We start from the raw sequence: 57,671 nt of genomic DNA on the forward strand, positions 1-57,671 counted from the left end.
AGCTTGTTGACCGTGTCCACGGCGCAGCCGATGCCAGCCTCGCTCATGGCCTCATTGATCATGACACCGGTGCGGGCAGGGTAGTCCGTCTTGGTCTTCCTGTCCTTGCAGTCGGGAATGTCCACCAGCAGGTCGCGGGGAAAGCTGATGACGTTGACGCGCTTGTTGTCCTCGGAGATATCCATCAGCATCATCACGTCCGACTTGCCGTAGCCGGTGGAATCGTCGGCTGTCCCGTATTCGGAGTTTTTCCCGTCCCGTGTATCCGAACCGAGAATCAGGATCTGCAGCCGGCCCGTGGCGTCGTTCCCCGGGGCCTCGGTGCTTTCCCCGCCGGCATTCAGTGGCGCCTTGGAGATGTTGCCCTGGAGCCGGATGAACCAGAACCCGGCGAAGGCGATCGCTGCCACGAGCACCAGCGCCACGACGCCGGTGACGGCTTTCAGCCAAATCGGCATTCCGCGCAAGGGGCCAAGATGCCGGGCCGCACCGACGGCGCCGCCGTTCGCGTGGCGGGATACCGGTCCCGGTCCGGCTGACAGGTCAGCCTCGTTGTCGCGTTTATCGCGGCCTCGACCCACGTGGTGAACCTTCCTCTAAATACGAAATCCGGTCCATTTTAGTGGTCCAGACTGGGGAACTTGCCCGGCGCGCTCCAGCAGACGCCCTTTTCGGGGTCAGAAACCCAGTTTGACCAGCTGTTTCGGGTCGCGCTGCCAGTCTTTGGCCACCTTGACGTGGAGGTCCAGGTAGATGCGTGTGCCCAGGAGGGCTTCGATGCCTTTACGGGCGTTGGTGCCGACTTCGCGCAGGCGGCTTCCGCCTTTGCCAATGATGATGGCCTTCTGTGAGGGACGTTCGACGTAGAGGTTGACGCGCACGTCCAGCAACGGGTTGTCATCCGGCCGGTCCTCGCGGGGAACGATTTCCTCAACCACAACGGCGAGGGAGTGCGGAAGCTCGTCCCGGACCCCCTCCAGGGCTGCTTCGCGGATCAGTTCGGCCACCATGACCGCTTCGGGCTCGTCGGTCAGTTCGCCGTCCGGGTACAGGGGCGGCGACGGCGGCATGTGGCTGATCAGCACATCGGCCACCGTTTCCACCTGGAAACCGTCGGTGGCGGACACGGGAACGATGTCCTTCCAGCCGTCCTCCCCCATCACCTCCCGGCCAAGGGCGGCGACGGCGAGGAGCTGTTCCGTGAGGGCCTGCTTGTCCACCAGGTCCGCTTTGGTGACAATGGCGATCACCGGTTTGCGGCCGACGGCGGCAAGCTGGGCGGCGATGAACTTGTCGCCGGGTCCGATCTTCTCGTTGGCCGGCAGGCAGAATCCGATGGCGTCCACCTCGGCGAGGGTGTCCGCCACGAGGTCATTGAGGCGCTTGCCGAGCAGGGTCCGGGGACGGTGCAGCCCGGGCGTATCCACCAGGATCAGCTGGGCGTCGTCGCGGTGCACGATGCCGCGGATGGTGTGCCGCGTGGTCTGCGGCTTGGCGGAGGTGATGGCGACTTTCTTGCCTACCAGCGCGTTGGTCAGGGTCGACTTGCCCGCATTGGGCCTGCCAACCAGGATCGAGAACCCGGCGCGGAAGCCGCCAAAGTCGTCCGGTTCCGCAGCTTTACTTTTCTTGCTCACGTGGAACTCCCTGCTGGGTTGCTTCAGCCTCTTCCAGGAGGCCTTCAAGGTCAGTTTCTACTCTTGGTATGGGCGCCGCAATGATGTGGCTGACCCGGTTTCGCCGGCCTTCCAAGCGGTCCGCCCGCAGCGATACGCCCTGCACTTCCACGGCGCTGCCCACGATGGGGACGCGGCCCAGCGCCTTGGCGAGGAGGCCGCCGACGGTGTCCACCTCGTCGTCGTCGATTTCCAGGTCGAAGAGCTCGCCGAGATCATCGATGCCCATCCGGGCGCTGACCCGGTAGGAGCCGTCACCGAGCGCCACGGCTTCCGCACTCTCGGTGTCGTACTCGTCCACGATCTCGCCCACGATCTCCTCGATCAGGTCCTCGAGGGTCACCAGGCCGGCAGTGCCGCCGTACTCGTCGATCACGATGGCCACGTGTGTGGACTCCTTCTGCAGTTCGCGCAGGAGGTCGCTGACGGGTTTCGACTCCGGCACGTAGCGGACCTCGCGTGCCAGCGACTCCACCAGGGGCGGCGCCTGGTCCGCTCCCAGCTGGTGGATGACGGCTGCCACGTCCTTCAGGTAGACGATGCCGAGGATATGGTCAGTGTTCTCGTTGATGACCGGAATCCGCGAGTATCCCGAGCGCAGGAACAGGGACATCGCCTGGTGAAGGCTTGAACCGGCGTCGATGCTGACGATGTCCGTCCTGGGAACCATGACGGCGCGTACCAGGGTGTCGCCGAAGTCGAACACCGACTGGATCATCTCGGCTTCGGTGTCCTCGATCATGTCCGACTCACTGGCCCGGTCCACAAGTTCCCGGAACTCCTGTTCACTGAAGAACGCGTCGTCCCCGCCGGGCGCCCCCGGAGCCGCCGAACTTCCCAAAGCCACCAGCCAGCCCGGGATGGGCCCCAGCACACTTGTAAGGAAGCGGACCATTGGCGCCGTGAAGCGGACCACCGCTGTGGAGTGCAGCCTCCCGAGCTGCCTGGGGGAAACGCCCACGATCACGAAGCCCAGGACGGCCATGATGCCGGTGGCCACCAGGCCGGCGAGCCAAACGTTGTCCACCAGGCTTGCGATCAGGACGGCGACGGCCACCGCCGAGGCCATCTCAAACCAAACCCGCCAAAACCGCAGGGCGCGGGTGTGGGCAACGGGTCCGGCAAGGATGCGGCGCATGGCGGTGCCGCGGCCCCTGTGGAGCGCCTCTTCAGCGTCGTGCCGTGGAAGGAAACTGAAGGCGGCCTCAGCCGCCGTCAGCAGGGCCGCGACGGCAAGGAAAACCAATGCCACCGCGGCCAGGAGCAGTTGCGTCACTGGGTTGTCTCGGCAGGTGCTTCTTTGCCGGTGAAGCCGGACAGGAGTTCCCGCTGGAGCCCGAACATCTCCGCCTTCTCTTCGGGTTCGGCATGGTCGTAGCCCAGCAGGTGCAGGATGCCGTGCGTGGTGAGCAGCAGCATCTCGTCCTGGAGCGAGTGGCCGGCGTTTTTGGCCTGGACCTTGGCCACCTGGGGGCAGATGGCGATATCCCCGAGCATGCCTTGGGGCGTGGGCCGGCCGGGGGTTCCCGGAGTCAGCTCGTCCATGGGAACAGAGAGCACGTCTGTTGCACCCGGTTCGTCCATCAGTTCGATGTGCAGCTTCTCCATGGCCGGTTCATCCACCAGGAGGATGGACAGTTCGGCCTGCGGATGGATGTATAGCTGCTCGAAGATGTACCGCGACAGGGCCACGAGCCCGGACTCCTCCACCTCGACGCCGGACTCGTTGTTCACCTCGATGCTCACGCGTGTTCCCCCCGCTTTTCCCTGCTTGCTGAATGCTTGACCCGGTTCCGCTGGACTTCATCCCAGAGGCTGTACGCGTTGACGATGTCCCCCACCAGGCGGTGCCGTACGACGTCTGCTGCGTCCAGGACAGAGAAGCTGACGCCCTCGATGCCCTGCAGGATTTCCTCCACGATCCGCAGCCCGGACCGGGTCCCAAAGGGCAGGTCCACTTGGGTGACGTCGCCGGTGACCACCATCTTGGATCCGAAGCCGAGCCGGGTGAGGAACATCTTCATCTGTTCCGGCGTGGTGTTCTGGGCCTCGTCGAGGATGATGAAGGCGTCGTTCAGGGTCCGGCCGCGCATGTAGGCAAGCGGAGCCACTTCGATGGTCCCGGCCGCCATGAGCCGCGGGATGGATTCGGGGTCCATCATGTCGTGCAGGGCGTCATAAAGCGGGCGCAGGTAGGGATCGATCTTGTCGCTTAGAGTACCGGGCAGGAATCCCAGCCGCTCCCCCGCTTCTACCGCCGGCCGCGTCAAGATGATCCGGCTGACTTCCTTTTGCTGTAGCGCCTGGACGGCTTTTGCCATGGCCAAGTACGTCTTGCCCGTACCGGCGGGACCGATGCCGAAGATCACCGTGTTGGCGTCGATGGCGTCAACGTAGGTCTTCTGGTTCAGCGTTTTGGGCCGGATGGTCCTGCCGCGGCTGGAGAGGATGTCGTGCGTGAGCACATCCACGGGGTTCTGCAGTGACTGGGTCCGCAGGAGGGCCACCAGTTGCTGCAGCACCGCGGGCGTGATGACAGTGCCGCGGGCCACCAGGCCACGGACCTCCTGGAGGAGCCGCATGATCCGGGGTACGTCACTGGAGGGGCCGCTGATGGACAGTTCATTGCCGCGGGCATGGAAGTTGACGTCCGGGAACTGCTGTTCGATGAAGCGCAGCGCCTCATCATGGCTGCCAAGTGATTGAACCATCTGGTCGGAGTTCTCAAAGAGGACTACTTCGGTCCGGGTGCCGGGCAGGGAGTGCGGGAATTCCCCTGGACTGCCTTCGCCCGTGTTGAGCCGGCGCTTACCATTCGCTGATTCAGTCATGGTGCTGGCCCGCAGGCCTGTGGTCCCCTCGAAGTGCGACATCTTTTGTTTGCTTTGGCTGATGCCGGCGCCCGTTGAACGGTGCTCCTTGCCCAGCGATCCCTTTATCTTACGCCAGCCCCCGCCCCTGCCGGATAACCAGCCGCCGTGGACAACGCAAAAGGCGCCTCAAAAAGGGGGCTCTATTCGGCCGTTAGGTATCAACTTCATATCGGCCGCATATCGTTCCCGTTGCAGTTGCGCGCCAGGTGGCAAAAGTGCGGTGGAGGGGCTGCGCCGCTGTGCCATGCTGGAAATCCAGCATCTGCTGGAACACCAGGCCGCAGGGGGATCGGCCCGCCACGCCAGGAAAGGACGAGGGCAGAAAAGTGCCGGATACCTCTATGCCCGAAAGGGCGGGACGATCGATGGGCCGCCTGCGCCCCGCCGTCCTCGCAGGGATCCTGGTGCTTGTTCCGGTCCTCGCGGGCTGCACGGCCGAGGGCGGACCGTCATCCACCGGCACCAGCGCCTCGGTCCCGGCTACAGGGGGGACCATGCCGGACGCGCCCTCCACCAGTGCCCCACTGGAAACCACCCAGTCCTCCAACAAGGCTCCCGTGTACTGGATCGGGCGCACCGGCGGAAATGTCTTTCTTTACCGCGAATTCCGGGACGTCCCTGAGCAGGAGAACCCGGTCACCCGGGCCCTGCGAGCCATGATGTCGGAGAAGCCGCTGGACCCCGACTTCTTCACGCCGTGGCAGAACCCGGACAAACTTGCCACCTCGATTTCGGGCAAGGACGTCATCACCGTGGACGTCTCCTCAGACGCCTTCAACAGCAACCTAGACGCCGACATGGCCGCCCGTGCCATCCAGCAGCTGATCTATACGGCGACTGCCGCTGCCGCCAGTTCGGGCCTCATCGACACAGGGCAACAGATCCGGGTGCGGATCCTCGTGGACGGCCACACGGACTACGTCGCGTTTGGAAAAGTCCAACTGGGTGCGCTGATGACCCGTGCCGCCGGCCTGGTGGCACCGGTGTGGATCATTGACCCGCAGGAGAACGCCGAGGTGGCCGCCGGCAGCGTCAAAATCACCGGACGCAGCACGTCCCCGGGCGCAAAGCTTCACTGGCAAATCCTGCAGTCCGCGGACGGCGGCAGCAAAGCGCCTTTCCTGTCTGGCGAAACGACGGCGGCCACTGGGCAGGGGCAGGCGGGCGCCTTCACGCTGGCCCTTAACCTGCCGCCGGGCGACTACGAGCTGCGGGTGGCCCAGGCCGGCTCCGGCGGTGAGCCGGACCGGAACGAGGACACGAGGTCCTTCAAGGTCCGGTAGCGGTCCACCGTCCAAGGACGTCGCTTGCAAGCACGACGGCGGCCGGGCCGGCAGTGGAGGACCGCAGGACGTGATGCCCCAACAAGGCGGTCACAGCGCCTTTGTCGCAGAGTTTCGTTACTTCACGCGGACTGATGCCGCCCTCCGGCCCGACGATCAGCAGGATTTCCCGGGGACCGGCGCCCGAACCCGCCTGCCATCCCTCAAGGACAGTGCGCAGCGGCCGCACGGCGTCTTCGTGCAGGATGACAGCCAGGTCCGCCGCCTCCACGGCAGCGGAGAGCCCCGCTGTTTCGACGACGGCCCGCACTTCCGGAATCCAGGCGCGCCGGGCCTGCTTGGCGGCTGCGGCGACGGAAGACTCCCACTTGGCATGTGCCCGGGCTGCCCGGTCACCCTTCCAGCGCACGATGGACCTTTCGGACTGCCAGGGTATGACGGCGTCGATGCCCAGTTCGGTGGCCGTCTCAATGGCCAGCTCGTCGCGATCGCCCTTGGCCAGGGCCTGGACCAGCACCAGCTGGACGTCGGGCCTGGCTTCTACTGCAACGGTGCCGCACTCCACTTCGAGTCCGGAGGGGGCCGCGGACACGACCTTTCCCGTCATGCGGGTGCCGGCGCCGTCGACAATGTCCACCGCCTCGCCGGGCGAGAGCCGCTTGACGGTCACGGCATGCCGCGCTTCCGCCCCTTCCAGGACAAAGGACTGGCCGGCGGCCATGCAGGCCAACGAGCCGGGGGATGTGAAGAAGACGGGGTTGCTCACCGCTACAGGTTACCGAGCCGGTCCCGGAGCTTGGCGAACATCCCGCTGCTGGCAGCGAGCTTGCCCTCGGTGATCTGTTCACCACGGAGCTTGGCGAGCTGACGAAGGAGTTCTTCCTGTGCGGGGTCGAGCTTGGCCGGAGTGTCCACCTGGAGATGGACCTTCAGGTCTCCGCGGCCGTATCCCCTCAGGTGGGTGACACCCAGGCCACGCAGGGTGATGATCTCGCCGGACTGGGTTCCGGGCTTGACGTCGATTTCGTGGGTCCCGTCGAAGGTGTCCAGGCTGACATCAGTGCCCAGTGCCGCTGCCGTCATGGGGATGTGCAGGGTGGCGTGCAGGTCGTCGCCTTCCCGAACATACGTGGCGTCATTGTTGACGCGGATCTCCACGTAAAGGTCGCCGGCCGGGCCGCCAGCAGGGCCGGCTTCGCCCTGTCCGGAGAGCTGGATCCGCGTTCCGGTGGCCACGCCGGCGGGAACCTTGACGGTCAGTGACCGGCGGCTGCGGATGCGGCCCTGGCCGCTGCATTCGTTGCAGGGATCCTTGATGACCGTCCCGAAGCCTTCGCAGGTGCCGCAGGGGGCCGCCGTCATGACCTGGCCAAGGATGGAGCGGACCGCCCGCTGGACCTGGCCGCTGCCGCCGCAGATGTCGCAGCGCTCGGGATGGGTGCCGGGCCGGCAGCAGGATCCGTCACAGGTGGGGCAGACCACGGCGGTGTCCACTTCAAGCTTCTTGTTGACGCCGAAGACAGCATCCCGGAGGTCGATCCGGACGCTGATGAGCGCGTCCTGGCCGCGGCGGACGCGCGAAGCCGGGCCGGAGGTGCCGCCGGCGCCAAAGAAGGTGTCGAAGATGTCCTGGAATGCGAACCCCTGGCCTGCATAGCCGGCGCCGCCGAAGCCGTTGTCCGTGCCGTTCTCGTTGCCGGTGGTGTCGTAGATCCTGCGCTTCTGGGGGTCTGAAAGGACCTCATAGGCGTGAGTTACTGCTTTGAAGCGTTCTGATGCGTCCGCACCGGGGTTCACGTCCGGGTGGAGGGTGCGGGCCAATTTGCGGTAGGCCTTCTTGATCTCTTCGCCCGTAGCTTCGGGTGAGACTCCAAGGACGTCATAGTGGCTGCTCAAAGTTCGTATCTCTTCCTTGTTGTACTTCGTTCGGTTGGGCGGCCCAACTATTGCTTCCCGGCCGGAACAGGCTCCGGCGGCAAAGAGTCAGGGCCCCAAAATCCTGGAAAGGTAGCGGGCCACTGCCCTGACGGCCGCCATGGTGGTGGGATAATCCATCCGGGTGGGACCGAGAATCCCTACTTTCGCGGCGCTGTCCGGACCGTAGCCGGTGGCCACGACGGAAGCCTCGGCAAGGCCGTCGTAGGGGTTCTCCCTTCCGATGCTGACAGCCACGCCGCGGTGGTCCTGGGCCATTTCGCTCAACAGCCGCAGCATCACCACCTGCTCCTCGAGTGCCTCAAGCACGGGCCCAATGCTGAGGGGGAAGTCCACGTTGGATCTGGCCAGGTTCGCCGTTCCGGCCATGACCATCCGGTCCTCGCGGGTGTTTTGCGCCAGGACCTCCAGTCCCAGCGCCAGTGCGTGCGCGGCCTGGCGCTGGCCGTGCGCACTTCCCGCGACGACGGCGGGAAGTGCCCGGGCCAGCTGGCTCAGCGGTGTTCCCCCCAGCGCGGCAAGGAAGCGCGTGCGGAGCGCTGCCAGTGCGTCGTCCCCCAGGTCCTGCCCGACGTCGATCACCCGTTGCTCAACCTTGCCGCTGTTGGCAATCAGCACCACCAGCACCTTGCGGGGGGCCAGCAGGACGAATTCGATGTGGCGGACCAGTGCCCTGCTGAGGTGCGGGTACTGGACCACGGCTACCTGGTTGGTCAGCTGTGACAGGAGCCGTACGGTGCGGTCCAGGACGTCATCGAGGTCGTCTGCGCCCTCCAGCAGTGACTGGATGGCCCGGCGCTCGGCTGCGGACAGGGGCTTAACGGCTGAGATCTGGTCGACGAAAAGCCGGTAGCCCTTGTCCGTGGGAATCCGACCCGCGCTGGTGTGCGGAGCCGTGATCAACCCCTCGTCCTCCAGCGCGGCCATGTCATTGCGGATGGTGGCGCTGGAGACGCCAAGGTGATGCCGTTCGACCAGGGCCTTCGACCCGACCGGTTCGCGGGAATGGACGTAGTCCTCCACGATGGCCCGCAGGACTTCCAGTTTGCGTGGCTCGCTCACTCTCCACCTCCATCATGGTCCGGGGCAAACGCCCGCCAGGTGCCACCAGGGTTAGCACTCGACATGCCTAAGTGCTAACAGTCTATTATGCCTCGGCCCGTTGTTAGCATTGGTACCGCTCCGGGCGAAATTCCGGTGCTGAGGACCTAGCGCTAGGCGGATCGAATCCATGGATTACCAAAACTGGGGGCCCCGCGGCATATCCGCCCCTGCCAAGGCGGAATTGCCCCAGGTCGCTGTGGAACGTGGAATGGTGCTCGAGGATGTCCAGTCAGGCTGGGTTGGCGCCGTCACCCGGGTGGAAAAGTCCGGCGGCATGCACGTTGTGGCGTTGGAGGACCGGCGGGGAAAGTCCCGGTCCTTCAAGCTGGGCTTTGGTTTCCTCCTTGAGGGCCAGCCCATCCGGCTGATGCCCCCGGCGCCCCGGGCTGCCCCCTCTGGTGCCGCCGCCGGCAGGACGGCCTCCGGCTCCGTAAAGGTCGCCGGCCAGCGCGCCCAGGTCGCCAAGGCAAGCCGGATCTGGGTGGAAGGCAAGCACGACGCCGAACTGGTGGAAAAGGTCTGGGGAGACGACCTGCGGGTGGAGGGCATCGTCGTCGAACCCCTGCACGGCATCGACGACCTCACGGCGGCAGTTGCCGCCTTCAAACCCGGTCCGGGCCGTCGGCTTGGCGTCCTGGTGGACCACCTGGTTCCGGATTCCAAGGAGTCCCGTATCGCCGATTCCGTCATGGCTTCCCCCGGTGCAGCCGGCAATGTCCTGATCGTGGGACACCCCTACGTGGACGTCTGGCAGGCAATCCGGCCAGCTGTCCTTGGCATCGAGAGGTGGCCCGCCGTTCCCCGGGGCCAGGACTGGAAAACCGGGATCCTGAAAGCCTTCGGCTGGCCCCACGCCACCAAGGAGGATATCGGCCTGGGATGGCAAAAACTGCTGGGTGCCGTGCGCACGTATGCGGACCTGGAAGCGTCGTTGCTGGGCCGGGTAGAGGAAGTCATCGATTTCCTCACCGTGCCCTGAAGGGCGGACTTGGGCCCAAGAGCCAGTATTCTGGTACTGCAGCGCCCTGCTCAGTAAAGGCGCTGCGCATCGCGCCAATATTTGTAGCCAGCACCACTTGCACCTCCGAAGGAACAGACTGTGGCAGAAAACGCACGTGATCACAGGGACGGCCAGGGCCGCTCCGAGTACCATGGCGTCCCCGCCAACGCCCTGCCGCTGACGGCCGGCGAAGACCGCCAGTGGGCCACGCTGGCGCACTTTGGCGGCATCCTGGGGTGCATTCCCTCGCTGCTGATCTACCTGATCTTCCGTGACCGCGGGCCGTTTACCGCCCAGGAATCCAAGGAAGCGCTGAACTTCAGCCTGCCGCCCACCATCGCCGCCGTCCTGGCCAACATCCTGGTGTTCATCCCCTATGTGGGAAACATTTTCGCGGTCATTGCCACTTTGATCTGGGTAGCTCTCACCTGCTTCTCCGTGGCGGCAGGAATCCATGTCAACAAGGGCCAGCCGCACCGCTACCAGTACAACCTGCGCTGGATTAAGTAGCCGGGCCTGCCTTAGTCGGGCAGGATGCGGCGTACCACTGCGTCCGCCAGGAGCCTGCCTTTGAGCGTGAGGACCAGGCGTCCCCGGAATGCTGCGGGAGGGTCCACCAGGCCATCCGCGATCAGCCCGGCCACCTCGTGGCGTCCCCCGGGGCTGAGCGTTGAAACCTCGAGCCCTGACTGCAGGCGTGCCTCAAGCATCACCCGCTCCAGGGTCCTGGTTTCGGCATCCAGGGTTTCCCTGCCCGCGGCAGGCGACAGCCCTTGCGACAGCCGGTTCGCGTAGGCGGACGGATGCTTGACGTTCCACCAGCGCACCCCGCCAACGTGCGAGTGGGCACCGGGTCCAATCCCCCACCAGTCATCGCCGCGCCAGTACGCCAGGTTGTGGCGGCACGCCTGCTCCGGTGTCCGCGCCCAGTTGCTGACCTCGTACCAGCCCAGGCCGGCTTCGGTGATCAGCTCGTCGGCGAGCTCGTACTTGTCGGCGTGGTCGTCGTCGTCAATTCCCGGGACCTCGCCGCGGCGCATCTGTGCGGCCAGCTTGGTGCCTTCCTCCACGATCAGGGCGTACGCGCTGATATGGTCCGGCTGGTAGGACAGCGCCGTCTCCAGGGAGTGGCGCCAGTCAGCCAGCGACTCCCCGGGGGTGCCGTAGATCAGGTCCAGGCTAACGGCCAGTCCCGCCTCGCGTGCCCACTGCACCACCTGCGGGACCCTGCTCGGGGTGTGCGTGCGGTCCAGGACCTTGAGAACGTGCGGAACTGCGGACTGCATGCCAAACGAAACCCGAGTGAAGCCCGCGTCCTTGAGGACGGCAAGGGATTCGCGCGTGACCGAATCCGGATTGGCTTCGGTGGTCACTTCGGCGCCGTCCTCGATCCCCCACTGCCCGATGGCGGCGCGAAGGATCATGGCGAGGTCATCTGCGGGCAGCAGCGTGGGGGTACCGCCGCCGAAGAACACGGTGCCCAGCTTCCGGTCCGGCACTCCGGAACGCGCCAGCACCGTGGCCGCCAGCGCCACTTCCGACACCGCGGTCCGGGCGTAGGCGTCCTGAGACGCGCCGCCGCCCAGTTCCGTCGCGGTATAGGTGTTGAAGTCGCAGTAGCCGCAGCGTACAGCGCAGAACGGGATGTGCACGTACAGGCCGAATGCCCGGACGGCCGCACCGTCTGCTGCCTGGGCAGGCAGCAGACCGTCCGACGGCGCCGGGTCGCCGAGGGGAAGTACGCTGGGCATCAGCGGGTCCCCCACTGCGTGGTGGTCACTTCTTCTTGGCCTTGTCCTTTGATTCGTCGGTGGTGAGGGCGGCGATGAACGCCTCCTGCGGCACCTCCACCGTGCCCACCATCTTCATGCGCTTCTTGCCTTCTTTTTGCTTCTCCAGCAGCTTGCGCTTACGCGAGATGTCGCCGCCGTAGCACTTCGCCAGTACGTCCTTGCGGATGGCCCGGATGCTTTCGCGGGCGATGATCCTGGAACCGATGGCTGCCTGGATGGGCACCTCGAACTGCTGGCGCGGGATGAGTTCGCGGAGCTTGCCGGTCATCATCACGCCATAGGAGTAGGCCTTGTCCCTGTGCGTGATGGCGCTGAAGGCATCCACCTGTTCGCCCTGGAGCATGATGTCGACCTTCACCAGGTCGGCAACCTGCTCACCGTCGGCTTTCCAGTCCAGGGAGCCGTAGCCCCGGGTCTTGGACTTCAGGATGTCGAAGAAGTCGAAGACGATCTCTGCCAGCGGCAGGCGGTAGCGGATTTCCACCCGGTCCTCGGACAGGTAGTCCATGCCGCCCATGACGCCGCGGCGGGACTGGCACAGTTCCATGATGGCGCCCACGAATTCGTTGGGGGCCAGGATGGTGGCGGAGACCATGGGTTCGCGCACCTCCGCGATCTTGCCGGTGGGGTACTCGCTGGGGTTGGTCACCCGGACCACCTTCTTGTCCTCCAGCGTCACTTCGTATTCCACGTTCGGTGCGGTGGAGATGAGGTCGAGGTTGTATTCGCGTTCCAGGCGTTCGCGGGTGATCTCAAGGTGCAGCAGACCCAGGAAGCCCACCCGGAAACCGAAGCCCAGCGCGGCCGACGTCTCGGGTTCGTACACCAGCGCGGCGTCATTGAGCATGAGCTTTTCGAGGGCGTCACGGAGTACCGGGTAATCGGCACCATCGAGCGGGTACAGGCCGGAAAACACCATGGGCTTGGCGTCAGCGTAACCGGGGAGCGACTGGGCGGCCGGCTTGGCCAGGTTGGTGACGGTGTCGCCCACCTTGGACTGGCGGACGTCCTTCACGCCGGTGATCAGGTAGCCCACTTCGCCGACCCCCAGGCCCTTGGAGGGGGTGGGTTCCGGGGAGCTGACACCAATTTCCAGGAGCTCGTGGGAGGCCCTGGTGGACATCATCTGGATGCGCTCACGCGGGTGGAGCATGCCGTCCACCACGCGTACATACGTCACCACGCCGCGGTAGGTGTCGTAGACCGAGTCGAAGATCATGGCCCTGGCCGGCGCGTTTGGGTCGCCCTCCGGCGCGGGCAGGTCGCGGACAATCTTGTCCAGGAGCGCTTCGACGCCTACGCCGGTCTTGCCGGACACGCGCAGCACGTCCTCCGGATCGCCGCCAATGAGGCTGGCCAGCTCGGCCGCGTACTTTTCGGGCTGCGCCGCCGGAAGGTCGATCTTGTTCAATACCGGGATGATGGTGAGGTTGTTCTCCATGGCCAGGTACAGGTTCGCGAGCGTCTGGGCTTCAATGCCCTGAGCCGCGTCCACCAGCAGGATTGCGCCCTCGCAGGCAGCGAGTGACCGGGACACTTCGTAAGTGAAGTCCACGTGGCCGGGGGTGTCGATCATGTTCAGTGCATAACTGACGCCGTCCACTTCCCACGGCATGCGGACGGCCTGGGACTTGATGGTGATGCCACGTTCGCGCTCTATGTCCATCCGGTCCAGGTACTGGGCCTTCATGTCGCGCGCCTGGACCACCCCGGTGGACTGCAGCATCCGGTCAGCCAGGGTGGACTTGCCGTGGTCAATGTGCGCGATGATGCAAAAGTTCCGAATGATGGCCGGATCTGTCGCGGCGGGCACCGGTGCGGTGCGGGCCATGGGAGACACGCAGGGTCCTTACTGTTGGCATTTCTGCAGCCACCAGGCAGGCACACCAAAGGCGTCCGCGGAACAGCTGCACATATCGAACATCCAGTGTCCCACGTCCGGGCCCCCCGCACCGCATCCTGACCGGCCTGTAAACGGCGTTTCGGCTGTACAGCCTGGCCGATAGGCTGTCTGGATGGCTATAGACCTCCGCTCCCTGGAAAACGCCGTCCGCCGTGGTCTGCGCCTGCTGCGCAGAGGCGACCCTGCGCCGCCGTTGCCGGGCAGAAGCCCGGGGCGACGCCGCGGCGGCAAGCGTCCCTCGCCTGCCGCCGGTGTTCCCGCCGGGACGGATGCGTACCCCGGTGATTACCGGGGCCGCTTCAGGGTGCACTACGCACCGCATCCCGACGGCGACCCCGATCCGGGCGAAGTGGTGTGGGCCTGGGTTCCCTACGAGGAGGACCATGGCCGGGGGAAGGACAGGCCGGTGCTGCTGGTGGGGCATAACGGCCCGTTCCTCCTGGGGCTGATGCTGACCAGCAAGGACAGGGTTCCTGCGGGTTCCACGTCCGAAGGGTACGTCGACCTTGGGGCCGGGGACTGGGACAAACAGGGCAGGCCAAGCGAGGTACGCCTGGACCGCATCCTGCAAATCCGTCCGGACAGCATCCGGCGGGAAGGCGCAGTGCTTGACAAGGCCCGCTTTGAAAAAGTGGCCTCCGGGCTGCGCCGGCGACACGACTGGACCTGACCACCCAAAATGGCCAGTGCCGCCGCTGACCTGCTATTCTTTATTGCTGTGTGTCCGTGCAGGTCGACGGTCACTGATGGCTGGCCGCCATAGGTATCCCCACGCCGCTCAGTCAAGGCCAGCCTGAAAGCCCTCTAGACCATTTCCGCATTACAAAGAGAGTTCACACGTGGCGAATATCAAGTCCCAGAAGAAGCGCATCCTGACCAACGAGAAGGCCCGCCTGCGCAACAACGCAGTCAAGTCCGAGCTGAAGACGGCCATCCGCGCCGTCAACACCGCCGTTGGGTCTGCTGACAAGGAAGCTGCTACTACTGCGCTCGTTTCTGCCAGCCGTAAGCTGGACAAGGCTGTCAGCAAGGGTGTTCTGCACAAGAACAACGCAGCGAACCGTAAGTCGGCGATCTCCAAGAAGGTCAACGCACTCTAAGGTTTCCAGTTCCCACGAACTGATGGTGTGGCCGGTACTCTCGGGTACCGGCCACACCCCTTTAAGCGAGCCTGGCCGGGGACGCGCGGCAGCACGCCGTCGAACTTAACCAAATCCTTGGCCCGGGCGTGCTGGAGCAGCGCGCAAATGCAGCAGGAACTGATGGTGGGTTGAAGGGGCTACCTGCCCTGGACCGACATGGCGATCACTGTCACGGCGTGCTCGACGGCGTACACAGGATCGCGGGAGAGCCCCTTCACCTGCGCGTCAGCCTCCGCCGTGGCCTGGATGGACCGCACCAGGCCTTCAGGGGTCCAGCGCCGGACGTCCCGCTGCGCCTGCTCCACCAGCCAGGGCTGCATCCCGAGTTCAGCGGCAATCTGCGCGGACGATCCGGACGCGCCTGCCACCCGCGCCACTGTCCGCAGCTTCGATGCAAGGGCAGCAACCAGGGGCACCGGGTCAGCACCGGTGGCAAGGGCGTGTCGCAGCGTCGATAACGCCACCGGGGCGTTTCCTGCCATTGCGGCATCGGCCACCTTGAACGCCGTGGCTTCGATCCGGCCGCCGTAGTATTTGTCCACAGTGTCGGTGGTTACGGTGCTCCCCGCGTCTGCGATCAGTTGGGCGCAGGCGGCGGCGAGTTCTGACAAGTCCGCTCCCACGGCATTCACCAGCGCCTGCACGGCGTCCTGGTTGATGCGGCGTCCGGCTGCCCTGAACTCCGACGTGACGAACGAAACCTTGTCCGCGTCCTTCTTCAGCGGCTGGCAGTCGACCACCGGCCAGCCGTCCTTCCTGACCGCGTCGAGGAGCTTCTTGCCGCGTGCTCCGCCGGCGTGGCGGAGCACGACGACGGCGTCCTGTTCCGGCTGCTGCAGGTAACGGAGGGCGTCCGCAAGGAAGGCGTCATTCATCCCCTCCACAGCTTCCACTTCGATGAGTTTGCTCTCACCGAACAGTGACGGGCTCACCTGCATGGCCAGGGTGCCGGCCTCGTACCCGGCCGCGTTGATGCGGCTCAATTCCACGTCCGGCGCGGCGGCCCTGACCTGGGACCGGATCCTGTCCATGGCCCTGATACCCAGGTACTCCTCCGGACCACTCACCAACACGATCTGGGCCGGGGCTATGTCCCGCCAGGAGGCTGTGTTCGATGCCGGGGAGCGGGTTGCTCGCTTTTGCGCAGCGGCCATCGAAGGTCCCTTCCGGAGGTTTTATTGCGATATCCCAGCCTGCCACGTCTGCGCCCGGGGTCCAAGCCCAGGACGCGGTGGAACCGTTGGAGCCGCAGCTCCAGCTTCCCAATCAGCGCCACCGTGCAGGCGTGCGCCTTCCGGACCCTGCGGATGAGCTGCAGGGGCCGGGCAGCCGCCCATACCCCGGCAAATGTCAGCATCGACAGCAGCACCATGGACAGCAGCCCGGGCATTCCTTCGGGCCAGGGAAGCGCAGATCCCGGCAGCTGCGCCGCGAACCTGGCTGTGGCGGCGACGCCTGCGCTGAACGTTCCCGCCACGGCTATGAGCGCCGTGGCCGCCCACGGCAGCAGGACCAGCAGTGGCACGGCTGCCGTTCCCAGCAAGGTCACGGGGGCAACCAGCGGGGACACTACAACATTGGCCGCCAGCGAGTAGGTTGCGAACTGGGGCTGCAGGAGGACAATGACCGGTCCGCACAACAGCTGGGCGGCCAGCGGGACTGCAACCGCGGCAGCCAGCCACCGCGGAACTGCCACCGGAATCCAGTCAATGATGCGTCGACCGAGGAGTATGATCCCCAGCGTGGCCAGTACGGACAGCAGGAATCCGAAGCTCGTGCCAAGGGCCGGCTCCACCAGCAGGAGCCCAATGACAGCGAGGCAAAGGAAGCTCAACCCGCGTCCTGAACGTCCACCGGCCAGGGCGGCCACCCCAATGGCCCCCATCAGCGCGGCACGCAGCACGCTGGCGTCGGGACCCACCAGGACCACGAACAGGGCCAGTCCGGCAAGGGCGGCGGCTGCTGCAGGGGCGCGGGGCAGCCGGAACCGCCGGCACAGCAGGAGCAACGCCCCCAGTACCAAGCTGCAGTTTGCCCCGCTGACCGCTGTCAGATGGGTCATGCCCACGGCCTTCATCGCGTTGTTCAGTCCCTCGTCGAGCGCACTGGTATCACCGGTCACCATTCCCGGAAGAAGTCCCCGCGCATCAGCGGCCAGGAAATCCGATGCCGAAACGAACCGCGCGCGGAGTTCCCGCGCCGAGCCTTCCAACAGGGAGCCGCCCGTCGCCCTGCCCGGAGCCGTCGAAGCAGCCAGCGTTCCTGCCTCCTGCTCGCCGGGGTCTGCCGGCCTCAGCTTGCCCGCTGCGCGCAGGGTCTGGCCAGGCACCACACTGCCCCAGCCCTGACCACCCATGACCACGATCCGGGCCCGTGTCCGCACCAGGACCCCGCCCGTGGTCACTTCCTGCGTCCATACCGGCACTGACCAACGCCCCGCGGGTCCTCCACCGCCGGCAATGGCGCGCGGGTTTCCCGCCACCTCAACGACGGCGACCGCTGACTTGCCGGCGGCGATGGCCCCGGCAAGGGGCCCATCGAACCGCTGGCTGGACGCTGTTGCCGAATGGGCTGCGGCCGCAGCTGCCAGGACCAGGGACACGCCCAGCGCGGCGGAAAAGCTCCGTCCCGGGGCCTTGCATGTCCCCGGCCCTGCCGGGCGGCCGGCGGCGGCACGCGCTTTTCGCGTCCGTCCGCCCTTCGCCGCGCGGGCCAGGAAGAGGCCACCGAGCGCCGCCAGTGCGAAGCACAGGGCGGCCAGGGCCGCGGGCGCAAGCCAGAGCCCGGATACTGCGGCGGTCCACACCAACGCCGCCGGAAGCGCGAGGCGGAGGTCAGTGCGGCGCCGGGGTCCGACGCAACTGGAATCAGCTTCTTCCTGGACGCTGCCACTACCCGCTAACCGCTGGCGAACGTGGCCCACGACCTCCGCCCAGTACGCGTGAATGGCCCGCCGGTGGCGCGCCGGAATTAGCAGGCGCGGCCCGGTTCGGGGACGCGAAGTTCCGGAAGGTGTCGCTGCTCCCGGAGCTTCCCCGGTTCCTGCAGAGGGCAGCCCCTTCGGTTCTGGATCCGCACCCCTCACCGCAGATTCGACGAACCGGTTCCAGGGACTGTGACGTCCTTGTGCGCCGCTGTGATCCGTCGTGCGCGCACCCCCGCCTCTGGTGACTGGTTTCGCTGCCATCGGCCCGGCCTACACCGTCACCAGGGGCAGCAAAGCCTCAAGCATCTTGGGGCCGACGCCGTCCACCGCGTCCAACTCTTCGACGCTCTTGAACGCACCGTGTTCCTTGCGCCATTCCACGATCCGCTGGGCCAGCACCGGCCCGACTTTTGGCAGCGTGTCCAGCTCCGCAGCATCCGCGGTATTGAGGTTGATCTTTCCACCGATAGTGCCGTGTACCCCCTGCTGGCCTGTCCCGCTCAAACCAGTACCAGCTGAACCGGAGACATCTGGCGGTACGGATATCGGCTCCCCGTGCCGGGCAACGTAGATTTTCTGCCCGTCCTCCACCATGAGTGCCAGGTTCAACCGATTAACGTCGGCGTCCGGCATGGCACCGCCTGCAGCAGCAATGGCGTCATCAACCCGACTGCCCTGCTGCAGCCGGATGACTCCCGGCTTGGCGACGGCTCCGGCCACGTGGACCACCAGCAGCCCCGTAGGTGTGGCCTCGCCTTGCCCACGATCTGGACCCGAGGGAGGTCCCGGAGTACTGTCCGCTGCGGGCCCTTCACTTGGCGCCGCGGCGTGTCCACCGGAACTGGCCCCGCCAAGGGGCAGGACCTCCGGGATGGCGGCACCCGCCTGCCACCAAAACCAGACCCCGGCCACCACCGCCAGTGCACCCAACAGCGCGGCGACGCGGGACCCCACCCGCCACCGGAGCGAAGGGGCCCCACCGGAACTACTCCCGCTTTCAGCTCCGGCGGCATCGCCGGCACCGCCGTACTCAAAACCGTCAAGGCCGTCCTCCAAAAGCCCGGGGCGTGACTCCCCCAAGGTCGCCTGGAGCCGAGCCCTCGCATGGCGCGCCCCCTGACCTGCTGCTCCAGCATCCCGGCGTGACATGGCTCCACCCTAGGAAATGCTGCCTGCTGCCCGGCAGACGCCAAACGCCCTATGTGGAAAGGTTCGCGGCACAGACGTGGCTGCTGAAAACACCTTGTTCAGCGTTCCAGGCACTACCCGGAAACTGAAAAGAAACTCTTCGGGTCGTCGGTACCCAGAAGGTCATGGTGGAAGGCGATGGCGTCGACCGGCCGGGTCTCCACGAACAACACAGCCACAACCCGGCGTCACCGTATCCTGCCGCTGAAGCCAACGCAGATGGACAACTCAACCCCTCTGGCGGTAGCCGCGCGCCCAGATGACCTCGGCTATACCGCCCAGGGCCAGCGGAAACGCCACGACGGCGGCGAGGTGTCGCAACATGCTCTGCGGGCTCGCCAGTGCCGCCCAACCCACCAGGATTCCAGGCAGCCCCACGCAGACCGTAACCCACACTGTGTTGCCGCGAGGTGCGACCATGCGGCGGCCGCGAGGGACAGCGCACACCCGGCGTCGATGAAGAGCCCACCGATCCTGGCGTCTTCGAGCATGGCTGGTGTCGGTGACCAGATGAAGAACAGCGTCCTCGCCAGGCCGATGCCTATCAGGACAATCGAGGAAAGCAGGAGCAGGACCCAGGCGATGGTCCCGGTCCAACGCCGACTTGCCCTGGATACCCCCTTCACCCGAGTCAGCCGATAAGCATTGGTCAGTCACGGTGCGCTCCCCCATCCGGCCGGCTGGACCACCTGCCCACGATGACCGCAAGGACGCCCAGCCCTGCGTGGGCGGCCAGGACCGCCGGAAGGGAGCTGATCTGGGCTGGAGGACACCCGGGAAGAGCCGCTTCCAGCCTGGCCGCCAGGCTCTCCGCCTCTTCCGGGTTGCCAAAGTGGTGTACGGCCAGGCACACGGAATCATCCAGACGCGGCGCGGCCGCCGCCACCACGATCTCCTCGAGCCGCGCCACGGCCCTGGCAGCTGAACGCACTTTTTCCAGCGGGACGATCCTGCCGCCGTCGACTGCCAGGATCGGTTTGATGGCGAGCATGGTGCCCAGGAGCGACGCCGCCGCCCCGATCCGTCCGCCGCGCCGCAATTGTTCCAGGCTGGGCACGTAGAAGAAGACCTTGGTACGTTTCGCCTGGGCCGCCGCCGCGGCGGCGACAGCGGCTCGGTCGGCCCCGGCTGACGCTGCCTCCACCGCAGCCTGCACCGCCATCCCCTGCGCCATGCCGACGGTTTCCGTGTCCACCACTTCCACCGGAATTCCCACCCTGGCCGCTGCCAGCCGCGCTGCATCGACGGTGCCGGACAGTTCGCCCGAAATGTGGACAGAAACGATCCCTTCAAATCCCCGGAGCTCGGCAGCGCGGTAGGCCTGCTCGAACTGCCCCGGTGACGGCCTGGACGTTTTGACCGGCGTCCCCGCCGCAAGTGCCACGGCGATGGTCTCCAGGATGTCGTCTTCGCCCTCGCCGTAGATTTCCTCGCCCACCATGACGGGCATCGGCGTCACGGTGAGGATCCCGTCCCACGGAAGTCCGCTGACATAGTGCGCCGGCAGGGCGGCAGCTGAGTCGGTGACGACGGCGGTGCGCACCACGGCAGCGCCTCCGCCTGCACGCCTGGTCCCCGGCCGGGCAGCGGGACGGAGCCCCGAAAGGCGTGCACGTACCCACGGCCACGCGGCGGCGCTACTGTCGGGCAAGGGGCCTCCTGGAGACGGTGTCCGGCTCAGGCAGCACCGGCCGCCGGGAATTTCCCGGCGGCCGGTACGTTACTGCGGGTGCAGCAGCTATGCCGGAACGATGTTGACCAGCTTAGGGGCACGGACAATCACGGTGCGGATGCCCCGGCCGTCCAGGGCACGCTGGACGTTCTCCGATGCCAGGGCCAGCTCGCGCAACTGGTCCTCCGAGACGTCCGGGGATACCTCCAGCCGGTCGCGGACTTTGCCCTGCACCTGGACGACTGCGGTCACCGTGTCCTGGACCAGGAGCGCGGGATCGTGGGCCGGCCAGCCTGCATTCGCTACCGACGCCGGGTGGCCCAGCAGGTTCCACATGTCCTCGGCGGTGTAGGGCGCGAAAAGGCTGAGGATGACGGCGACAGCCTCTGAAGCTTCACGGACGGCGGGGTCGGCCCCACCCGCACCGGTGTCGATCGCCTTACGGGTGGCGTTGACCAGCTCCATCAGCTTGGCCACCACCACGTTGAACTTGTTGGCGTCCAGCAGCTCAGCAGCGTCGGCGATGGTGCGGTGCGTTACCGACCGCAGTGCGCGGTCGCCGGTGGTGGCGTCCACCCCGGGCTCGGTGGCCACGTCCTGGGCCAGGCGCCAGGCACGGGCAAGGAACTTCGCGGAGCCCGACGGCGAGACGTCAGCCCAGTCGACGTCGTCCTCGGGCGGAGAGGCAAAGATCATGGTCAGGCGTACAGCGTCCACACCGTACTTGTCGAGCTGCTCGCCGAGGTCCACGCCGTTGCCCAGCGACTTGCTCATGGCTTTGCCGCCGTTGAGGACCTGCCCCTGGTTCAGGAGTGCGCTGAACGGTTCGTCGGCATCGATCATGCCCAGGTCGTGGATGACTTTGGTGAAGAAGCGGGCGTAGAGGAGGTGGAGGATGGCGTGCTCCACACCGCCGACGTACTGGCCCACCGGCATCCAGTCGTTGATCTTCTCCGGGTCGAAGGGTCCCTCGGTGTAGTGCGGAGAGACGAAGCGCAGGAAGTACCAGGAGGAGTCGACGAAGGTGTCCATGGTGTCGGTGTCCCGCTTGGCCGGGCCATGGCAGGAGGGGCATTCCACGTTGACCCAGGACTCGGCCGCAGCCAGCGGTGAGGTGCCTTTCGGGGACAGGTCCTCGCCGCGCAGGTCAGCGGGCAAGGTCACCGGCAGTTCCTCATCGGGAACGGGGACTTCGCCGCAGGACGGGCAGTGGATGATGGGGATGGGGGTGCCCCAGAACCGCTGGCGGCTCAGCAGCCAGTCGCGGAGCCGGAAGTTCACAAACTTCTCGCCGGTGCCCTGCTGCTCCAGCATTGCGATTGCGGCCGGAATGGCCTCAGCCTTCGGGAGCCCATCGAGGCTCCCGGAGTTGATCAGGGTGCCCTCCCCCGCAGTGGCCGTTCCTGAAACAGCGGGATCCTCTTCGCCGGTGTCCAGGACAGCGCGCACAGGCAGGTCGAACGTGCGGGCAAAGTCAAGGTCGCGCTGGTCGTGGGCTGGAACGGCCATGATGGCGCCCGTGCCGTAATCCGCCAGGACGTAGTCGGCGGCCCAAACAGGCAGCTTCTCTCCGTTCAGCGGGTTGATGGCGTAGCGTCCGGTGAAGACGCCGGTCTTTTCGCGCTCAGTGGATTGGCGTTCGATCTCAGAGAGCGCCTTAACCCGTTCCCGGTACTCGTCCAGGGCAGCGGCATGCTCCTCCGTGACAAGTTCGACGGCGAGCGGCGCGTCAGCGGCAACGACGAAGAAGGTTGCCCCGTACAGGGTGTCCGGGCGGGTTGTGAAGACCGTGACGTCCTTGGCGGGCTTCCCGCCGTCGGCCTCGATGACGAAGTTGACGTGCGCACCCTCGGACCGGCCGATCCAGTTCTTCTGCATGGCCAGGACGCGCTCGGGCCAGTGGCCACGGAGCTCGTCCATGTCGTTCAGCAGGCGGTCCGCATAGTCAGTGATTTTGAAGTACCACTGGTTGAGTGACTTCTTGGTGACGGTGGTGCCGCAGCGCTCGCACGCACCGTTGACAACCTGCTCGTTGGCCAGGACGGTCTGGTCCTTGGGGCACCAGTTGACCGGCGAGTTCTTCCGGTACGCCAGGCCGCGTTCGTAGAAGCGCTTGAACAGCCACTGGGTCCAGCGGTAGTACTCGGGATCGGAGGTGTGCAGGCGCCGCGACCAGTCGGCAGATATGGCGTACCGCTTGAAGGATGCCGCCTGGGTGTCAATGTTGGCGTAGGTCCACTCGCTGGGGTGGGCGTTGCGTTTGATCGCCGCGTTTTCGGCGGGCAAGCCAAAGGAGTCCCAGCCGATCGGGTGCAGGACGTCATAGCCCTGCTGGCGCAGGTAGCGGGCCACCACATCGCCCATGGCGAATGCTTCGGCGTGCCCCATGTGCAGGTCGCCTGACGGATACGGGAACATGTCAAGTACGTAGCGGCGTTCCCGGGACCCGTCGTCCACCGGGGTGAAGACCTTCAGGTCTTCCCACACCTGGGGCCATTTGGCCTCCATGGCGGTGAAACTGTATGCGCCCTCGTCAGGCTCCGCCGATACTGCTGTTGTTCCGGTCTCTGTCTCCGGCTGAACGCCCACTGCTGCCCTCTTCTTTTCTGTTACGGCATCTGTGCTGCCATAACGGCCTGATCCTCCTGCTTCCGGCCCGGCACCATGCCCCGGACACACAAAAGCCCCTCTCCATGGAGGGGCTGCCGCTCAGCTATCCGATTTTCGGAGCCGGCGGCTAACTAAGCAGAAGGATCGCACGCATGGATCTACTTTAGCGCACCCGCACGTCGCCCGTGTCAGCACAGCCCCGCGGCCCGTTGCGCCGCCCCAAACAAACGCGCATGATCGTTGCACAACGTTGGGAGGCGGCGGAAATGTCGGATGAAGCAACGGGTGGCCTCCCCGAAGGGGCGCCGCTCTCCCTCTGGGTGGCAACCGCCGGCGCCACGGACTTCCCGGAACTGCGCGGCACCGTGGAGGTGGACGTGGCAGTGATCGGGGGTGGGATTGCCGGGCTGACGGCAGCACTGGCGCTCAAGCGTTCGGGCCGCTCGGTGGCTGTGCTGGACGCCGGCCGCATTGGTACGGGTGTCACCGGCCACACCACGGGCAAAGTCACGTCCCTGCACCGCCTGGCCTACACCGCCCTGGAAGACAGCCATGGCACGTCCGCAGCCGAAACCTATGGGCTCGCCAACCAGGCTGCCGTGGAACACATCGCCGAAGTGGTGGCGGACGAAAACCTCGACTGCGGGTTCCGCCGGGTTGCGAATTACACCTTCGCAAGCAGTGAGGACACGCTGCCGCTGTTACGGTCAGAAGCCGCGCTTGCCGCCAGGCTCGGCCTCCCCGCCGCGTTCACCGCCGACGTACCCCTGCCGTTCGCGGTGCCCGGCGCCGTCCGGTTTGACGGCCAGGCCCAGATTCATGCCGTCCAGTACCTCCAGGGACTGGCCGCCGCAGTGGACGGCGGCGGCAGCTTCGTCTTCGAAGGGACGCGTGCCATTGCATTGCAGGAGGGGACGCCGGTCAAGGTGACCGCAGGAAACGGAACAGTGCTGGCAGGCGATGCCATTGTGGCGACGAATGTTCCCTTCGGAGACCGTGGCCGGTTCGCAGCACTGTGCCAGCCGCACCGCTCCTACATTGTTGCCGCGCCGGTGGACACCCCTCCCATGGATGCCACCTTCATCAGTGCCGATGAGCCCATGCGCTCATTACTGACCGTGCGGCTGAACGGGGTGACGTACCTGCTGGTCGGCGGTGAGGGGCACCCGGCCGGCGAACAGCTGGATCCGGCGCCGCGCCACGCCAGCCTCGCCGCATATGCACGCAGCCGCTTCGGGGCCGGGAGCGCGGCATACCGCTGGTCCACCCAGGACGCCATGCCGCAGGACGGCCTGCCCTACGCCGGGCCACTCAACCCGGACAGCCGGCACGCCTTCGTCATCACGGGGCTTCGCAAATGGGGCCTGACGAACGGAACGGCCGCCGCCCTGATGCTGGCGGACCTGCTCAATGGCACTCCGAACGACTGGGCGCCCTTGTTTGACAGCAACCGCACGCCGCGGACCGGAAGCGGGGCCGGCCCAGCAGGCGCCCCGGCAGCAGGGGCCGGGCCCAACGTTCCCCAGGCCGACCAGGACCGGCGGATAGCGGACCTGGGTCCTGGCGACGGAACGGTGCTCGAGACCGCCGGGACCAGCACGGCGTGCTTCAGGGATGACGGGGGAAACCTTCACACGCTATCAGCGATCTGCACCCATCTGGGCTGCACTGTGGGCTTCAACCGGGGAGAGCGTACATGGGATTGCCCCTGCCATGGCTCCCGGTTCGATGTGGAGGGCAGGGTCATCCAGGGGCCCGCCACCGAGGATCTGCCGCCGCGCCCCGCACCCTGACGGGCTGGCATGACACGGCAGGGCCGCCCGCCGGAATCGGCAGGCGGCCCCGTAACGGTTGGACCTACCGCACGTCCTCGTCGACCCAGTCCATGGACTTGGTGACGGCCTTCTTCCAGAGCCGCATCTGGCGCTCCTGCTCGGCTTTGTCCATCTGCGGCTCCCAGCGCTTGTCCTCTGACCAGTTGGCCGAGCACTCACCCAGATCCTTCCAGAACCCGACGGCCAGGCCTGCCGCGTAGGCAGCCCCCAACGCGGTGGTCTCGATGACCTTCGGGCGGATGACCGGGACGCCCAGGATGTCCGCCTGGAACTGCATGAGGGCGTCATTGGCCACCATGCCGCCGTCGACCTTCAACTCGCTCAGCGGCACGCCGGAGTCCGCGTTGACCGCGTCCAGCACCTCGCGGGTCTGGAACGCGGTGGCCTCCAGCGCTGCCCGGGCAATGTGGTTCTTGTTGACGAACCGGGTCAGCCCCACGATCGCTCCGCGGGCGTCCGAGCGCCAATACGGGGCGAAGAGTCCGGAGAACGCCGGGACGATGTACACGCCGCCGTTGTCACTGACCGACGCGGCAAGTGCCTCCACCTCCGGGGCGCTGCTGATCATGCCCAGGTTATCCCGCAGCCACTGGACGAGGGAGCCGGTGACGGCAATGGAGCCTTCGAGGGCGTAGTGCGGCTTGGCGTCGCCGAGCTTGTAGCCAACTGTGGTGAGGAGCCCGTTCTTCGAGTGGACAATTTCCTCGCCCGTGTTGAAGATCAGGAAGCAGCCCGTGCCGTAGGTGTTCTTGGCTTCCCCGGCATCGAAGGCGGCCTGGCCAAAGGTGGCGGCCTGCTGGTCGCCCAGGATGCCCGCCACCGGCGTCTCGCGGAGCAGTTGGGATCCGTGGACCTCGCCGTAGACCTCTGAGGAGGACTTGATCTCCGGCATCATGCTGCGCGGTACGCCGAAGATCCCGAGGATTTCGTCGTCCCACTGCAGCGTTTCGAGGTCCATGAACAGGGTCCTGGAGGCATTGGTGACATCGGTGACGTGGACGCCGCCGTCCACGCCGCCGGTCAGGTTCCACAGGACCCAGGCGTCGGTGTTGCCAAAGACCAGGTCTCCGGCCTCCGCCTTTTCGCGGGCGCCGTCCACGTTGTCCAGGATCCACTTGATCTTGGTGCCGGAGAAATAGGTGGCCAGCGGCAGGCCTACCTTTTGCTTGAAGCGTTCCGCGCCGCCGTCCTTTGCCAGCTGGTCCACGATGTCCTGTGTGCGGGTGTCCTGCCAGACGATGGCGTTGTACACCGGCTTGCCCGTGGTCTTGTCCCACACCACGGCGGTTTCGCGCTGGTTGGTGATACCGACGGCGGCAATATCGTGCCGTGTCAGGTTCGCCTTTGAGAGGGCGGAGCCGATGACCTCACGGGTGTTGTTCCAGATTTCCGAAGCGTCGTGTTCCACCCAGCCGGCCTGCGGAAAGATTTGCTCGTGTTCCATCTGGCCGGAGGAGACAATGGCGCCGCTGTGGTCGAAGATGATGGCTCGGGTACTGGTGGTGCCCTGGTCAATGGCGATTACGTACTGGTTCATGATGACGTCCTTGTCTTATCTGTTGATCTGGTTGCCGGGGGTTTAGGAAGCTGCGGTGATGATGATCGGGGCAATCCTTGCAACGAGGCCCCCGAGGGCGCCGCCGACAAGCGGACCAACCACGGGGATCCAGGAGTAGCCCCAGTCGCTGGGACCCTTGCCGCGGATGGGAAGCACTGCGTGGGCGATGCGGGGTCCGAGGTCGCGCGCAGGGTTGATGGCGTAACCCGTGGGCCCGCCGAGGGACACGCCAATGCCCACAACCAGCAGGGCTACGGCGAGCGGGCCGAGTCCCGAGGGGGTGCCTCCCAAAGTCAGGATGACGAAGACGAGGACAAAAGTACCGATAATCTCGGTTATCAGGTTCCATGGGGTGGAACGGATGGCAGGGCCAGTGGAAAAGGTCCCGAGCTTGCCGGCAGGTTCCGGTTCGTCGTCGAAATGCTGCTTGTAGGCCAGCCAGCAGGCCACGGCGCCCAGGAACGCGCCCAACATTTCGCCGCCGAAGTAAGTCAGGGTGGAGGCGAAGTCCACGGCGACCCCCGGAGCATACTCAGCCTTGCCATTGAGCAGCAGGCCGAGGGTGACGGCGGGATTCAGGTGTGCGCCGGACTTGGCGGCGACAAAGACACCGCAAAAAACAGCGATTCCCCACCCCCACGTGACCATCAGGAAACCACCGTTGTTGCCTTTTGTCCCCCGCAAAGCCACGTTGGCAACGACGCCGCAACCCAACAGGGTCAGCATGCCCGTGCCAAAGACTTCGGAGAGGAAGACTATTCCTAGAGACATCTTTGACTCCTTCTTTGTTTAGTTATCGGTCCTCCGCCGGTGAAGGACCGTTGGGCCGGGACGCTGGCGCGCCCCGGCCGGCTGCCCGGCCTTTAGGAGACCAGGCTGTGCGTTTCCACGCGGTGGGAACGCTGCAGCACGTCCTGGGCGTGCTTGATCTCAGCGGCTCGCGCCGACGCGTCCCACCCGAGCGGGACGGACAGCACCTCCGCCACTTCGTTGAGGAGTTCTCCGGTGACGAGGCCCCGGAAGGCCAGGGAGGTACGCCGGATGAAGACATCCACCAAATGGCCAACCTGCTCATTGGCCGCCATGAACTCCAGTTCGCGCACGCTGAGCTCGCGGGTGGAGCGCAAAGCCTGGTCAGGTCCGGAGCCGAGGTATTCAATGACTGCTTCGGCCCGGGTCCCGTAGCGGGTCAGCAGTCCGGCGGTGCGGTCTGCGTCCCGGTTGGCGGCCATGTGCGCCTTGATCCACTTCTGCACGCCTGCTTCGTCGGCCGGGAAGCCGGCGCCGCCGCCGATGGGGAGCTGCGCCGTCGAAACCTTGCGCTGCCCGCCGAGTTCGGCGAGCACATCGTTGGTCAGGTGCTCGGCAAGGGCGCGGAAGGTGGTCCACTTGCCGCCCACCAGGCTCAGCACGACGGCGCCGCTTCCGTCTGCTCCCGAAGCGCGCCGTTCAATCCGGTAGTCGCGGGAAACGAAGCCCGGCTGGGTGGCGTCATGGCTTGGCAGGGGGCGGACGCCCGAAAACGTGTAGACGATATGGTCCGGCGTTACGTCGATCGAGGGGAAGACGTGGCCGATCAGGTCGAAGAAGTACTGGATTTCTTCATCGGTGCAGACGGCGTCCTCTGACATGTCCGCGTCAACGTCCGTGGTGCCCACCAGCACACGGTCCCCCATAGGGTAGATGAGGACAATTCGGCCGTCCGTGTGCTCGAAAAAGATCTCCCGTCCCCGGCAGGCTGCCAGGAGGCCCGGGTGGTCCAGCACAATGTGGGAGCCCTTGGTGCCGCCCATGAAGGACGACGCCGCGCCCATTGCCTGGTTGGTCAGGTCCACCCACGCCCCCGTGGTGTTCACGATGATGTCTGCCGTGAAGTCGAATTCTTCCCCGGTGAGTTCATCGCGGAGGCGGACTGTGCTGCCCCGGCCGGTCCCCGGGTTGGGAGCCGGAGACATGGACTGCAGCGAGAGGTAGTTGCTGGCCCGGGCCGTGTCACCCTGGGAGCTGGCGCCTTGGGAGCGGCCCGCCTTTTCTCCGTCCTGCAGGACGTCTAGGGTGAGCCGCTCGGGGTTGTGGACGGACGCGTCGAAGTACGTGGCGGTGTACTTGACGTCCGGCCGGAGGGCGGGCAGTTCCTCGAGGGCGGCCTTGTGCGTGCGGAACTGATGCCGCGGGACAGTCCCGCCGTCCCTGGAAAAAGAATCGTAAAGGCTGAGTCCGGCCTTGATGAGGAACGCGCCGCGCTCCTTGGGCTTGCCCTGCTGCTTGTGCGTCAGGAAGCGCAGCGGTGCGGACAGGATGCCGGAGAATGTGCTGAAGATCGGGATGGTTGTCTGCAGCGGCTTGACGTAGTGCGGGGCAATTTTCAGCAGTCGGTTGCGTTCCACCACTGACTCCCGGACCAGGCGGAACTCTCCGTTCTCCAGGTACCGGATGCCGCCGTGGATCATGTGCGAGGACGCACCGCTTGCCCCCTGGCAGTAGTCACCGCGCTCCACCAGCGCGACGTCGACGCCCTGCAGGGCCAGGTCGCGGAACGTGCCCACTCCGTTGATGCCGCCACCCACCACCAGCACTTTGGCGTGCGGACGCCGCCGCAGGTTCTGGACTGCATTTCGCTGGGCCCCTGGCCGGGGCGCAGTTACAGAAGGTTGAACAGTTGAATCCTTGGGTCCCAAAACGACTCCCTTGGGGCTTTGTGCGATGCGGCCGCCGCTGGGTGGACGCCGCCGTTCTGCTCTATTGTTTGGAGAAATGGAAAATGGAGTCAAGCACTATGCACAAACGTGCAGAACGGAAGTGAGATGGCACTTTCCCGGGACCAAGATGCCCTCCGAGCTGCACAAATGTATTACTTGCAGGACCTCACCATGGACGCGATCGCACGGGAGCTGCGCACCTCCCGGTCCACGGTCTCCCGCCTTCTGTCCTCCGCAAGGGAATCGGGCCTGGTGCAGATCCAGATTCGAAACCCCTCGGACACCGGCCCCGAACTGGAGGGCATGATCCGGCGCCGCTACAACCTGGACGTGCATGTGGTTCCCATCCTCGGGACCCTCAATGAAGCCGAAACCCTGGACCGGGTGGCCATGCAGGCGGCACGGACCATCGGACCCGTGGTGGACTCCAATGCGATCATCGGTGTGGCCTGGGGTTCAACGCTCAGCGCGGTGAGCAGGCACCTCACCAGGAAGATCACGCACGACAGCGTCATCGTCCAGCTCAACGGTGCCGGGAACATGCACACCACGGGCATTACCTACGCGAGCGACATCATGCGCAGGTTCGGCAGCGCGTACGGCGCCCGGGTGGAGCAGTTCCCTGTTCCGGCCTTCTTCGACCACGCCGCCACCAAGACAGCCATGTGGAATGAACGCAGCGTGCAGCGCGTCCTGGAACTGCAGGCCAAGATGAGCATCGCCATTTTCGGTGTCGGGTCCGTCCACGCCGACTATCCCAGCCACGTGTACGCCGGCGGATATCTGGACGAGGACGACCTGAACGCCCTGGCCAACTCCGACGTGGTGGGCGACGTTGCCACCGTGTTCTTCCGCGGCGACGGGTCATCAGACGGGATCGTCCTGAACGAACGGTCCACCGGCCCGGCACTTGCCCAGCTCCGGCAGGTGCGCCGCAGGATCTGCGTGGTGTCGGGGGTGTCCAAGATCAACGGCCTGCGTGGCGCGCTGGCCGCGAGGCTCGCCACCGACCTGATCCTCGACGAAGCCACCGCACGCCGCCTGGTCGATTACGAGGGACTGACCAGCTGAAGTGGGTAGAGTCGTTGCCATGAGAACCTCACCCCGGCTCAGCCTGAACAACGGCGTGCTGATAGACCAGCTCGGCTTTGGGCTGTACAAGGTGCCGGCAGCAGACGCGGAAGGGCTGGTGGCCACCGCGCTCGCCGCCGGTTACCGCCATTTCGACACCGCCGCCATGTACGGGAACGAAACCGGCGTGGCGCGGGGCATCAGTTCGCAGCTGGTTGCAGGGACCGGCAGCGGCGGCTCGGGTGAACGGTTCCCGTCCCTGAGCCGGGAGGACGTGTTCATCACCACGAAGGTGTGGAATGACCACCACGGCTACGACGCGACGCTGCGTGCTTTCGATGATTCCATGGTCAACCTGGGACTGGACTACGTGGACATGTACCTCATCCACTGGCCCTGCCCCCGCCGGGGGCTGTTCCCGGAAACCTACCGCGCCATGGAAACGCTCTACCGCGAAGGCAGGGTCCGTGCCATTGGCGTGAGCAACTTCCAACCCGCCCACCTTGACCGCCTGCTTCAAACCTCCGAGGTGGTCCCCGCCGTCAACCAGATCGAACTGCATCCGTGGCTGCAGCAGGAGGAACTGCGCGCCAAGCATGCGGAACTGGGCATCCGGACGGAAGCGTGGAGCCCGCTGGGCCGCGGCCAGGTGCTGGCCGATCCCGCCATCCAGGCCTGCGCGGCCGAGCACGGCAGGACCCCAGCGCAGGTGCTCCTTCGCTGGCACATTCAACTGGGGAATATCGCCATCCCCAAGGCCAGCTCTGAAGCACGCATCAAGGAGAACCTTGACGTCTTCGGCTTTGAGCTTTCCGAACGCGATCTGGCAGCCATCAGTGCGCTGGACCGCGGGCAGCGCACCGGGTCCCATCCGGACAACGTCAACTAGGCCGGCCCATGGATACCGTAAACCCCGGGACCTCCCCTGCCCCGGCGTACCTGAGCGCCGAACTGTCCGCACGCACCTCAGCCTCCACCGTGACAATCGACGGCGGCACGGTGGCCTTCTGGACCTACGAGCCCTTGCTGGAGACGCCGGAGACCCGCACCATCCTTGTTGTCCATGGGTTCCGCGGAGACCACCATGGACTCCTGCGCGTGGCGGACCAACTTCCGGACATGCGGATCATCATGCCGGACCTGCCTGGCTTCGGCAGTTCGGAGGCCTTCGCCCGGGGCCCGCATTCCGTGGAGCGCTACGGGCAGTTCATCGCCGACTTCATGGCTGCCCGGGAGCTGGGGCCGGATACCGTGCTGCTGGGACACTCCTTCGGCTCCATCGTGGCCTCGCACTTCGTGGCCAACAATCCGGACGCCGTGCGTCCCCTGATCCTCATCAACCCCATCGCCGCTCCCGCACTGGAGGGGCCTAAGGGCGCCATGACGCGGCTGGCCGTTCTGTACTACCGGCTCGCAGCAGGGCTGCCCCGCAGGCCGGGCCTGGCGCTGCTGCGCAATCCGCTGATTGTGCGGGTGATGAGCGAGACCATGGCCAAGACCCGCGACCGGGAGCTGAGGGTCTTCATCCACGGCCAGCACCACGCCTACTTCAGTTCCTTCGCCGACCGGGACAGCCTCCTGGAGTCATTCACTGCCTCCGTCAGCAGCCATGTGGCCGAGGTGGCGGGACAGCTGGAGCTGCCCGTGCTGTTGATCGCCGGCGAAAAGGATGAGATCGCCACCCTCCCCAACCAGCACCGCCTCCTGGCGCTGCTTCCGGACGGGGACCTGAAGGTGATTCCCGGCGTCGGACACCTGATCCACTACGAAACGCCTGAGCCCGCCGCCCGCTACATCCGCAGCTTCCTGAAGGACCACCCCGCGTGAAAATTGTCATAGATGCGCGTTTCACCCGTACCGACCATCATGATGGCATCAGCCGTTATGGAGCCAGCCTGATCGCGGCAACAGCGAAGATCGCGGATGTCAGCATGCTGGTCTCCGACGTACGGCAGCTCGCCCTCCTGCCGGACGTTCCCTACACGCTCATCAGCAGCCCGCTTTCGCCGCTGGAGCTGTTCGTCGCCCGGAAGGTCAATGCCATCGGAGCGGACGTGGTGGTGTGCCCCATGCAGACCATGGGCACCTGGGGCCGGAAGTACGGGCTGATCCTGACCCTGCACGACCTCATCTACTACGAACACCCCACTCCCCCGGGATTCCTGCCCGCCCCGGTCAGGCTGCTCTGGCGCCTGTACCATAAGGCGTTCTGGCCGCAGCGGCTGCTCCTCAACCGGGCCGACACTGTGGCCACGATCAGCCGGACCACCGCAGCGCTGATGGCAAAATACCGGCTGACGCGCAGGCCTGTGCGCATCATCGCAAACGCCCCGCAACCGGCGCAGGAGCACCGCAACCCCGCTGACGGTACTGACAAGGCGATCGTCTACATGGGTTCGTTCATGCCCTACAAGAACGTGGAAACCATGGTGGCCGGCATGGCCGGGCTGCCCGGCTATACCCTGCACCTGCTCAGCCGGATCACGCCAGGACGGCGGGCGGAGCTGGAAGGCATGGTGCCCCCGGGGGCCTCCGTGGTGTTCCATGACGGCGTAACGGATGCCGAATATGACGGGCTCCTGCGGCGGGCAACGGCACTGGTCAGCCTGTCCCGGGCCGAGGGGTACGGCCTTCCCCTGGTCGAGGCCATGGCGGTAGGCACCCCGGTGATCGCCAGCGATATTCCCATCTTCCGGGAAGTTGGCGGGGATGCAGCGATTTACGTGGACCCGGAGTCGCCGGAACAGTTCGCGGCCGCCGTGGCGCAGTTGCAGGACGACACGCACTGGCAGGACATCTCCCGCCGCTCCCTTGACCGGGCGGCAGGGTTCAGCTGGGACGAATCGGCTCGTGAACTGGTGGACGCGGCACGGGAAATCATGGCGAAACGACGCCGCTAAGCCCGTTGACCTACAGCACGTCGACACCGTCCAGCCGCAGCTGTACGGGCTCCGTGGCCCGCTTGGCAGCCACGGCGGCGCGGGTCACCCGGAGGGCGCGGACGACGGCGGCCGCCTGGCTGTACGGGAAGAACAGCAGGGTCCGTACGTCCTCGGCTGAGCGCCTGCCGGAGGGGGCTGCGGTGAGCAGCAGCGGCGCGGGCCCGGCGGCGCGCACCGTTATGCCCGCGTGGGCTAGGTCTGCTTCCACGGCACCCGTGTAGTGTTCGACGGCGGCGCGCGGCCCCGTCACCGATGCAATGCGCACCGCCGGGGGTAGCTGCAGTTCCGTCCGGAGGGACAGCTCCCGCTGGGCGTATCCGGCCGGATCCCACCGCAGCAGCGCCCCTGTGGCGGCCGTGTCCGTGGCCGTGACCACCACCAATCCGCCGTCGTGAGCGGGACGGACGAGTGCGGCTGCGTTAAACCAGCGGCGCACGGTGTCTTCGCCGGCGCGGAGGGTTTCGCGGCGCAGGAGGGAATCCCCGTCCAGCAGCAGGGCGGCTGCATACGCGCCGTCCGCAACGGGTTCGGCCCCCACGGTTGCCACCACCAGTGCCTTGCCCGCACCCACCTTTGCCTTCACCTGGTCCCCGGAGGACGTGATGACCGTTTTGCCGGGAAACGCGCGGCCAAGCTCTTCGGCAGTGCGCAGGACTCCGGTGGCCCCTTTTCGAAGCCGGCGCCCGCCGCAGTGCGGGCACTTCCAGTCCGGTGCCGGAGTGGAACACCAGCGGCACTGGGGCAACGCGGAGGTACCGGCCAGCGCCAGGGGCCCCTGGCAGTGCCCGCAGCGGGCGGGTTCGCGGCACGTTTCGCAGACGAGTGAGGGCGCGTAGCCTGCCCTGGCAACCTGGACCAGGACGGGGCCGCGCTCCAGCCCTTCCTTGGCGGCCTGCCACGCAGCGTGCGGCAGTCGGGCGATGGTGGCCAGCGGGTCGCGGCCCTGCTCGAAGCTGTCGGCGGTATTGACCACGCGGGGAACAGTGCTGCGGACGGCGGAGCGGCCGGTTTCAACAGGGACGGCCCAGCCGGCGTCCACCAGCCGCTGGACCTCGGTGCTGCGCGAGTGCCCTGCCAGAAGGCAGGCCGTACTATCCTGCTCTGCCCTCAGGAGCAGGACTTCCCTGGCGTGGGCGTAGGGTGCGCGCTGCTCGATGTGGAGGTCGTCGCCGTCGTCCCAACAGGCAACCAGCCCGAGGTCCTGCACCGGGGCGAAGGCGGCCGAGCGTGTGCCGATGGCGATTTTGGCCCTGCCCGCCAGCAGGCGGAGGAAATTCCGGTACCGGGGCGTGGGGCCGTCGTCCGCAGTGAGCCGGGCTACGGCCTCCGCCGGAACCACGTCCTTGAGCGCATCCTCGAGCCGGTCGAGGTCCCGGTAGTCGGGCACCACCAGCAGGGCACCCCGGCCGGAGGAATAAGTGGCAGCAGCGGCCTGGGCGAGCAGGTCCGGCCAGCCGGCGGGCCCGTATCCCTGCAGGGGGTTGATGACGGCACGCGGGGATCCTCCGCTGGCCAGGTGGCGGAGGAACGCGGCTCCGGTGCGGTACGCGGTCCAGGGCTGAACGCCGGGAGTACCGGAAGTGTTCGGCATGCCTGCCGCCTCCGCGGTGTCCAGTGCGCGGTCCAACGATCCGGGATAACCCTTTTCCAGCCCGGCCACCCGGGGTGGGACTGCGAGGCGGAGGACATCGCTGACCGTGCCCGCGTAGCGTGCAGCGACGGCCGTGGCAAGGTCCCTGACGGCGGGCGTGAGGACCGGAACCGGGGACACAACCTTCGCCAGGGGCAGCAGGGTGTGTCCGGCGTCGGACTCCGCCACCCGTTCAAGGATGAATCCGCTGAGGTCCTGGCCGTTGAACTTGACCTTCACCCTGACGCCGGGCTGGGCTGCCTGGTCCAGCGCAACAGGCACTGCGTAGTCAAAGGGGCGGTCCAGGTGCGGCAGCGAGGACTCGACGAGGACCCGGGCCACCGGGAACCGCTCCGCGATGGCGATGCCGGTGGGCAGCGTACGTGCGGGGAAGCCCTGCAGCAGGGATGGCTGGACGGAACCGTCAGCAACCATGGCGGTTACCTCCGTTCAGCTACCGGGTTGGACACGAACAGCCAAGCACCGGGCACCGACATTGGGCTTCCGGCCTCCGGCGGCAGCGCCACTAGGCGTTGAAGAAGGCCTTCAGGTCGTCCACCCGGTCCAGGCGTTCCCAGGTGAAGTCGGGATCATCACGGCCGAAGTGTCCATGGGCGGCCGTCTTGGCGTAGATGGGCCGCTTCAGGTCCAGGGCGTCGATGATGGCCCGCGGACGAAGGTCGAAGATTTCCGCGATGGCTTCGCTGATCCGGGCTGGATCCACCGTCTCGGTGCCGAACGTCTCCACGTAGGTTCCCACGGGCCGGGCCTGGCCAATGGCGTAGGCGATCTGGATCTCAGCACGCTTGGCCAGTCCCGCGGCCACCACGTTCTTGGCAACCCAGCGCATGGCGTACGCAGCGGAGCGGTCCACCTTGGACGGATCCTTGCCGGAGAAGGCACCGCCGCCGTGGCGTGCCATGCCGCCGTAGGTGTCAACGATGATTTTGCGGCCGGTGAGGCCGGCGTCGCCCACAGGACCGCCAATGACGAACTCACCCGCAGGATTGAGGATGTTCGCTGCGCGGGAGATGTCCAGGTTGGCGGCGGCCAGGACGGGTTCAATGACGACGGCGGCGAGGTCCGCGCGCAGCTGCTCCAGGCTTGCCCCCTCGGCATGCTGGCTGGAGATCACCACGGTTTCCACCGATACGGGGACGTCTTTGTCGTAGCCGACGGTCACCTGGGTCTTGCCGTCCGGGCGGAGGTAGGGCAGCTGGCCGGTCTTGCGGACATCGGTGAGCCGCTCGGAGAGGCGGTGGGCCAGCCAGATGGGCGTCGGCATGTAGGAAGGTGTCTCGTCGCTGGCGTAGCCAAACATCAGGCCCTGGTCGCCGGCACCTTGGAGGTCGTAGTCGTCCTCCTGGCGGCCCTCGCGGGCTTCGAGGGAGTTGAAGACGCCGCCGGCGATGTCGTTGGACTGCTGGCCGATGGAGACAGACACGCCGCAGCGGGCGCCGTCGAACCCGTTGGCCGAAGAGTCATAACCGATTCCCAGGATGGTTTCGCGCACGATCTGCGGGATTTCAACGTAGGCGTCGGTGGTGACCTCGCCGGCCACGTGGACCAGACCGGTGGTGGCCATGGTCTCCACTGCCACACGCGATTCCGGGTCTGCGGCCAGGAGCGCATCCAGGATGGCGTCGCTGATCTGGTCGCAGATCTTGTCCGGATGGCCTTCGGTGACCGACTCGGACGTGAAAAGCCTGAGCGCGGAGGGCGTGGCCCCATGGGTCTGGGGAACGTGCAGCGGTAAAGTCACTCAACTACCTTACTGGTTGGAATCCGTACACCCCGCAGCAGGTGTCATCCGATGTCACCGTGCCCGGCAAACGTGGCCAGGAACACGTCAGGCGCGGGGTGAAACGTGGTTCAGTTCAAAGCTGATGCGGCCGATGATCGCTTCAGAAACCTCAGTCTTGGTTCCCGAGGCCTCCTGTGGTTCGGAGCCGGAGCGCGAGAGGATGACCACCGAGTTGGAGTCCTGCCCGAAGACCTTGTCCGTCCCCACGTGGTTAACCACCAGCAGATCGCAGCCCTTCCGGCGCAGTTTTGCTTCCGCATACGCCAGGACGTCGCCTTGGCTGTCCCCGGTCTCGGCGGCAAAGCCGACGATGAGCTGCCCGGATCCGGCAGGACCGGAGTTGCGCTGTTCCACGAGCTCCTGCAGGATGTCCGGGTTGCGCACCAGGCTGATGACGGGATCTGCGGTGTCGTCCCGCTTTTTGATCTTGGTGTCCGACACTTCTGCCGGGCGGAAGTCGGCAACGGCAGCGGACATGATGACGACGTCGGAGCGGGCAGCGGCGTCCAGCGCGGCTGCCCGGAGTTGCAAGGCGGTCTCCACGCGCACCACCTCAACGCCCGCCGGCGGTGGAACGTCCATATGGGCTGCCAGCAAGCGGACTGTAGCGCCCGCGTTCCGGGCCGCGACCGCCAGTGCCACGCCCTGCTTGCCTGAGGACCGGTTGCCAAGGAAGCGCACGGGGTCCAGCGGCTCGCGCGTTCCGCCGGCACTGATGGTCACGATCCTGCCCGCCAGCGGCAGCTGGTAGTCGGACTGCCCCTGGACCAGGGCCATGGCTGCCTCGAAGATCACCTGCGGTTCCGGGAGCCTGCCCGGCCCGGAGTCTGCGCCCGTCAACCTGCCGGAAGCCGGTTCCAGGACGGCCGCACCCCGGCTGCGGAGCGTTTCAACGTTGGCGCGGGTGGCGGCGTGCTGCCACATTTCCGTGTGCATGGCGGGGGCGAACAGCACTGGCCCGTGGGCCATCAGCAGCGTGTTGGTAAGCAGGTCGCCGGCTTGGCCGGTGGCGGCCTTCGCCAGGAGGTCAGCCGTGGCGGGGGCCACGACCACCAGGTCCGCCTCGTGTCCAAGGCGGACATGGTTGACCAGGTGGACGTCGTCGAAGACGCTGTTGCTGACCGGATTTCCGGACAGTGCCTCCCAGGTGGCGGTCCCAATGAAACGGGTGGACGCCTCCGTGGGAATTACCGTGACGTCATGGCCGGCTTCAGTAAAAAGCCGGAGGAGCGATGCCACCTTGTAGGCGGCGATCCCTCCCCCGACTCCGAGGACTATGCGCACGTGACCTCCGTCAACAGCAAGTCAGTTCAGCGGCAGGACTACTCTGCGGCTTCGATCGGTGTGGAAACCAGTTTGCCTTCGTTGATCTCGCGCAGTGCGATCGAGAGCGACTTCTCGTTCAGCTTGGTGTCAACCAGGGGTCCGACGTATTCGAAGAGGCCCTCGTGCAGCTGGGCGTAGTAGGCATTGATCTGACGAGCGCGCTTGGCACCGAAGATCACCAGGCCGTACTTGGAGTCGGCTGCCTCGAGCAGCGAGTCGATCGGCGGGTTGATGATGCCTTCAAGGTTCGTGGACACGAATTCTCCAAATTCCTAGCGGGCTGACGGTTCCGGCAGGTGTGGATGCGGTGTCAGCCCCATGAGTGAAACAAGCTCGTCCGCTGCCCGGCGGACGTCGTCGTTGATGACGGTGTGGTCGAACTCCGGTTCAGCAGCAAGTTCCAGTTTAGCGGTTTCCAGGCGCCGCTGCTGTTCCTCGGGTGTTTCGGTGCCCCGGCCCACCAGCCGGCGGACCATTTCGTCCCAGGTGGGCGGGGCCAGGAAGACGAACTGGGCGTCCGGAACGGCCGCCTTGACCTGGCGCGCACCCTGCAGGTCAATCTCCAGCAGCACCGAACGGCCCTCCTCGATGGCCCGGTTCACTGTGCTCTTCAAGGTGCCGTAAGTGTTCTCTCCGTGGACAACGGCCCATTCCAGGAGTTCACCCTCGGCGACGAGCTGTTCGAACTCGTCCTTGGTTTTGAAGAAGTAGTGCACGCCGTCCACCTCCCCCGGCCGGGGCGCCCGGGTAGTGGCTGAGACGGAAAGCCAAACCTCGGGGTAGTTGTCACGGATGTATGTGGACACGGTGCCTTTGCCAACAGCCGTCGGACCTGCGAGGACTGTCAGTCCAGGTTTCTTGCTCACGTATTCCTTTTGCCGCAGTTGGGGGAAAGACAGGCGCTGCCTGCCTCAATGCTCGTCTATAAAATCTACCAGCGCCCGGCGCTGGTGCACGCCCAGGCCCCGGACCCTCCGCGACGCAGCAATGCCCAGTTGCTGCATGATCGCAGCGGCCCGCACTTTACCGATGCCGGGAAGGGCCTCGAGCAGTTCCGAAACCCTCATGCGGGCCAGCGCGTCGTCTTCCAGAGCGGCGCTGATGATGTCCGCTGCTGACCTGTCGCCGTGCCGCAGGCTTTCCTTGGCGGCGGCACGGGTGGCCCTGGCTGCTGCCGCCTTGCCCAGGGCGTCGGCCCGTTCCGACGCAGATAAAGGTCGCAGGACCATCTCGGACACCCCCGGAGTCGGCGGATTTCGTCCAAGGGCGGCCGCCCTTGGACCTGTCCTGAAACTACCCTCTGGTGCAGCCCGAATCAATGCATCCAGGCAATTGCAGCCTATTCCCCGCGCAGTCCGTCCAGTGTACGGAGGGCAGCCTCGCGCAGGCCGCGGATCTGCGGTCCCGCCGACAGGATCTCGCGGCTGGACGTTCCCAGGACCAGCGGGTAGGCATCACCGAACGTCGCCCGCAGCCCGGCAGGGGTGGCCCCCTGGGCGCCGAGCCCTGGCGCCAGGATGGGGCCGCGCACGGCAGCCAGGTCCAGGTCCAGGTCCTTCAGGGCGCTGCCAACGGTGGCACCAACCACCAGCCCTACAGATCCCAGGTTTCCTTCGTACCTGGAGTTCTCCGCCGCTGCCGCAGCCGAAATCCTGCGTGCCACTGAGTCTTTGCCGCCCACGTGCTGGACTGAGGCGCCCTCCGGGTTGGAAGTCAGTGCCAGCACGAAGACACCGCGGCCGGTTTCGGCCGCCAGGTCAAGTGCAGGGCGCAATGACTCGAAGCCAAGGTAGGGGCTCAGCGTGACGGAGTCCGCGGCCAGCGGGGACTCGTCCCGGAGCCAGGCGTCTGCATAGGCGGCCATGGTGGAACCGATATCGCCCCGCTTGGCGTCGGCGATGCTGAGGACTGCCTCATCCCTCGCGGTGGCCAGGACTTCCTCCAGCACGGCCATGCCGGCCGAGCCGTGGCGCTCGTAAAGCGCCACCTGGGGCTTGACCGCGGCAGCGAGCGAGGCAACCGCCTCGAGGACTGTCAGGGAAAAGCGCCTGAGCCCTTCGGCGTCGTCGTCCAGTCCCCAGCTCGCCAGCAGCGCCGGGTGCGGGTCGATGCCCACGCACAGCGGGCCGCGGCTGGCCATGGCGGCGCCCAGCCGGGAGCCAAAGGACTCCCGGCGCGCGGCTGGTTCCTGGCGCGAGCCGGGTACCTGCTCAGGCATGCTGCAGGGCCGCCTTCTGCGACTCGGCAAGCGCTGCGGCGTGCTCCTGCAGGCTGGTGACGGACCACTCGTAGGTACGCATGGCTTCGATGGCCTGGACTGCGGCATTGAACTCGGCCACCGTGGTGATGCACGGAATGCCGATGGACGTTGCCGCGGCGCGGAGCTCGTAGCCGTCGCTGCGGGCTTCGCCGCCGGAGGGGGTGTTGAAGACCATGTCGATCTCGCCCGCCACAATGAGGTCGGCAATGGTGCCTTCCCCTTCGGCGCTGCTGCCCTCGGCCACCTTGCGTACCGGGGTGGCCTGGATGCCGTTGCGGCGCAGGACGTCGGCGGTGCCGCCGGTGGACACAATCTCGAAGCCGAGGTCGGAGAGCCGCTTGACCCCCATGATCACGGAGCGCTTGTCCCGGTTGGCCACGGAGACGAACACCTTGCCCTCGGTGGGCAGTGCGTTGTTGGCACCTGCCTGGCTCTTGGCGAAGGCGGTGTCGAAGTGCTTGTCGATGCCCATGACCTCACCGGTGGAGCGCATCTCGGGCCCGAGCAGCGAGTCCACGACCTTGCCCTCGAGGGTGCGGAACCGGCTGAACGGCAGCACCGCTTCCTTGACGGCCACGGGGGCATCCAGCGGCAGGTTGGAGCCGTCGCCGACTTCCGGCAGCATTTTGTAGGCGCTGCGGAGCTGGTTGATGGTCACGCCGGTGCCGATGAGGGCGGCGGCTTTGGCCATCTGGACGCCGGTGGCCTTTGACACGAACGGCACGGTCCGGGAGGCGCGGGGGTTGGCTTCCAGGACGTACAGGACGTCGGAGGCCAGCGCGAACTGGATGTTGATGAGGCCGCGCACGCCCACGCCTTCAGCGATGGCGCGGGTGGCGGTGCGCACGCGCTCGACGACGTTGCTCCCCAGGGTGATGGGCGGCAGGACGCAGGCCGAGTCACCGGAGTGGATGCCGGCTTCCTCGATGTGTTCCATGATTCCGCCCAGGTATATGTCGGTGCCGTCATAGAGGGCGTCCACGTCGATTTCGACGGCGTCCTCCAGGAAGCGGTCGATCAACACCGGGTGGTCCGGGGTGATCTCGGTGGCGTTGGCGATGTAGCGGGAGAGGTTGGGCTCGTCGTAGACGATTTCCATGCCGCGGCCGCCCAGCACATAGGACGGGCGGACCAGGACCGGGTAGCCGATCTCGTCAGCGATCTTCTTGGCGTCCTCGAAGGAGACGGCCGTGCCGTTCTTGGGCGACACCAGGCCGGCCTTGTCCAGCACGCGGGAGAAGGCGCCGCGATGCTCGGCCAGGTCGATCGCCTCCGGGGAGGTGCCCAGGATGGGCACACCGGCATCGGCCAGCTGCTGGGCAAGCTTCAGCGGGGTCTGGCCGCCCAGCTGGACGAAGACGCCCATGACGCCGCCGGTGCGTTCCTCGGCCGCGATGACCTCGAGCACGTCTTCAAGCGTGAGCGGCTCGAAGTACAGGCGGGTTGAGACGTCGTAGTCGGTGGAGACGGTTTCCGGGTTGCAGTTGACCATGACGGTCTCGTAGCCGGCCTTTCGCAGCGCCATGGAGGCATGGACGCAGGAGTAGTCGAACTCGATGCCCTGGCCGATGCGGTTGGGACCGGAGCCGAGGATCAGGATGGACGGTTTGGCGTGCAGCGCAACCTCGTCCTCCTCGTCGTAGGAGGAGTAGTGGTACGGCGTGTACGCGGCGAACTCGGCGGCGCAGGTGTCCACGGTCTTGTAGACCGGCCGGATGCCCAGGGCCTGCCGGACGCCGCGGACGACGGCCTCCGGGTTGTGCGTCAGCGCGCCGATCTGCTCGTCGGAGAAGCCGTGCCGCTTGGCGCGCTGCAGCATCTCCTGGGTCAGGGCACCTGCCTGGCGGATCTCGCGGGAGATCTCGTTGAGCAGTTCCAGCTGGTCGAGGAACCAGGGGTCGATCTTGGTGGCTTCGAATAGCTGTTCCACGGTGGCGCCGCCCAGGAGCGCGCGCTGGACCTGGTGCAGGCGGTCCGTCGTCGGGCGCTTGGCCTTTTCGATCAGTTCCGCGACTTCCCATTCGGGAACGCTGCTGAAGTCCAGCTGCGAGCCCTTCTGTTCCAGCGAGCGGAGGGCCTTCTGCAGGGCCTCGGTGAAGTTGCGGCCCATGGCCATCGCTTCGCCCACCGACTTCATGGTGGTGGTCAGGGTGTTGTCCGCCGCCGGGAACTTCTCGAAGGCGAACCTCGGGACCTTGACCACCACGTAGTCCAGCGTGGGTTCGAAGGACGCGGGGGTCTTCTGCGTGATGTCGTTGGGGATCTCGTCCAGGGTGTAGCCCAGGGAGAGCTTGGTGGCGATTTTGGCGATGGCGAAGCCGGTGGCCTTGGACGCCAGTGCGGAGGAACGGGAGACGCGGGGGTTCATCTCGATGACCACCACGCGGCCGGTGGCGGGGTCGATGGCGAACTGGATGTTGCAGCCGCCGGTGTCAACGCCCACCTCGCGGATGACGGCGATGGCGACGTCGCGCAGCTTCTGGTATTCGCGGTCGGTGAGGGTGAGCGCGGGAGCCACGGTGATGGAGTCGCCGGTGTGCACGCCAACGGGGTCGAAGTTCTCGATGGAGCAGACCACAACCACGTTGTCGTTCTTGTCCCGCATCATTTCGAGCTCGTATTCCTTCCAGCCCAGGATGCTCTCTTCGAGCAGCACCTCGCTGGTGGGGCTGTACTGCAGGCCCTGGCCTACGATGCGGCGCAGGTCCTCCTCGTTGTAGGCCAGGCCGGAGCCCAGGCCGCCCATGGTAAAGGAGGGTCGGACCACCATGGGGTAGCCCAGGTCGTCCGCTGCCGTGAACGCCTCATCCATGGTGTGGATGATGTGGCTGCGGGCGGACTCGGCGCCGCAGCGCTCCACCACGCCCTTGAACTTCTCGCGGTCCTCGCCAAGCTCGATCGCTGCGATGTTCGCTCCGATCAGTTCCACGTTGTACTTCTCCAGCACGCCGTTCTTGTCCAGGGCGATGGCGGTGTTGAGCGCGGTCTGGCCACCCAGGGTGGGCAGCACGGCGTCCGGGCGTTCCTTGGCGATGATCTTCTCCACCACCTCGGGGGTGATGGGTTCAACGTAGGTGGCGTCTGCGAACTCGGGGTCGGTCATGATGGTGGCCGGGTTGGAGTTCACGAGGATGACGCGGAGGCCTTCCTCCTTGAGGACACGCAGTGCCTGGGTGCCGGAGTAGTCGAATTCGGCGGCCTGGCCGATGACGATCGGGCCGGAACCGATGACCAGGACGCTCTTAAGGTCAGTTCTCTTGGGCATTACTTCTTGTCCTCAGTCTTGTTGTCGGAGTTCTTCGGCGCTGCGGCGCCCTCAACCGGGTTATGCACGCTGTCCACGGGCTCCTTGGACAGGTTGGCATTACCGCCCTCCCGCGTGCCTTCCATGAGGTCGATGAAGCGGTCGAACAGGTAGGCGGCATCGTGCGGGCCGGCGGCTGCTTCCGGGTGGTACTGCACGGAGAACGCCGGGATGTCCAGGCAGGCGAGGCCTTCCACGACGTCGTCGTTCAGGCTGACGTGGCTGACCTCCACCCGGCCGTAGCGTCCCTCCGGAGCCTGGGTGGCGCCGTCGAGCGGTGCGTCCACGGCAAAGCCGTGGTTCTGGGAGGTGATTTCCACCTTGCCGGTACGCCGGTCCATGACCGGCTGGTTGATGCCGCGGTGGCCGTAGCGCAGCTTGTAGGTGCCGAAGCCCAGGGCGCGGCCCAGGATCTGGTTGCCGAAGCAGATGCCGAAGTAGGGCAGCTTCTCGTCCAGGACTGAGCGGAGCAGCTTGACCTGGGCGTCGGCCGTGGCGGGGTCGCCGGGACCGTTGGACATGAAGAAACCGTCCGGATTGACTGCCTTGACGTCCTCGAGGGTGGCGGTGGCGGGAAGCACGTGGACGCGGACGCCGCGCTCGGCGAACCGGACCGGGGTCATGGCCTTGATGCCAAGGTCGATCGCCGCGATGCTGAAGCGGGGTTCGCCGTCCCAGCCGTGGTCCTTCGGTTCCACCACATACGCTTCGTCAACGCTGACTTCCTCGGCCAGGCGGGCGCCTTCCATGGGCGCACTCGCCAGGACGGCGTCGAGCAGTTCCTTATCCGTGCTTTGCGCTGCCTCACCGGAGAAGATGCCGGCGCGCATGGTTTTGTGCTCGCGCAGGTGCCGGGTGATGGCCCGGGTGTCCACGCCCTGGATGCCGACGATGCCCTGGGCCACCAGCTCTTCGTCCAGCGACCGCTCGGAGCGCCAGTTGGAGGGCCGGCGCGCGGCGTCGCGGACGATATAGCCGGCCACCCAAATGCGCCGGGACTCGGCGTCGTCATTGTTCACGCCGGTGTTGCCGATGTGCGGGGCCGTCTGGACCACCAGCTGGCGGGCGTAGGACGGATCGGTGATGGTTTCCTGGTAGCCGGTCATGCCGGTGGCGAAGACGGCCTCGCCCAGGGCGGTGCCGGTGGCGCCGTAGCTGGTGCCGCGGAAAATGCGCCCGTCTTCGAGAACCAGCGCAGCCGGGGCCGATACAGGAGCGGAGGTGGTTGCTGTCAATGTATTCGCTTTCACTGTCTTACTTTCCACTGGTGGCACCAGCCGCTGGGGCTGACGAAATCAAATCCTGAAGGGCCTGGTACAGCACGTCCTTGTCGGCGGCGCGGCGGGTGCGGAAACCGGTGTCCAGTTCATGCGCGCCGAGCGTCCAAGCCAGCACCAGCAGGCCATCCTTTTCCACGAACTTGCCGGCCATGCCGCTGTCCTGGCGGACACCGGTAAGGGAGGCTGCGGGGATGTACAGGGCAGGTGCCCCTGACCGCTCGTAGAGGACGCCGTGCGGGTAGAGCGCGAGGGTGGCATTGGTGCGGATGCCCAGCCCGTGCACCGCGATCCGGTCAAGCCAGTCGCCGGCCGTTGTGGTGGCCACGTACTGTCCCTGTGCGGCGGCGGTGGGTTCGCCCGGCGCGTCGGGCACCTGCGGCAGCTGCTCGACGTCGGACTGGCGCCTCAGCCGGCTCCGCCAGCCTGCCCACATCATCACCAGGACGACGGCGATGATCGCCCCCGTGACGACCGCGGACAGAAGCTTGGTATCCATTAGGCAACGCCTGCCGGAGTCGCGGCGGCATCCGGGTGCGGCGAGTTCAGTGCACCATCGAGGACCGTGGCGTGGCCCTTGTAGAAGGTGGCCACTACCTTGCCGGGGAGCTCCCTGCCCTTGAACGGCGAGTTGCGGCCCATGGTGGCCATCTGGAAGGGGTCCACTGTCCAGCGTGCGGCCGGATCCACCAGGATGAGGTTGGCGGGCTCCCCGGCTTCGATGGGCCGGCCCTGGTCGTTCAACCGGCCGATCCTGGCGGCGGCGGTGGACGTGACCCTGGCGAAGTCAGCCCAGGTCATCAGTCCGGTTTCGATCATGGCGTGCTGGACCACGGACAGGGCCGTTTCCAGTCCGGTCATGCCCATGGCAGCCTGCGCCCACTCGCATTCCTTGTGTTCGCTGGGGTGCGGTGCGTGGTCGGTTCCCACAACGTCGATCGTGCCGTCTGCCAGGCCGGCGCGCAATGCCTGGACGTCGGCGTCGGTGCGCAGCGGTGGGTTGACCTTGAAGACGGGGTCGTAGCTGCGCACCAGGTCGTCGGTCAGCAGCAGGTGGTGCGGGGTGACTTCGGCAGTGACGTCGATCCCGCGTTCCTTGGCCCAGCGGATGATGTCCACCGAACCTGCCGTGGACACGTGGCACACGTGCAGGCGGGAGCCGACGTGCTGGGCCAGCAGGACGTCACGGGCAATGATGCTCTCCTCGGCGACCGCGGGCCAGCCAGCCAGGCCCAGGACGGCGGAGACGTCGCCCTCGTTCATCTGTGCCCCGGCCGTGAGCCGCGGTTCCTGCGCATGCTGGGCCACCACGCCGTCGAACGCCTTGACGTACTCCAGGGCGCGGCGCATCAGCACGGGGTCGTGGACGCAGATGCCGTCGTCGGAGAACATCCGCACCGCGGCGCGGGAATCAGCCATGGCGCCGAGCTCGGCCAGCTGCTCCCCCGCGAGGCCGACGGTGACGGCGCCTACCGGGCGGACATCCACCCAGCCTGCTGCGCGGCCCAGCGTGTAGACCTGTTCCACCACGCCTGCGGTGTCGGCCACGGGGGTGCTGTTGGCCATGGCGTGCACGGCGGTGTAGCCGCCGAGGGCTGCTGCCCGCGTCCCGGTCTCCACTGTCTCCGCGTCCTCGCGGCCCGGTTCGCGGAGGTGGGTGTGGACGTCCACCATGCCGGGCAGTGCCACCAGGCCGGTTGCGTCGATGACGGTGGCGCCGTCAGCGGAAAGCCCGCTGCCGATCTCGGCGATGATGCCGTCGCGGACAAGCAGGTCGGCAGGATCGCCGCCCAGGATGGCAGCGCCTTGGATGAGGTATGTTCCGGTGTTGCCTGCCATCAGTTGCTCTCCTTGGTGGGGGCGGCGGCAGCGTAGGCCGGTGCCCGGTGTGTGGCTGGTTCCCGGGTATCCCCGGAGAGCAGCAGGTACAGTGCGGCCATCCGCACGGACACGCCGTTTCGGACCTGGGCCAGGACGGTGGAACGGGGCGAGTCCGCCGCGGCGGCGCTGATCTCCAGGCCCCGGTTCATGGGACCCGGGTGCATGATGATGGTGTCCGTGAGGCCAAGGTCGTCGAGTGCCCTGAGACGGTTGTTGTCAAAGCCCCAGCGGCGCGAGTATTCCCGGGTACTGGGAAAGAATGAGGCGTTCATGCGTTCGCCCTGCACCCGGAGCATCATGACGGCGTCAACGCCGTTCGCCAGGGTTTGGTCCAGGTCGTAGCTGACGCTGCAGGGCCACTTTTCGACGCCGACGGGCAGCAGCGTGGGCGGTGCCACCAGGGTGACTTCCGCCCCGAGGGTCCGAAGCAGCCAGACGTTGGAGCGCGCAACACGGGAGTGCAGGACGTCGCCGGCGATGGCCACGCGCATACCCTTGAGGTCGGTCCCTTCGGAGCCTGTGCCGGAGAGACGGGCCCAGTGCCTGCGCATGGTGAAGGCATCGAGCAGGGCCTGGGTGGGGTGTTCGTGGGTGCCGTCGCCGGCGTTGATGACAGCTGCCTCGATCCAGTCGGTTGCGGCGAGCCGGTAGGGTGCGCCGGAGGCCCAGTGCCGGATCACGACGGCGTCAGCCCCCATGGCGGACAGCGTCTGGGCCGTGTCCTTGAGCGACTCCCCCTTGGATACCGAAGAGCCCTTGGCGGCGAAGTTGATCACGTCGGCCGACAGCCGCTTGGCTGCGGCTTCGAAGGAGATGCGGGTGCGGGTGGAGTCTTCGAAGAAGAGGTTGACCACCGTTCGTCCGCGAAGTGCCGGAAGCTTCTTGACTTCCCGCTCCCCCACGGCTGACATTTCCTCGGCTGTGTCCAGGATACGGATGGCGTTGGCGAGGCTGAGGTCCTCGGTGGACAGGAGGTGTTTCATGCGCCGCCTTCGATCACGACTTCGTTGACCGGAATTCCGGCGCCGGACGTGTCTGTCTCTTCAAGCCGGACCCGGACTTTTTCCGCGGAGGAGGTGGGCAGGTTCTTGCCCACGTGGTCCGCCCGGATGGGAAGTTCGCGGTGGCCCCGGTCGATCAGGACGGCGAGCCGGACGATGCGGGGGCGGCCCAGGTCGACGAGGGCATCCAGGGCCGCCCGGATGGTGCGGCCGGAGTACAGGACGTCGTCGATGAGCACCACCACTTTGTTGTCGATGCCTGTCCGGGGCAGCCTGGTGGGGTACGGCGGCCGGGTGCCCTGGTGGGAGAGGTCATCGCGGAACATGGTGACGTCAAGCTGGCCCACAATGGCAGCGGCATCAACGGTGTCGTCAGCGGCGGCGATTTTTTCCGCCAACCGCACGGCCAACGGGTATCCGCGGCGGGGGATGCCCAACAGGACCAGGTCCCGGGAACCCTTATTGGCTTCGAGGATCTCATGGGCGATACGAGTGAGGGCCCGGTCGATGTCCGCCTGGCTGAGGACAACCCTGGCTGGAACCGGTGCGCTGGTGACAGAAGTCAACGCTCGTCTCCCCTTTCCCCGCCTCACAGGACGGAATTAAAAAAGGAACATTTGCTGTTCAAAATTACCATACGGTCCCTGCCGGGCGGGTCCCCGGGCAACGCGGCGATGGTCACATCCGGCTGCCGGGAGGCGCGGATTCTTTGTGGCGCGGCAGTGCCCGCTTAGGCTGTCCGATATGCCGATGTCTTCGCAGCACCCTTCCTCCGGGCTCCCCGGCGACCACTATCGCGGGGCGGATGGTCCCCTGCCCCGGCAGGCCAACCCCAGCTGGATGGGACAGGTGCAGCCGGAACACTACCAGGCGGCCCCGGGTCACCAGGGCCAGCCGCTGGCAGTGGTGGTTCCGCCGCCGGCGCAGGGGGCCGCGCTGAGTGTATCGCGGACCCGCAGCGGGCTGGTGGGGCTGACGGTCGCCGGCGGCGTGCTCGCTTTCCTGAGCCTGTTCCTGGTGGTGCCTTTCCTGTTGTCAAACACCGGCGCCGCGGGTTTCCTGATCGGTTTCCTGGCATCCCTGATCCCGCTTTCGGTGGTCCTGGCGGCGGTGCACATCATCGACAGGTGGGAACCGGAACCTAAGCGGCTGCTGTTCTTCGCCTTTACCTGGGGCGCAGCGGTATCCGTGGCGGTGACCCTGCTCATCCAGCCTTTCTTTGTGATCGCATTCCAGTTTTCGGACCTGCCCGACCTGCAGACCTACATGGCCACCGTGCAGGCGCCCATCGTCGAGGAATTCGCCAAATCGCTTGGCCTGCTCATCCTCCTCCTCGCGGCCCGCCGGCAATTCGACGGACCGGTGGACGGGGTGGTGTTCGCCTTCACCATCGCCGGGGGGTTCGCCTTCACCGAAAACATCCTGTATTTCGGCAGGGCCATTGCGGAATCGGCGTCACCCGCCAGCGACTTCGCCCAGGTCTTCTTCCTCCGCGGCGTCATGTCCCCATTCGCCCACGCCATCTTCACCGGCACCACCGGCCTTGTCATGGGCTTCGCTGCCCGGCGCTGGAACACCGCTGCTTCAATTGGTGCCTTCTTCGTGGGGCTGCTGCCGGCAATGTTCCTGCACAACAGGTGGAACAGCATGGGGCAGGGATTCCTGCTGGACTACATCGTGGTGCAGGTGCCGATCTTCGTGCTGGCCGTGGGCGGCATCATCTTCCTGCGGGTGGCCGAGAAACGGCTGACCCGCCAGCGCCTCCTGGAGTACTCCGCCGCGGGCTGGTTCACACGGGCGGAGGTCCAGCTCCTGGCTACCCATGGCGGCCGCCGCACCGCCCTGGCATGGGCTGCCAACGCGGGACGGAAGCGGCAGATGAAGCAGTTCCTGAAGGCAACCACCCAGCTGGCCAATACCCGCCAGCGGATCCTGGGCGGACGCGACGTGCCGCTCCACCAGGCCGAGGAACGGCAACAGCTGCAGCAGATCGTCTCCTTGAGGGCGGCCATCGCCGGGTAACCCCCATCCGGGTGGCAACGCAGAAGAGCCCCGCCGATGTGGCGGGGCTCTTCTGCGATGTCCGTGCAGGCTGGCTATGCGAGCAGCGAAGGCTTCAGCTGCTGCAGGCGGCCCAGGAGTCCGTTGATGAACTGCGGAGACTCATCCGTGGACAGCGTCTTGGCCAGTGCAACGGCCTCGCTGACCGCCACGCCGTCGGGGACGTCATCGTTGTATAGAAGCTCCCAGGTGCCGATGCGCAGGATGATGCGGTCCACGGACGGCATCCGCTCCAGGCTCCAGCCCTGCGAGTAGGTCTCCAGGAACTCATCGATGGCTGCCTGCTGGGACACCACGCCTTCGACGATTTCCAGGGTGTAGGGGTTGACCACCTGGTCGGTCTTTTCCCGGCGTGCGCGAAGCACGTCGAACGCTGAAACAGAGCGCTGCTCCGCCTCGAAAAGAACATCCAGTGCCCTGTTGCGGGCTTTACCGCGGGCGCTCACTACTCAGAAACCCGGCCCAGGTAGCTGCCGTCGCGGGTGTCCACCTTGACCTTGGTGTTGTTCTCGATGAACAGCGGTACCTGGATCTCGTAGCCGGTTTCCAGGGTGGCAGGCTTGGTGCCTGCGGAGGAGCGGTCGCCCTGCAGGCCCGGCTCGGTGTAAGTGATTTCGAGGACGACGCTCGGCGGCAGCTCGATGTAGAGGGGATTGCCGTCGTGGATGGCAATGTTGACCATCTGGTTCTCGAGCATGAAGTTGGTGGCATCGCCCACCGTGGCGCCGGAGACGGTGATCTGGTCGTAGTCAGAAGTGTCCATGAAGACGAAGTCCGCACCGTCCTGGTACAGGTACTGGTAGTCGCGGCGGTCCACCGTGGCCGTCTCGATCTTGAGCCCGGCGTTGAACGTCTTGTCAACAACCTTGCCGGACATCACGTTGCGCATCTTGGTCCGCACAAAGGCGCCGCCCTTGCCGGGCTTGACGTGCTGGAATTCGATGACGTTCCAGAGCTGGCCCTCGAGCTTCAGGACCGTGCCGTTCTTAATGTCGTTAGTGGTTGCCACTGGTTTCCTCTGGTTTCTTTGTCTGGCCGCGTGGTCAGATGCTGTATGCCGGGCGGGCACGCCGCAACGGCCCGCCTGCACGTGTTTGTCAAAAATCGCGTGGGTGCAAAAATTCCACAACCATTCTACCGGTAAATACCGGACAGCCTTTCCACGCCCATCCCCTGCCGGTTCAGCAGGCCAGGTCCAGGACGTCCCTGGCCCGCTGCAGCGCCACCGTGGAAGAGTAGATCTGCGCGGCGTCGGCGGACTGCGCCACCCGCAGGTCCAGCGCTTTGGAGAAGGACTCAACCGCGGCGGAGGTTTGTCCCGCAGCGTACTGCGTCCTTCCGAGGTACTGCAGGGCCAGCGCCTCCCGCGGCGTGCCGTGCACCTCGGAAAGGAGCTGGCGGAACAGCTCAATGGCACGGTCCATCCGGTGGGAGACGCTGAGCACCTCGGCTTCGAACACGCGCAGCCGGAACGACTCCGGGTCCCTAAAACGTGCTTCAGCCAACAGTTCGGCAGCTTCGGATGCGTGTCCCTCAACGAGCAGCACAAAGATGTGGTCGGCCGGATCGGTGGAGGCGGCCAGGGCCTCCCTGACGGCATCGTCGTTGACGATCTGCGGCCGCAGGGTATCCGGGTTGATCCGGACTCCCGGGAACCCGGCTTGGGGCCAGTCGGCGGTGCCGCTCATGTCGCCCTGCATCAGGAAGCAATTTCCTGGTAGGCCGCGAACAGCAGCGAGGTGTCCGGGACATCGAGGATGCCCGGTTTGGCAATGCCGTCCAACACCACAAAGCGCAGCAGGTCGCCGCGGGATTTCTTGTCGCGCCGCATCCCGTCCAGCAGGCCCTGCCAGCGGTCCCGCCGGTAGGTGACCGGGAGCCCAAGCCCGTCCAGGATACTTCGGTGCCTGTCGGCGTCGGCATCGCTGAGCCGCCCGACGCTGCGGGCGAGTTCCGCGGCAAACATCATGCCCACGGACACCGCGGCGCCGTGCCGCCAAGAGTAGCGTTCCACCAGTTCGATAGCGTGGCCCAGGGTGTGTCCGTAGTTCAGGATCTCCCGCAGCCCGGACTCCTTGAGGTCCTCGGAAACCACTTTTGCCTTCACGGCAATGGCCCGCTCGATCAGTTCGCGGAGCGCGTCGGAGCGGGGGTCCACCACGGCGGCAGGGTCCTCTTCCACCAGGTCCAGGATGGCGGGATCAGCGATGAAGCCGCACTTGATGACCTCTGCCAGGCCGGAGATGATTTCGTTCTTCGGCAGTGTGTCCAGGGTGTCCAGGTCCGCCAGGACGGCAGCGGGCGGGTGGAAGGAGCCCACGAGGTTCTTGCCTTCCGCGGTGTTGATGCCGGTCTTTCCGCCCACAGACGCGTCCACCATGCCCAGCAGGCTGGTGGGCATGTGGATGACCTTGACCCCCCGCAGCCAGGTGGCGGCAACAAACCCCGCAAGGTCCGTGACTGCTCCCCCGCCCACGGCAACGATGGCGTCCGAGCGGGTAAAGTCGTTCTGTCCCAGGACCTGCCAGCAAAATGCGGCCACCTGGATGTGCTTGCCTTCTTCGGCGTCCGGGATCTCCGCCGTGAGGGACGTGAATCCGGCGGCTGCCAGTTCATCGCGGACCGTGTCACCGGTGAGGCGCAGGGCGCGGGGGTGGACCACCAGGACCCGGCGGACGCGCTCTCCGAGCAGCGCTGGAAGGTCACCCAGCAGGCCCCGCCCGACGACGACGCCGTAGTTGTTGCCGGCGCCTTCGCCGGTGACGTTGATGACTGTTGATTGCGTGTTCACTTTTCAACTTCCTGTTTGGCAGCTGCGCGGTTCCGCAGTGCTGCTTCCAGGCGGCCGCCAAGTTCGGGTACCGAACCGTGGCGGACGTCCAGGGTGATGTCGGCCAGCCTCTCGTAGACCGGCCTGCGGGTGGCGAACATTGCTGTCCAGCGGCCCATGGCATCGCCGGCAAGGAGCGGCCGGCCGGAGTTCCGGGCAATCCTGTCAACCACGGTTTCGGCGTCGCACTCCAGGTACACAACGATGCAGCGGCTGATCAGCTGCTGCGTCCCCGAGTCGAGCACCGCGCCGCCGCCCAGCGAGATAACGGTGGGGGTTCCTTCGGCTTCCTCGACGGCGTCGGCTACGGTCCGCGCCTCAATTTCACGGAACGCGTGCTCGCCACGGCCGGCGAAGATATCGGCGATGGATCCGTGGCCGGCAACGATGACGGCATCCGTGTCAACGAACCGGGCACCCAACTGCTGTGCGAGCTGCTGCCCAATGGCCGATTTACCCACGGCCATGGGACCGATGAGGACAATCGGCCGGTCACCGACGGGACCAGGACTGCTGGGGTGGAGCACTACTGGCCGATCGAGTCCAGGGATGCCGGGATGTTGTCCAGGTAGCCCTTGATGTTGCGGGCGGTTTCCGCCACTGAGTCACCGCCGAACTTCTCGATGACGGCTTCGGCGAGGACCAGGGCCACCATGGCTTCGGCTACCACGCCGGCGGCGGGGACCGCACAGACGTCCGAGCGCTGGTGGTGTGCCTTGGCCGGTTCGCCGGTGCTGACGTCGATGGTCCGCAGGGCGCGCGGCACCGTGGCGATGGGCTTCATGGCTGCGCGGACGCGGAGGACGTCCCCGATGCTCATGCCGCCTTCGATGCCGCCTGCGCGGTTGCTGGCGCGGACAATGCGGCCTTCGCCGTCCCGGACAATCTCGTCGTGGGCGGCAGAACCACGGCGGGCGGCGGTCAGGAAGCCGTCACCGACCTCCACCCCCTTGATGGCCTGGATTCCCATGAGTGCGGCAGCCAGCCTGGCATCGAGCCGGCGGTCCCAGTGCACGTAGCTGCCAAGTCCGGGCGGGAGGCCGTAAGCCAGGACTTCCACCACACCACCCAGCGTTTCGCCTTCCTTGTGCGCGGCGTCCACTTCGTCCACCATGGCGTTCGAGGTCTCGCGGTCGAAGCAGCGCAGGGGGTCCGTGTCCAGGGCAATGACGTCGCCCGGTACGGGCAGCGGACGGCCTTCCGGTACGGTCACGCTGGCGATGGATACGGTGTGGCTGACAAGTTCGATGCCGAGCTGCCTCAGGAACTGGGAGGCTACGGTGCCCAGCGCCACGCGGGTGGCGGTTTCCCGGGCACTGGCGCGCTCCAGCACCGGACGGGCTTCATCGAAGCCGTATTTCTGCATGCCGGTGAAGTCGGCGTGCCCCGGCCGGGGCCGCGTCAGCGGCGCGTTGCGGGCCTGGTCTGCGAGGACTTCGGGGTCCACGGGGTCGGCGGACATGATCTGCTCCCACTTGGGCCATTCGGTGTTCCCCACCTGGATGGCAACGGGACCGCCCTGGGTGCGGCCATGCCGGACGCCGCCAAGGATGGTGACCATGTCCTGCTCGAACTTCATCCTCGCGCCGCGTCCGTAGCCAAGCCGGCGGCGGGCCAGGGAGTCTGCGATGTTGCCGCTGGTGATTTCCACACCGGCGGGGACGCCCTCAATAATTCCCATCAGAGCCGGGCCATGGGATTCACCGGCAGTCAACCAACGCATACTTTCCATCCTGCCACGTAGGGCGGTCACAACGCCCGCCGGGCAAGGCCGACTGCGTCACACATCACATCTATGACAGCTGCATTAACGTCTTCCCCGCGCCCGGTGAAAAGCCGCACCTGCTCCACTGCCTGGTACAGCAGCATCTCCAGTCCGGGTACCACGCGGCCGCCACCGGCCTGCCACACCGAGGCGATAAGGCTTGGCCAGGGATCGTAGGCCACGTCCAGCAGCACACCCGGAGTCACGGTTTTCAGCGCGGCAATTTCCGCGGCGAGTCCGTCTGCCGCACGCGGCGGCAGGGTGGAAATCACGACGTCGGCTTCCGACGTTGGGCGGGCGGCTCCGGCCAGGGGGCGGACCTCCAGGGCCACGTCCAGGCTGTCAGCGGCCGCGCGTACGTCTGCTGTCCGCGACGCGTCGCGGACAAAGACCTGCACCGTGCCGGTGCCCAGTTCCTTCAGGGCAGCGACAGCCGATGCAGCGGTTCCGCCGCCGCCGAGGACGACGGCCGACGGCGCTGCCGGGGTATCGGCGTGGCAAAGGGCGTTGACGATCCCGGTGACATCCGTGTTGGAACCCACCGTTTTCAGCGTGCCGCCGGATTCCTCGAAAGTGACGGTGTTCACCACGCCCAAGGTGCGGGCTACCCCCCGTACCTCGTCCACCTCATCGAGCATGGCCGTCTTCAGCGGCATGGTCACGGAGAGCCCGCGCCAGCCCGGCTGGTTCCGGATCTGGCGCATGAAGGACGGCAGCAACTGCTCCGTAACGTCGATGGCTGTGTAACTGATGCCCGCGCCCAACCGCCCATAGGCCGAGAGGTGCAGCGCCGGGGACTTTGAATGGCTGACCGGGTGGCCAAGGACGGCGGCCCGCAGGCTCATGTGCAGCGGCCGGCGTTCGCTTGGCACCAGGCGTTGTACTGCTCCACATAGGCGTTGTGTTCAGCAAGGGTCTTGGCGAACTTGGTTTCCTTGGTGTCCAGGTTGACCGTCACCCAGTACAGGTAATCGTTGGCCTTTGGCTTGGCTGCTGCGTCGATTGCAGTCTTGCCCGGAGATCCAATGGGTCCCGGAGGCAGCCCGGGGTTCGCGTAGGTGTTGTACGGGTTGGACTTGTCCTTGCGCTGCTCATCAGTGAAGTTAAAGCTCCGGGTGCCGAGGCCGTAGGTGACGGCGGAGTCGACCTGCAGGAAGCCGCCTGTCTGGTCGTTCGGCTTGAGCCTGTTGTAGATGGCACCGGCCACATCGCCGTAGTCGGCCTGGCCGCCCTCCGCCTGGACAATGCTCGCCACGATGACGGCCTGGTACTGCTTGGCAGGGTCCGTGATGCCCTGCGAGACGAGTTCATCGGTGGTGGACTTCACCAACGCCTGCAGGATGTCCTTGGGAGGGGTGCCCAGGGGGAAGCGGTACTCGCCGGGCGCGAGATACCCTTCCAGGTTCTTGGCGTTGGCGGGCAGGCCGAACTGGGCGGGCTGGTTGCTGAGCGCCTGCAGCTGCTGCATGGACACTCCGGACCCCTCGGAAATGGCCTGGAGGGACTCACTGACCCGCAGGCCCGCGCTCAAGGCGAAGTAGATGACCTTGGTCTTATCCTTGCCGATCAGGACGTTGACAGCGTCGGCGTTCTTCATCTCCGACTTGAAGGTGTAGTCCCCGGGCGACAGCGTTCCACCCGAGGCGTGGAACGCCTGCATGAAGGTATCGGCGTTGGCGACAACGCGCTGGTTCTCCAGCTCGGTGGCCACAGACCGGGTGCCTTCGCCACTGGCAACGGTCACCCGGACCTCACCTGTTCCGGGACCGGGGAAGTCCGATGGCTTGCCGCTGCCGAGGAGGGGCTTGAGGAACTGGGCACCTACCGCCACTGCCGCCACGAAGACAGCCAGCGTCAGGAACAGGGCCAGCAACCGGCGGCGGCGGCGGACCTTCTTCGACGGGCGCTGCACTACCTGGGCTGCCGACGAGACCGGGAGCAGCTCATGAACCGAGTCCTGGTGCGCTGCGTCCACATGGGAGTCATCGTGGTCGACGTCCACGCCATCCTGGTAGTCGTGCACATCAGCGTCGAGGTGCAGGTCGTCTTCCCGGTGCGGGACGTCGTCGTGATGCAGGTCGGCCTCGTGGTGCGGGACGTCGTCGTGATGCAGGTCGGCCTCGTGGTGTTGAAGAGGAGAAGGGGCGTCCGCGCTGGCATCGCCGGCGTAGGAGGCGCCCACAGGATGTTCGTCCTGGATGGAAGGCGCTGTTTCGGGTGCCGCCGGAACGTCACTGGCGGCGGGAAGCGGAGCATAGGTTGATTCAGCCCGGGGCGAGGCGGCTGCCGGTGGCACGGCCGGGGGCGGCGGTACGTCGCCGGTTTCGTAGGCCTGCTCGGGTACGGCGTCGTGGCCTCCCGTGTTGTGGACCTTCTCCCGTGCCCGCAGTTCCTTGCGGGTCAATGGCCTATTGGCCCCGGGGCCAAGCGGACCGGAGGTGTCATCAATGTTGGCAGGGCTCACTGTTGCCTTCCATTATCTGAAGATTGGGCCGTGTCTGCGGGGACGGCGCGGACTGGTTCGTCCACCCCGCCGGCCCCCAGGTCCACGGACGGGGATGGCGCTGTCACGCGTGAGCCGACATCCGCTCCCCTGGCTTTTTGCATGTCGATGGCGTGCTGAAGAATACCCGCCGCCGCGACCTGATCAACTACTTTACGGTGGTCCCTGCTGCTCATGCCAGCTTCGTGCAGGTTGCGGTGGGCCGAAACACTGCTGAGGCGCTCGTCCACCAGATTAACCGGGACGGCCAGGCCACGGCTGGAAAGCTCGGCCGCCAGAAGGAGGGCGTAGTCCGTGGCCATCCTGGCCGACGCGTGTTCCTCGCCCTTCATCGTCCTGGGCAGGCCGACAATGACCTGAACGGCGCCCAGCTCCTCCGCCAGTTTGGCGATGACGCGCACGTCCGAGTTCTTCCTGGCGTTCCGGTCAAGGGTCTTGTACGGCGTGGCCAGGATCGAATCCCGGTCACAGATGGCCACCCCTACCCGGACGGTGCCGACGTCCACCCCCAGTTTGACGCCCTGGGGGTAGCCGCCTGCAGCAACAGCATCGGTCATGGCTGGATTAGCGCCTTGCGATGGCGTCGACGACCGCGGACAGCGCAGCGCCGACCTTACCGGCGTCGGTTCCACCGCCCTGCGCAACGTCATCCTTGCCGCCACCGCCACCGCCGAGCACGCCGGCAGCAACCCGGACCAGGGCGCCGGCCTTGACGCCTGCCTGCCTGGCTGCCTCGTTGGTGGCCACCAGGATCAGGGGACGGCCGTTGGCGACGCCGGCCACAGCCACAGTGGCAGCTGCAGAACCGAGCCGGTTGCG

Annotated in this window: 53 protein-coding genes (2 of these 53 cut by a window edge); 11 read left to right on the forward strand and 42 right to left on the reverse strand. The window is 66.3% G+C overall.

The window, feature by feature from the left end:
- The 5 genes from IEW19_RS05270 to IEW19_RS05290 form a co-directional block, all read right to left on the reverse strand.
- On the reverse strand, positions 1 to 581 hold the 5' portion of the coding sequence (locus IEW19_RS05270) for an LCP family protein (protein ID WP_188570618.1). 1,006 nt of this gene lie to the left of the window's left edge; the window shows 581 of its 1,587 coding nt (coding positions 1-581); the start codon lies at positions 579 to 581; the stop codon falls past the left edge of the window.
- 96 nt (positions 582 to 677) lie between these two features.
- Positions 678 to 1,637, reverse strand: a complete 960-nt coding sequence (gene era, locus IEW19_RS05275) for a GTPase Era (protein ID WP_188570619.1) — start codon at positions 1,635 to 1,637, stop codon at positions 678 to 680.
- Complete coding sequence (locus tag IEW19_RS05280) at positions 1,621 to 2,952, reverse strand: hemolysin family protein (protein ID WP_188570620.1); 1,332 nt, start codon at positions 2,950 to 2,952, stop codon at positions 1,621 to 1,623. Before IEW19_RS05280 ends, era begins: the two co-directional genes overlap by 17 nt.
- Complete coding sequence (gene ybeY / locus IEW19_RS05285; RefSeq protein ID WP_188570621.1) at positions 2,949 to 3,422, reverse strand: rRNA maturation RNase YbeY; 474 nt, start codon at positions 3,420 to 3,422, stop codon at positions 2,949 to 2,951. The genes IEW19_RS05280 and ybeY overlap by 4 nt, the downstream gene beginning before the upstream one ends.
- Positions 3,419 to 4,507, reverse strand: a complete 1,089-nt coding sequence (locus IEW19_RS05290) for a PhoH family protein (protein ID WP_188570734.1) — start codon at positions 4,505 to 4,507, stop codon at positions 3,419 to 3,421. Before IEW19_RS05290 ends, ybeY begins: the two co-directional genes overlap by 4 nt.
- A gap of 407 nt (positions 4,508 to 4,914) precedes the next feature.
- Between IEW19_RS05290 and IEW19_RS05295 the strand changes: the two genes are divergently transcribed.
- On the forward strand, positions 4,915 to 5,832 hold the full coding sequence (locus IEW19_RS05295) for a GerMN domain-containing protein (protein WP_188570735.1): 918 nt from the start codon (positions 4,915 to 4,917) through the stop codon (positions 5,830 to 5,832).
- On the opposite strand, the gene IEW19_RS05300 is transcribed toward IEW19_RS05295, so the two are convergent.
- The 3 genes from IEW19_RS05300 to hrcA all read right to left on the reverse strand — a co-directional run bounded on the left by IEW19_RS05300 (position 5,819) and on the right by hrcA (position 8,829).
- The gene (locus tag IEW19_RS05300) at positions 5,819 to 6,598 is read right to left on the reverse strand and encodes a 16S rRNA (uracil(1498)-N(3))-methyltransferase (RefSeq protein ID WP_188570622.1); all 780 of its coding nucleotides are present in this window, start codon (positions 6,596 to 6,598) and stop codon (positions 5,819 to 5,821) included. The two genes, IEW19_RS05295 and IEW19_RS05300, sit on opposite strands and share 14 nt — an antisense overlap.
- 2 nt (positions 6,599 to 6,600) lie before the next feature.
- A complete protein-coding gene (dnaJ, locus tag IEW19_RS05305) occupies positions 6,601 to 7,728 on the reverse strand; it encodes a molecular chaperone DnaJ (RefSeq protein WP_188570623.1) in 1,128 nt (375 codons plus the stop codon).
- Between the two features lie 87 nt (positions 7,729 to 7,815).
- The gene (hrcA, locus tag IEW19_RS05310) at positions 7,816 to 8,829 is read right to left on the reverse strand and encodes a heat-inducible transcriptional repressor HrcA (protein WP_188570624.1); all 1,014 of its coding nucleotides are present in this window, start codon (positions 8,827 to 8,829) and stop codon (positions 7,816 to 7,818) included.
- A gap of 169 nt (positions 8,830 to 8,998) precedes the next feature.
- Between hrcA and IEW19_RS05315 the strand changes: the two genes are divergently transcribed.
- Positions 8,999 to 9,850, forward strand: a complete 852-nt coding sequence (locus IEW19_RS05315; protein ID WP_188570625.1) for a DUF3097 domain-containing protein — start codon at positions 8,999 to 9,001, stop codon at positions 9,848 to 9,850.
- Between the two features lie 120 nt (positions 9,851 to 9,970).
- On the forward strand, positions 9,971 to 10,381 hold the full coding sequence (locus tag IEW19_RS05320; RefSeq protein ID WP_188570626.1) for a DUF4870 domain-containing protein: 411 nt from the start codon (positions 9,971 to 9,973) through the stop codon (positions 10,379 to 10,381).
- An 11-nt stretch (positions 10,382 to 10,392) separates the two neighbouring features.
- Here the strand turns inward: IEW19_RS05320 and hemW are convergent, their stop codons facing one another.
- Together hemW and lepA are read right to left on the reverse strand one after the other, a co-directional pair.
- On the reverse strand, positions 10,393 to 11,622 hold the full coding sequence (gene hemW, locus IEW19_RS05325; RefSeq protein ID WP_188570627.1) for a radical SAM family heme chaperone HemW: 1,230 nt from the start codon (positions 11,620 to 11,622) through the stop codon (positions 10,393 to 10,395).
- A gap of 25 nt (positions 11,623 to 11,647) precedes the next feature.
- Positions 11,648 to 13,504: a translation elongation factor 4 gene (gene lepA / locus IEW19_RS05330; protein WP_188570628.1), complete on the reverse strand. Its 1,857-nt coding sequence runs from the start codon at positions 13,502 to 13,504 to the stop codon at positions 11,648 to 11,650.
- A 175-nt stretch (positions 13,505 to 13,679) separates the two neighbouring features.
- On the opposite strand from lepA, the gene IEW19_RS05335 reads away from it, so the two are divergent.
- Together IEW19_RS05335 and rpsT are read left to right on the forward strand one after the other, a co-directional pair.
- Positions 13,680 to 14,237 carry a type II toxin-antitoxin system PemK/MazF family toxin gene (locus IEW19_RS05335; RefSeq protein WP_188570629.1) on the forward strand — a complete coding sequence of 186 codons (558 nt, stop codon included), beginning with the start codon at positions 13,680 to 13,682 and terminating at the stop codon, positions 14,235 to 14,237.
- A gap of 169 nt (positions 14,238 to 14,406) precedes the next feature.
- The gene (rpsT, locus tag IEW19_RS05340) at positions 14,407 to 14,667 is read left to right on the forward strand and encodes a 30S ribosomal protein S20 (RefSeq protein WP_188570630.1); all 261 of its coding nucleotides are present in this window, start codon (positions 14,407 to 14,409) and stop codon (positions 14,665 to 14,667) included.
- Between the two features lie 179 nt (positions 14,668 to 14,846).
- Here rpsT and holA read toward each other — a convergent pair whose 3' ends face one another.
- The 6 genes from holA to leuS all read right to left on the reverse strand — a co-directional run bounded on the left by holA (position 14,847) and on the right by leuS (position 23,084).
- Positions 14,847 to 15,863 carry a DNA polymerase III subunit delta gene (gene holA / locus IEW19_RS05345; protein WP_188570631.1) on the reverse strand — a complete coding sequence of 339 codons (1,017 nt, stop codon included), beginning with the start codon at positions 15,861 to 15,863 and terminating at the stop codon, positions 14,847 to 14,849.
- Positions 15,797 to 17,515, reverse strand: coding sequence for a ComEC/Rec2 family competence protein (locus IEW19_RS05350; protein ID WP_229748346.1), 1,719 nt, complete (start codon positions 17,513 to 17,515; stop codon positions 15,797 to 15,799). Before IEW19_RS05350 ends, holA begins: the two co-directional genes overlap by 67 nt.
- A gap of 390 nt (positions 17,516 to 17,905) precedes the next feature.
- Complete coding sequence (locus IEW19_RS05355) at positions 17,906 to 18,784, reverse strand: ComEA family DNA-binding protein (RefSeq protein ID WP_188570633.1); 879 nt, start codon at positions 18,782 to 18,784, stop codon at positions 17,906 to 17,908.
- Positions 18,785 to 19,051: 267 nt separating this feature from the next.
- Positions 19,052 to 19,243 carry a hypothetical protein gene (locus tag IEW19_RS23395; RefSeq protein ID WP_229748347.1) on the reverse strand — a complete coding sequence of 64 codons (192 nt, stop codon included), beginning with the start codon at positions 19,241 to 19,243 and terminating at the stop codon, positions 19,052 to 19,054.
- 229 nt (positions 19,244 to 19,472) lie between these two features.
- Complete coding sequence (locus tag IEW19_RS05365) at positions 19,473 to 20,474, reverse strand: DegV family protein (protein ID WP_188570634.1); 1,002 nt, start codon at positions 20,472 to 20,474, stop codon at positions 19,473 to 19,475.
- An 87-nt stretch (positions 20,475 to 20,561) separates the two neighbouring features.
- Positions 20,562 to 23,084: a leucine--tRNA ligase gene (gene leuS, locus IEW19_RS05370; RefSeq protein ID WP_188570635.1), complete on the reverse strand. Its 2,523-nt coding sequence runs from the start codon at positions 23,082 to 23,084 to the stop codon at positions 20,562 to 20,564.
- A gap of 254 nt (positions 23,085 to 23,338) precedes the next feature.
- On the opposite strand from leuS, the gene IEW19_RS05375 reads away from it, so the two are divergent.
- Positions 23,339 to 24,898, forward strand: coding sequence for an FAD-dependent oxidoreductase (locus IEW19_RS05375; protein WP_229748348.1), 1,560 nt, complete (start codon positions 23,339 to 23,341; stop codon positions 24,896 to 24,898).
- A gap of 64 nt (positions 24,899 to 24,962) precedes the next feature.
- Here IEW19_RS05375 and glpK read toward each other — a convergent pair whose 3' ends face one another.
- The 3 genes from glpK to IEW19_RS05390 form a co-directional block, all read right to left on the reverse strand.
- Positions 24,963 to 26,477 carry a glycerol kinase GlpK gene (gene glpK, locus IEW19_RS05380; RefSeq protein WP_188570637.1) on the reverse strand — a complete coding sequence of 505 codons (1,515 nt, stop codon included), beginning with the start codon at positions 26,475 to 26,477 and terminating at the stop codon, positions 24,963 to 24,965.
- Between the two features lie 42 nt (positions 26,478 to 26,519).
- Positions 26,520 to 27,269, reverse strand: a complete 750-nt coding sequence (locus IEW19_RS05385; protein ID WP_188570638.1) for an MIP/aquaporin family protein — start codon at positions 27,267 to 27,269, stop codon at positions 26,520 to 26,522.
- Between the two features lie 92 nt (positions 27,270 to 27,361).
- Entirely contained in the window at positions 27,362 to 29,176 is a 1,815-nt protein-coding gene (locus tag IEW19_RS05390) for a glycerol-3-phosphate dehydrogenase/oxidase (protein WP_188570639.1), read from the reverse strand.
- A 126-nt stretch (positions 29,177 to 29,302) separates the two neighbouring features.
- Here IEW19_RS05390 and IEW19_RS05395 point away from each other — a divergent pair, with 126 nt between their 5' ends.
- The 4 genes from IEW19_RS05395 to IEW19_RS05410 are packed head-to-tail and all read left to right on the forward strand — an operon-like array spanning position 29,303 to position 33,168.
- Entirely contained in the window at positions 29,303 to 30,268 is a 966-nt protein-coding gene (locus IEW19_RS05395) for a sugar-binding transcriptional regulator (RefSeq protein WP_188570640.1), read from the forward strand.
- 19 nt (positions 30,269 to 30,287) lie between these two features.
- Positions 30,288 to 31,157 (forward strand): aldo/keto reductase, encoded by an 870-nt coding sequence (locus tag IEW19_RS05400; protein WP_188570641.1) that lies wholly within the window; start codon positions 30,288 to 30,290, stop codon positions 31,155 to 31,157.
- Positions 31,158 to 31,165: 8 nt separating this feature from the next.
- A complete protein-coding gene (locus IEW19_RS05405) occupies positions 31,166 to 32,095 on the forward strand; it encodes an alpha/beta fold hydrolase (RefSeq protein WP_188570642.1) in 930 nt (309 codons plus the stop codon).
- Positions 32,092 to 33,168, forward strand: a complete 1,077-nt coding sequence (locus IEW19_RS05410) for a glycosyltransferase family 4 protein (protein ID WP_188570643.1) — start codon at positions 32,092 to 32,094, stop codon at positions 33,166 to 33,168. Before IEW19_RS05405 ends, IEW19_RS05410 begins: the two co-directional genes overlap by 4 nt.
- A 10-nt stretch (positions 33,169 to 33,178) precedes the next feature.
- Here the strand turns inward: IEW19_RS05410 and IEW19_RS05415 are convergent, their stop codons facing one another.
- The 13 genes from IEW19_RS05415 to pyrR form a co-directional block, all read right to left on the reverse strand.
- Positions 33,179 to 35,275: a primosomal protein N' gene (locus tag IEW19_RS05415; protein ID WP_188570644.1), complete on the reverse strand. Its 2,097-nt coding sequence runs from the start codon at positions 35,273 to 35,275 to the stop codon at positions 33,179 to 33,181.
- Positions 35,276 to 35,366: 91 nt separating this feature from the next.
- Positions 35,367 to 36,602 carry a methionine adenosyltransferase gene (gene metK, locus IEW19_RS05420; protein WP_188570645.1) on the reverse strand — a complete coding sequence of 412 codons (1,236 nt, stop codon included), beginning with the start codon at positions 36,600 to 36,602 and terminating at the stop codon, positions 35,367 to 35,369.
- 87 nt (positions 36,603 to 36,689) lie between these two features.
- Positions 36,690 to 37,928: a bifunctional phosphopantothenoylcysteine decarboxylase/phosphopantothenate--cysteine ligase CoaBC gene (gene coaBC / locus IEW19_RS05425; RefSeq protein WP_188570646.1), complete on the reverse strand. Its 1,239-nt coding sequence runs from the start codon at positions 37,926 to 37,928 to the stop codon at positions 36,690 to 36,692.
- A gap of 38 nt (positions 37,929 to 37,966) precedes the next feature.
- A complete protein-coding gene (gene rpoZ / locus IEW19_RS05430) occupies positions 37,967 to 38,227 on the reverse strand; it encodes a DNA-directed RNA polymerase subunit omega (RefSeq protein WP_003800778.1) in 261 nt (86 codons plus the stop codon).
- 15 nt (positions 38,228 to 38,242) lie between these two features.
- Positions 38,243 to 38,836 (reverse strand): guanylate kinase, encoded by a 594-nt coding sequence (gene gmk, locus IEW19_RS05435; RefSeq protein ID WP_188570647.1) that lies wholly within the window; start codon positions 38,834 to 38,836, stop codon positions 38,243 to 38,245.
- A gap of 45 nt (positions 38,837 to 38,881) precedes the next feature.
- On the reverse strand, positions 38,882 to 39,199 hold the full coding sequence (gene mihF, locus IEW19_RS05440; RefSeq protein ID WP_188570648.1) for an integration host factor, actinobacterial type: 318 nt from the start codon (positions 39,197 to 39,199) through the stop codon (positions 38,882 to 38,884).
- Positions 39,200 to 39,309: 110 nt separating this feature from the next.
- Positions 39,310 to 40,188 (reverse strand): orotidine-5'-phosphate decarboxylase, encoded by an 879-nt coding sequence (pyrF, locus tag IEW19_RS05445; RefSeq protein WP_188570649.1) that lies wholly within the window; start codon positions 40,186 to 40,188, stop codon positions 39,310 to 39,312.
- Entirely contained in the window at positions 40,181 to 43,495 is a 3,315-nt protein-coding gene (gene carB / locus IEW19_RS05450) for a carbamoyl-phosphate synthase large subunit (RefSeq protein WP_188570650.1), read from the reverse strand. The genes pyrF and carB overlap by 8 nt, the downstream gene beginning before the upstream one ends.
- Positions 43,495 to 44,808, reverse strand: a complete 1,314-nt coding sequence (gene carA / locus IEW19_RS05455) for a glutamine-hydrolyzing carbamoyl-phosphate synthase small subunit (protein WP_188570651.1) — start codon at positions 44,806 to 44,808, stop codon at positions 43,495 to 43,497. The genes carB and carA overlap by 1 nt, the downstream gene beginning before the upstream one ends.
- Complete coding sequence (locus IEW19_RS05460) at positions 44,789 to 45,310, reverse strand: PH-like domain-containing protein (protein ID WP_188570652.1); 522 nt, start codon at positions 45,308 to 45,310, stop codon at positions 44,789 to 44,791. Before IEW19_RS05460 ends, carA begins: the two co-directional genes overlap by 20 nt.
- Positions 45,310 to 46,650: a dihydroorotase gene (locus tag IEW19_RS05465; RefSeq protein ID WP_188570653.1), complete on the reverse strand. Its 1,341-nt coding sequence runs from the start codon at positions 46,648 to 46,650 to the stop codon at positions 45,310 to 45,312. Before IEW19_RS05465 ends, IEW19_RS05460 begins: the two co-directional genes overlap by 1 nt.
- A complete protein-coding gene (locus tag IEW19_RS05470; RefSeq protein WP_188570654.1) occupies positions 46,650 to 47,675 on the reverse strand; it encodes an aspartate carbamoyltransferase catalytic subunit in 1,026 nt (341 codons plus the stop codon). The genes IEW19_RS05465 and IEW19_RS05470 overlap by 1 nt, the downstream gene beginning before the upstream one ends.
- Entirely contained in the window at positions 47,672 to 48,259 is a 588-nt protein-coding gene (gene pyrR, locus IEW19_RS05475; RefSeq protein WP_188570655.1) for a bifunctional pyr operon transcriptional regulator/uracil phosphoribosyltransferase PyrR, read from the reverse strand. The genes IEW19_RS05470 and pyrR overlap by 4 nt, the downstream gene beginning before the upstream one ends.
- Before the next feature lie 184 nt (positions 48,260 to 48,443).
- Between pyrR and IEW19_RS05480 the strand changes: the two genes are divergently transcribed.
- Entirely contained in the window at positions 48,444 to 49,715 is a 1,272-nt protein-coding gene (locus IEW19_RS05480; protein WP_229748349.1) for a PrsW family intramembrane metalloprotease, read from the forward strand.
- A gap of 74 nt (positions 49,716 to 49,789) precedes the next feature.
- Here IEW19_RS05480 and nusB read toward each other — a convergent pair whose 3' ends face one another.
- The 10 genes from nusB to alaS all read right to left on the reverse strand — a co-directional run.
- The gene (nusB, locus tag IEW19_RS05485; protein ID WP_018761427.1) at positions 49,790 to 50,200 is read right to left on the reverse strand and encodes a transcription antitermination factor NusB; all 411 of its coding nucleotides are present in this window, start codon (positions 50,198 to 50,200) and stop codon (positions 49,790 to 49,792) included.
- Positions 50,200 to 50,763, reverse strand: coding sequence for an elongation factor P (gene efp / locus IEW19_RS05490; protein WP_141160347.1), 564 nt, complete (start codon positions 50,761 to 50,763; stop codon positions 50,200 to 50,202). Before efp ends, nusB begins: the two co-directional genes overlap by 1 nt.
- A 172-nt stretch (positions 50,764 to 50,935) precedes the next feature.
- The gene (locus IEW19_RS05495; protein ID WP_188570657.1) at positions 50,936 to 51,454 is read right to left on the reverse strand and encodes a tetratricopeptide repeat protein; all 519 of its coding nucleotides are present in this window, start codon (positions 51,452 to 51,454) and stop codon (positions 50,936 to 50,938) included.
- Positions 51,454 to 52,545 (reverse strand): 3-dehydroquinate synthase, encoded by a 1,092-nt coding sequence (aroB, locus tag IEW19_RS05500; RefSeq protein ID WP_188570658.1) that lies wholly within the window; start codon positions 52,543 to 52,545, stop codon positions 51,454 to 51,456. The genes IEW19_RS05495 and aroB overlap by 1 nt, the downstream gene beginning before the upstream one ends.
- Entirely contained in the window at positions 52,542 to 53,111 is a 570-nt protein-coding gene (locus IEW19_RS05505; RefSeq protein ID WP_188570659.1) for a shikimate kinase, read from the reverse strand. The genes aroB and IEW19_RS05505 overlap by 4 nt, the downstream gene beginning before the upstream one ends.
- Positions 53,111 to 54,307 carry a chorismate synthase gene (aroC, locus tag IEW19_RS05510; protein WP_188570660.1) on the reverse strand — a complete coding sequence of 399 codons (1,197 nt, stop codon included), beginning with the start codon at positions 54,305 to 54,307 and terminating at the stop codon, positions 53,111 to 53,113. The genes IEW19_RS05505 and aroC overlap by 1 nt, the downstream gene beginning before the upstream one ends.
- A gap of 26 nt (positions 54,308 to 54,333) precedes the next feature.
- A complete protein-coding gene (locus tag IEW19_RS05515) occupies positions 54,334 to 55,194 on the reverse strand; it encodes a shikimate dehydrogenase (RefSeq protein WP_188570736.1) in 861 nt (286 codons plus the stop codon).
- Positions 55,191 to 56,813, reverse strand: a complete 1,623-nt coding sequence (gene mltG / locus IEW19_RS05520) for an endolytic transglycosylase MltG (protein WP_188570661.1) — start codon at positions 56,811 to 56,813, stop codon at positions 55,191 to 55,193. Before mltG ends, IEW19_RS05515 begins: the two co-directional genes overlap by 4 nt.
- The gene (gene ruvX, locus IEW19_RS05525) at positions 56,810 to 57,409 is read right to left on the reverse strand and encodes a Holliday junction resolvase RuvX (RefSeq protein WP_188570662.1); all 600 of its coding nucleotides are present in this window, start codon (positions 57,407 to 57,409) and stop codon (positions 56,810 to 56,812) included. The genes mltG and ruvX overlap by 4 nt, the downstream gene beginning before the upstream one ends.
- Positions 57,410 to 57,416: 7 nt before the next feature.
- A protein-coding gene (alaS, locus tag IEW19_RS05530) for an alanine--tRNA ligase (RefSeq protein WP_188570663.1) crosses the window boundary here: on the reverse strand, positions 57,417 to 57,671 show its end. It continues 2,424 nt past the right edge of the window; the window shows 255 of its 2,679 coding nt (coding positions 2,425-2,679); the start codon falls outside the window, past its right edge; the stop codon is at positions 57,417 to 57,419.

The sequence above is a fragment of the Arthrobacter liuii genome (genome assembly GCF_014639275.1).
Lineage (GTDB): Bacteria > Actinomycetota > Actinomycetes > Actinomycetales > Micrococcaceae > Arthrobacter > Arthrobacter liuii.

Bases quoted from the DNA above. Each gene is read 5' to 3' on its own strand.
- IEW19_RS05290 (WP_188570734.1), bottom strand. From the start codon at position 4,507: ATGACTGAATCAGCGAATGGTAAGCGCCGGCTCAACACGGGCGAAGGC.
- IEW19_RS05295 (WP_188570735.1), top strand. From the start codon at position 4,915: ATGGGCCGCCTGCGCCCCGCCGTCCTCGCAGGGATCCTGGTGCTTGTT.
- IEW19_RS05315 (WP_188570625.1), top strand. From the start codon at position 8,999: ATGGATTACCAAAACTGGGGGCCCCGCGGCATATCCGCCCCTGCCAAG.
- hemW (WP_188570627.1), bottom strand. From the start codon at position 11,622: ATGCCCAGCGTACTTCCCCTCGGCGACCCGGCGCCGTCGGACGGTCTG.
- IEW19_RS05335 (WP_188570629.1), top strand. From the start codon at position 13,680: ATGGCTATAGACCTCCGCTCCCTGGAAAACGCCGTCCGCCGTGGTCTG.
- holA (WP_188570631.1), bottom strand. From the start codon at position 15,863: ATGGCCGCTGCGCAAAAGCGAGCAACCCGCTCCCCGGCATCGAACACA.
- IEW19_RS05355 (WP_188570633.1), bottom strand. From the start codon at position 18,784: ATGTCACGCCGGGATGCTGGAGCAGCAGGTCAGGGGGCGCGCCATGCG.
- IEW19_RS23395 (WP_229748347.1), bottom strand. From the start codon at position 19,243: ATGGTCGCACCTCGCGGCAACACAGTGTGGGTTACGGTCTGCGTGGGG.
- IEW19_RS05375 (WP_229748348.1), top strand. From the start codon at position 23,339: ATGATCGTTGCACAACGTTGGGAGGCGGCGGAAATGTCGGATGAAGCA.
- glpK (WP_188570637.1), bottom strand. From the start codon at position 26,477: ATGAACCAGTACGTAATCGCCATTGACCAGGGCACCACCAGTACCCGA.
- IEW19_RS05385 (WP_188570638.1), bottom strand. From the start codon at position 27,269: ATGTCTCTAGGAATAGTCTTCCTCTCCGAAGTCTTTGGCACGGGCATG.
- IEW19_RS05395 (WP_188570640.1), top strand. From the start codon at position 29,303: ATGGCACTTTCCCGGGACCAAGATGCCCTCCGAGCTGCACAAATGTAT.
- IEW19_RS05400 (WP_188570641.1), top strand. From the start codon at position 30,288: ATGAGAACCTCACCCCGGCTCAGCCTGAACAACGGCGTGCTGATAGAC.
- IEW19_RS05405 (WP_188570642.1), top strand. From the start codon at position 31,166: ATGGATACCGTAAACCCCGGGACCTCCCCTGCCCCGGCGTACCTGAGC.
- IEW19_RS05415 (WP_188570644.1), bottom strand. From the start codon at position 35,275: ATGGTTGCTGACGGTTCCGTCCAGCCATCCCTGCTGCAGGGCTTCCCC.
- mihF (WP_188570648.1), bottom strand. From the start codon at position 39,199: ATGGTCCTGCGACCTTTATCTGCGTCGGAACGGGCCGACGCCCTGGGC.
- pyrF (WP_188570649.1), bottom strand. From the start codon at position 40,188: ATGCCTGAGCAGGTACCCGGCTCGCGCCAGGAACCAGCCGCGCGCCGG.
- carB (WP_188570650.1), bottom strand. From the start codon at position 43,495: ATGCCCAAGAGAACTGACCTTAAGAGCGTCCTGGTCATCGGTTCCGGC.
- IEW19_RS05460 (WP_188570652.1), bottom strand. From the start codon at position 45,310: ATGGATACCAAGCTTCTGTCCGCGGTCGTCACGGGGGCGATCATCGCC.
- IEW19_RS05465 (WP_188570653.1), bottom strand. From the start codon at position 46,650: ATGGCAGGCAACACCGGAACATACCTCATCCAAGGCGCTGCCATCCTG.
- IEW19_RS05470 (WP_188570654.1), bottom strand. From the start codon at position 47,675: ATGAAACACCTCCTGTCCACCGAGGACCTCAGCCTCGCCAACGCCATC.
- IEW19_RS05480 (WP_229748349.1), top strand. From the start codon at position 48,444: ATGTCTTCGCAGCACCCTTCCTCCGGGCTCCCCGGCGACCACTATCGC.
- IEW19_RS05495 (WP_188570657.1), bottom strand. From the start codon at position 51,454: ATGCAGGGCGACATGAGCGGCACCGCCGACTGGCCCCAAGCCGGGTTC.
- aroC (WP_188570660.1), bottom strand. From the start codon at position 54,307: ATGCGTTGGTTGACTGCCGGTGAATCCCATGGCCCGGCTCTGATGGGA.
- IEW19_RS05515 (WP_188570736.1), bottom strand. From the start codon at position 55,194: ATGAGCCTGCGGGCCGCCGTCCTTGGCCACCCGGTCAGCCATTCAAAG.
- ruvX (WP_188570662.1), bottom strand. From the start codon at position 57,409: ATGACCGATGCTGTTGCTGCAGGCGGCTACCCCCAGGGCGTCAAACTG.